General features: G+C 70.4%; 51 protein-coding genes (2 of these 51 running past the window's edge). 23 read left to right on the forward strand and 28 right to left on the reverse strand.

The window, feature by feature from the left end; all coding sequences use genetic code 11:
- Positions 1–1182, reverse strand: the 5' portion of a protein-coding gene (locus OG714_RS15000; RefSeq protein WP_406121310.1) for an aminotransferase class III-fold pyridoxal phosphate-dependent enzyme. 519 nt of this gene lie to the left of the window's left edge; only the first 1182 of its 1701 coding nucleotides appear in the window; the start codon lies at positions 1180–1182; the stop codon falls past the left edge of the window.
- A gap of 623 nt (positions 1183–1805) precedes the next feature.
- On the opposite strand from OG714_RS15000, the gene OG714_RS15005 reads away from it, so the two are divergent.
- Both OG714_RS15005 and OG714_RS15010 read left to right on the forward strand, forming a co-directional pair.
- Positions 1806–2312: a hypothetical protein gene (locus OG714_RS15005; RefSeq protein ID WP_406121312.1), complete on the forward strand. Its 507-nt coding sequence runs from the start codon at positions 1806–1808 to the stop codon at positions 2310–2312.
- Positions 2313–2351: 39 nt separating this feature from the next.
- Positions 2352–2891, forward strand: coding sequence for a hypothetical protein (locus OG714_RS15010; RefSeq protein ID WP_406121314.1), 540 nt, complete (start codon positions 2352–2354; stop codon positions 2889–2891).
- A gap of 62 nt (positions 2892–2953) precedes the next feature.
- On the opposite strand, the gene OG714_RS15015 is transcribed toward OG714_RS15010, so the two are convergent.
- On the reverse strand, positions 2954–3592 hold the full coding sequence (locus OG714_RS15015) for an SMI1/KNR4 family protein (protein WP_406121316.1): 639 nt from the start codon (positions 3590–3592) through the stop codon (positions 2954–2956).
- A 342-nt stretch (positions 3593–3934) separates the two neighbouring features.
- Between OG714_RS15015 and OG714_RS15020 the strand changes: the two genes are divergently transcribed.
- Positions 3935–5164 (forward strand): trypsin-like serine peptidase, encoded by a 1230-nt coding sequence (locus tag OG714_RS15020; protein ID WP_406121318.1) that lies wholly within the window; start codon positions 3935–3937, stop codon positions 5162–5164.
- 197 nt (positions 5165–5361) lie between these two features.
- On the forward strand, positions 5362–6558 hold the full coding sequence (locus OG714_RS15025; RefSeq protein WP_406121319.1) for a trypsin-like serine peptidase: 1197 nt from the start codon (positions 5362–5364) through the stop codon (positions 6556–6558).
- A gap of 84 nt (positions 6559–6642) precedes the next feature.
- On the opposite strand, the gene hflX is transcribed toward OG714_RS15025, so the two are convergent.
- From hflX to dapF, 4 genes are all read right to left on the reverse strand, one after another.
- The gene (gene hflX, locus OG714_RS15030) at positions 6643–8136 is read right to left on the reverse strand and encodes a GTPase HflX (protein ID WP_406121320.1); all 1494 of its coding nucleotides are present in this window, start codon (positions 8134–8136) and stop codon (positions 6643–6645) included.
- A 169-nt stretch (positions 8137–8305) separates the two neighbouring features.
- On the reverse strand, positions 8306–9835 hold the full coding sequence (locus tag OG714_RS15035) for a M1 family metallopeptidase (RefSeq protein WP_406121322.1): 1530 nt from the start codon (positions 9833–9835) through the stop codon (positions 8306–8308).
- Positions 9836–10002: 167 nt separating this feature from the next.
- Positions 10003–12150, reverse strand: a complete 2148-nt coding sequence (locus tag OG714_RS15040) for a RelA/SpoT family protein (protein WP_406121324.1) — start codon at positions 12148–12150, stop codon at positions 10003–10005.
- Between the two features lie 283 nt (positions 12151–12433).
- Positions 12434–13303 carry a diaminopimelate epimerase gene (gene dapF / locus OG714_RS15045; RefSeq protein ID WP_406121325.1) on the reverse strand — a complete coding sequence of 290 codons (870 nt, stop codon included), beginning with the start codon at positions 13301–13303 and terminating at the stop codon, positions 12434–12436.
- 145 nt (positions 13304–13448) lie between these two features.
- Between dapF and OG714_RS15050 the strand changes: the two genes are divergently transcribed.
- Positions 13449–14570 (forward strand): IS630 family transposase, encoded by a 1122-nt coding sequence (locus tag OG714_RS15050; RefSeq protein ID WP_406121327.1) that lies wholly within the window; start codon positions 13449–13451, stop codon positions 14568–14570.
- A 47-nt stretch (positions 14571–14617) separates the two neighbouring features.
- Entirely contained in the window at positions 14618–15190 is a 573-nt protein-coding gene (locus OG714_RS15055) for a S1 RNA-binding domain-containing protein (RefSeq protein WP_406121329.1), read from the forward strand.
- Positions 15191–15302: 112 nt separating this feature from the next.
- Here the strand turns inward: OG714_RS15055 and OG714_RS15060 are convergent, their stop codons facing one another.
- Together OG714_RS15060 and miaA are read right to left on the reverse strand one after the other, a co-directional pair.
- Positions 15303–15803 carry a hypothetical protein gene (locus tag OG714_RS15060; protein WP_406131825.1) on the reverse strand — a complete coding sequence of 167 codons (501 nt, stop codon included), beginning with the start codon at positions 15801–15803 and terminating at the stop codon, positions 15303–15305.
- A 108-nt stretch (positions 15804–15911) separates the two neighbouring features.
- The gene (gene miaA / locus OG714_RS15065; RefSeq protein ID WP_406121331.1) at positions 15912–16850 is read right to left on the reverse strand and encodes a tRNA (adenosine(37)-N6)-dimethylallyltransferase MiaA; all 939 of its coding nucleotides are present in this window, start codon (positions 16848–16850) and stop codon (positions 15912–15914) included.
- A 183-nt stretch (positions 16851–17033) separates the two neighbouring features.
- On the opposite strand from miaA, the gene OG714_RS15070 reads away from it, so the two are divergent.
- The 3 genes from OG714_RS15070 to OG714_RS15080 all read left to right on the forward strand — a co-directional run bounded on the left by OG714_RS15070 (position 17034) and on the right by OG714_RS15080 (position 19026).
- Positions 17034–17312, forward strand: a complete 279-nt coding sequence (locus OG714_RS15070; RefSeq protein ID WP_406121333.1) for a hypothetical protein — start codon at positions 17034–17036, stop codon at positions 17310–17312.
- 24 nt (positions 17313–17336) lie between these two features.
- A complete protein-coding gene (locus OG714_RS15075) occupies positions 17337–17627 on the forward strand; it encodes an antitoxin (RefSeq protein WP_406121335.1) in 291 nt (96 codons plus the stop codon).
- A 385-nt stretch (positions 17628–18012) separates the two neighbouring features.
- Entirely contained in the window at positions 18013–19026 is a 1014-nt protein-coding gene (locus tag OG714_RS15080) for a carbon-nitrogen hydrolase family protein (protein WP_406121337.1), read from the forward strand.
- Positions 19027–19131: 105 nt separating this feature from the next.
- On the opposite strand, the gene OG714_RS15085 is transcribed toward OG714_RS15080, so the two are convergent.
- The 3 genes from OG714_RS15085 to OG714_RS15095 form a co-directional block, all read right to left on the reverse strand.
- Positions 19132–19857 (reverse strand): class III extradiol dioxygenase subunit B-like domain-containing protein, encoded by a 726-nt coding sequence (locus tag OG714_RS15085; protein WP_406121339.1) that lies wholly within the window; start codon positions 19855–19857, stop codon positions 19132–19134.
- A 94-nt stretch (positions 19858–19951) separates the two neighbouring features.
- Positions 19952–21469, reverse strand: coding sequence for a tRNA (N6-isopentenyl adenosine(37)-C2)-methylthiotransferase MiaB (miaB, locus tag OG714_RS15090; protein ID WP_406121341.1), 1518 nt, complete (start codon positions 21467–21469; stop codon positions 19952–19954).
- A 114-nt stretch (positions 21470–21583) separates the two neighbouring features.
- Positions 21584–21988, reverse strand: coding sequence for a MazG nucleotide pyrophosphohydrolase domain-containing protein (locus tag OG714_RS15095; protein WP_406121343.1), 405 nt, complete (start codon positions 21986–21988; stop codon positions 21584–21586).
- Between the two features lie 134 nt (positions 21989–22122).
- On the opposite strand from OG714_RS15095, the gene OG714_RS15100 reads away from it, so the two are divergent.
- Positions 22123–23121: a TAXI family TRAP transporter solute-binding subunit gene (locus OG714_RS15100; protein ID WP_406121344.1), complete on the forward strand. Its 999-nt coding sequence runs from the start codon at positions 22123–22125 to the stop codon at positions 23119–23121.
- A gap of 97 nt (positions 23122–23218) precedes the next feature.
- On the opposite strand, the gene OG714_RS15105 is transcribed toward OG714_RS15100, so the two are convergent.
- Positions 23219–24631, reverse strand: a complete 1413-nt coding sequence (locus tag OG714_RS15105) for an ATP-binding protein (RefSeq protein WP_406121346.1) — start codon at positions 24629–24631, stop codon at positions 23219–23221.
- A gap of 9 nt (positions 24632–24640) precedes the next feature.
- On the reverse strand, positions 24641–25327 hold the full coding sequence (locus OG714_RS15110; protein ID WP_393753335.1) for a response regulator transcription factor: 687 nt from the start codon (positions 25325–25327) through the stop codon (positions 24641–24643).
- A 290-nt stretch (positions 25328–25617) separates the two neighbouring features.
- On the opposite strand from OG714_RS15110, the gene OG714_RS15115 reads away from it, so the two are divergent.
- The 7 genes from OG714_RS15115 (at position 25618) to OG714_RS15145 (ending at position 31996) form a co-directional block, all read left to right on the forward strand.
- Complete coding sequence (locus OG714_RS15115; RefSeq protein WP_406121348.1) at positions 25618–26394, forward strand: amino acid ABC transporter ATP-binding protein; 777 nt, start codon at positions 25618–25620, stop codon at positions 26392–26394.
- Positions 26395–26577: 183 nt separating this feature from the next.
- Positions 26578–27420, forward strand: a complete 843-nt coding sequence (locus OG714_RS15120; protein ID WP_406121350.1) for a glutamate ABC transporter substrate-binding protein — start codon at positions 26578–26580, stop codon at positions 27418–27420.
- Between the two features lie 52 nt (positions 27421–27472).
- Positions 27473–28141: an amino acid ABC transporter permease gene (locus tag OG714_RS15125; RefSeq protein ID WP_406121352.1), complete on the forward strand. Its 669-nt coding sequence runs from the start codon at positions 27473–27475 to the stop codon at positions 28139–28141.
- Positions 28138–29046 carry an amino acid ABC transporter permease gene (locus OG714_RS15130; protein ID WP_406121354.1) on the forward strand — a complete coding sequence of 303 codons (909 nt, stop codon included), beginning with the start codon at positions 28138–28140 and terminating at the stop codon, positions 29044–29046. The genes OG714_RS15125 and OG714_RS15130 overlap by 4 nt, the downstream gene beginning before the upstream one ends.
- Positions 29047–29221: 175 nt before the next feature.
- The gene (locus OG714_RS15135; protein WP_406121355.1) at positions 29222–30817 is read left to right on the forward strand and encodes an FAD-dependent monooxygenase; all 1596 of its coding nucleotides are present in this window, start codon (positions 29222–29224) and stop codon (positions 30815–30817) included.
- 241 nt (positions 30818–31058) lie between these two features.
- Complete coding sequence (locus tag OG714_RS15140) at positions 31059–31598, forward strand: cysteine dioxygenase (protein ID WP_406121357.1); 540 nt, start codon at positions 31059–31061, stop codon at positions 31596–31598.
- Positions 31595–31996 (forward strand): rhodanese-like domain-containing protein, encoded by a 402-nt coding sequence (locus OG714_RS15145; protein ID WP_406121359.1) that lies wholly within the window; start codon positions 31595–31597, stop codon positions 31994–31996. Before OG714_RS15140 ends, OG714_RS15145 begins: the two co-directional genes overlap by 4 nt.
- A gap of 33 nt (positions 31997–32029) precedes the next feature.
- Here OG714_RS15145 and OG714_RS15150 read toward each other — a convergent pair whose 3' ends face one another.
- The 5 genes from OG714_RS15150 to recA form a co-directional block, all read right to left on the reverse strand.
- Positions 32030–32992 carry a sugar ABC transporter substrate-binding protein gene (locus OG714_RS15150; RefSeq protein ID WP_406131826.1) on the reverse strand — a complete coding sequence of 321 codons (963 nt, stop codon included), beginning with the start codon at positions 32990–32992 and terminating at the stop codon, positions 32030–32032.
- Positions 32993–33283: 291 nt separating this feature from the next.
- Positions 33284–36055, reverse strand: a complete 2772-nt coding sequence (locus OG714_RS15155) for an ABC transporter permease (RefSeq protein ID WP_406121361.1) — start codon at positions 36053–36055, stop codon at positions 33284–33286.
- Positions 36052–36885 carry an ArsR/SmtB family transcription factor gene (locus OG714_RS15160; RefSeq protein ID WP_406121363.1) on the reverse strand — a complete coding sequence of 278 codons (834 nt, stop codon included), beginning with the start codon at positions 36883–36885 and terminating at the stop codon, positions 36052–36054. The genes OG714_RS15155 and OG714_RS15160 overlap by 4 nt, the downstream gene beginning before the upstream one ends.
- 213 nt (positions 36886–37098) lie before the next feature.
- Positions 37099–38061 carry a recombination regulator RecX gene (gene recX, locus OG714_RS15165; RefSeq protein ID WP_406121365.1) on the reverse strand — a complete coding sequence of 321 codons (963 nt, stop codon included), beginning with the start codon at positions 38059–38061 and terminating at the stop codon, positions 37099–37101.
- Between the two features lie 3 nt (positions 38062–38064).
- Positions 38065–39198: a recombinase RecA gene (gene recA / locus OG714_RS15170; protein ID WP_406121367.1), complete on the reverse strand. Its 1134-nt coding sequence runs from the start codon at positions 39196–39198 to the stop codon at positions 38065–38067.
- A gap of 335 nt (positions 39199–39533) precedes the next feature.
- Between recA and OG714_RS15175 the strand changes: the two genes are divergently transcribed.
- Complete coding sequence (locus OG714_RS15175) at positions 39534–39734, forward strand: hypothetical protein (RefSeq protein ID WP_406121369.1); 201 nt, start codon at positions 39534–39536, stop codon at positions 39732–39734.
- Between the two features lie 77 nt (positions 39735–39811).
- On the opposite strand, the gene OG714_RS15180 is transcribed toward OG714_RS15175, so the two are convergent.
- Positions 39812–40423, reverse strand: a complete 612-nt coding sequence (locus OG714_RS15180; protein WP_406121371.1) for a dihydrofolate reductase family protein — start codon at positions 40421–40423, stop codon at positions 39812–39814.
- A gap of 179 nt (positions 40424–40602) precedes the next feature.
- Here OG714_RS15180 and OG714_RS15185 point away from each other — a divergent pair, with 179 nt between their 5' ends.
- On the forward strand, positions 40603–41349 hold the full coding sequence (locus tag OG714_RS15185; RefSeq protein WP_406121372.1) for a hypothetical protein: 747 nt from the start codon (positions 40603–40605) through the stop codon (positions 41347–41349).
- A gap of 34 nt (positions 41350–41383) precedes the next feature.
- On the opposite strand, the gene OG714_RS15190 is transcribed toward OG714_RS15185, so the two are convergent.
- Both OG714_RS15190 and OG714_RS15195 read right to left on the reverse strand, forming a co-directional pair.
- Positions 41384–42757 carry an AI-2E family transporter gene (locus tag OG714_RS15190; RefSeq protein ID WP_406121374.1) on the reverse strand — a complete coding sequence of 458 codons (1374 nt, stop codon included), beginning with the start codon at positions 42755–42757 and terminating at the stop codon, positions 41384–41386.
- Between the two features lie 60 nt (positions 42758–42817).
- Complete coding sequence (locus OG714_RS15195) at positions 42818–43012, reverse strand: DUF3046 domain-containing protein (RefSeq protein ID WP_406121376.1); 195 nt, start codon at positions 43010–43012, stop codon at positions 42818–42820.
- Positions 43013–43092: 80 nt separating this feature from the next.
- Between OG714_RS15195 and OG714_RS15200 the strand changes: the two genes are divergently transcribed.
- Positions 43093–44037 carry a hypothetical protein gene (locus OG714_RS15200; RefSeq protein ID WP_406121378.1) on the forward strand — a complete coding sequence of 315 codons (945 nt, stop codon included), beginning with the start codon at positions 43093–43095 and terminating at the stop codon, positions 44035–44037.
- 12 nt (positions 44038–44049) lie between these two features.
- Here the strand turns inward: OG714_RS15200 and OG714_RS15205 are convergent, their stop codons facing one another.
- The 3 genes from OG714_RS15205 to OG714_RS15215 are packed head-to-tail and all read right to left on the reverse strand — an operon-like array spanning position 44050 to position 46012.
- Positions 44050–44358, reverse strand: coding sequence for an AzlD domain-containing protein (locus OG714_RS15205; protein ID WP_406121380.1), 309 nt, complete (start codon positions 44356–44358; stop codon positions 44050–44052).
- Positions 44355–45122, reverse strand: a complete 768-nt coding sequence (locus OG714_RS15210) for an AzlC family ABC transporter permease (protein WP_406131827.1) — start codon at positions 45120–45122, stop codon at positions 44355–44357. Before OG714_RS15210 ends, OG714_RS15205 begins: the two co-directional genes overlap by 4 nt.
- The gene (locus OG714_RS15215; protein ID WP_406121382.1) at positions 45026–46012 is read right to left on the reverse strand and encodes an AraC family ligand binding domain-containing protein; all 987 of its coding nucleotides are present in this window, start codon (positions 46010–46012) and stop codon (positions 45026–45028) included. Before OG714_RS15215 ends, OG714_RS15210 begins: the two co-directional genes overlap by 97 nt.
- 175 nt (positions 46013–46187) lie before the next feature.
- On the opposite strand from OG714_RS15215, the gene OG714_RS15220 reads away from it, so the two are divergent.
- The 3 genes from OG714_RS15220 to OG714_RS15230 all read left to right on the forward strand — a co-directional run bounded on the left by OG714_RS15220 (position 46188) and on the right by OG714_RS15230 (position 53556).
- Positions 46188–51353 (forward strand): ATP-dependent helicase, encoded by a 5166-nt coding sequence (locus tag OG714_RS15220; protein ID WP_406121384.1) that lies wholly within the window; start codon positions 46188–46190, stop codon positions 51351–51353.
- A gap of 440 nt (positions 51354–51793) precedes the next feature.
- Positions 51794–52759 (forward strand): DNA-formamidopyrimidine glycosylase family protein, encoded by a 966-nt coding sequence (locus OG714_RS15225; protein WP_406121385.1) that lies wholly within the window; start codon positions 51794–51796, stop codon positions 52757–52759.
- Positions 52760–52791: 32 nt separating this feature from the next.
- Positions 52792–53556, forward strand: a complete 765-nt coding sequence (locus tag OG714_RS15230) for an SDR family NAD(P)-dependent oxidoreductase (protein WP_406121386.1) — start codon at positions 52792–52794, stop codon at positions 53554–53556.
- A 785-nt stretch (positions 53557–54341) separates the two neighbouring features.
- Here the strand turns inward: OG714_RS15230 and OG714_RS15235 are convergent.
- The 4 genes from OG714_RS15235 to rimO all read right to left on the reverse strand — a co-directional run.
- Positions 54342–54716, reverse strand: a complete 375-nt coding sequence (locus OG714_RS15235) for a helix-turn-helix domain-containing protein (RefSeq protein ID WP_019060943.1) — start codon at positions 54714–54716, stop codon at positions 54342–54344.
- Between the two features lie 109 nt (positions 54717–54825).
- Complete coding sequence (locus tag OG714_RS15240) at positions 54826–55371, reverse strand: CinA family protein (protein ID WP_406121388.1); 546 nt, start codon at positions 55369–55371, stop codon at positions 54826–54828.
- Positions 55368–56198, reverse strand: coding sequence for a CDP-diacylglycerol--glycerol-3-phosphate 3-phosphatidyltransferase (pgsA, locus tag OG714_RS15245; protein WP_406121390.1), 831 nt, complete (start codon positions 56196–56198; stop codon positions 55368–55370). The genes OG714_RS15240 and pgsA overlap by 4 nt, the downstream gene beginning before the upstream one ends.
- Positions 56195–57259: the 3' portion of a 30S ribosomal protein S12 methylthiotransferase RimO gene (gene rimO / locus OG714_RS15250; RefSeq protein WP_406121392.1), read on the reverse strand. Its footprint extends 408 nt past the window's final position; the window shows 1065 of its 1473 coding nt (coding positions 409–1473); the start codon falls outside the window, past its right edge — the gene reads right to left on this strand; its stop codon occupies positions 56195–56197. The genes pgsA and rimO overlap by 4 nt, the downstream gene beginning before the upstream one ends.

The following is a 57259-nucleotide window of genomic DNA, read 5'->3' on the forward strand; positions in this document are numbered from 1 at the left end:
GCCGTCCGTGGGCCGTCGCTTCGCAACCGGGTCAAACCCGCGACTCCCACACCCAACTCGCCCAGCCGCCCGGCCTTCCCCCGCCACGAACTCGAAACCGATCATCACCCCTCGCCCCCGCACATTCCCCACACACGCGAACTCATGGGCCAGTCCTCGGAGTTGGGTGAGCATCCACACTCCGAATTCGGTCGCGCGTCCAGCGAGGTCGCTCTCGCGGACGTACGCGGGCGTCGCGGTGCCGGCGGCAATGGCGAGTTGGTTGCCGCAGAACGCGGCTGCGTGAGCGTCGAGTTGGTGGACGTCGAGGTGGTCTCGGTGGACGACGACGCCCAGGGGCAGGCTGCCGCCGCTGACCTTGGAGATGACCATCACGTCGGGGGTGGCTCCGCTGTGCTCGACGGCCCAAGAGGCGCGGGTTCGGTCAGCGCCCGTATCGGTCTCGTCAGCGATCAGCGAGTTGGAACGGGTGGCGCTGAGCTGCCTGATGCGCCGCATCCAGCAGTCGATGGCGGGGCTCACTCCACCGTCGCCCTGGATGGGTTCGAGGAACATTCTGGCGGGGTTCAGCACCCCGGAGTTGGGGTCGTCACGGCCGCGCTCGAACTCGTCTGGGCCGGTACCGAATACGCAGGGGTAGTCCTGCGGATAGGGAAAGTCCTGCGGATAGGGAAGGCGGCCGACCCGAACGTCGTAGGCGCCTCCGGACGTTTCGAGCGCGCCAGTGATCACGCCTCGGTGAGTGCCGGTGAAAGCGAGGATTCCGGTGCGCCCGGTCACGGCCTGGGCGAGCAAAAACACGGCCTCGACCGCGTCCGTGTTGGCCGATCCACAGAACCGCACGCGCGCCTGATCGGCGAGTCCGGGCGGCACCATGCGGAACAGTTCGGCGACAGTGGCGTCCGTTGCGGGAATCGCAAGGTCAAGTCCGTGGGGCGGGGCGCCCGAATCCGGGACGCCGAGGCGGGCCTCCAGGACCACGGGGTGGTCGTGCCCGAGGGACAGAGTCCCGGCTCCCGAAACGCAGTCCAGGTAACGACGGCCGCCCGCGCCCCCGATGGTCAGGCGGCGCCCTTGCACCGACACTCGCACCCGCACCCGCACCCGCACCCGCACCCGCACGACGGGAAGAGCTCGGCCGTCGATCCGTGCCGCCGACTCGCGCGCCGGCCAGCGCCGCACGATCCCCTCGTATCCCTCACCCTCACCCTCACCCTCACCCTCACGCACCGACTGCCGCCGCAGAGTCCCCCCATACCTCGCACACGCCAACTGCCCCCACAGGGCACTCTCGAACTGCCCGCGCCCCAACTGGCGCCCCAGACCTCGCCCATGCTCCCCGCCCGCCGACCAACGCCCCAAGACCCTCTCCTGCACCCCACGCACCACCGCGAACGCACCACCAAGTCCGCCCACCCCGCCCCAGTGGGCCCGCGTCCCACACGCAAACGCAGACGCAGAGTCGGCCACGGTCCCCCGCCCCTCCCGCTGTCCAAAGGCGAGTTGAGGTCTCGCGTCGCCACGGGCGCAGGGGACCGCGCATCGACAGCAGGCCCCATCGCCACCAACCCCCCGACCAGCCACGGGGTTACGGGTCGCCTCAAGATCCTTGCCGTGACAGAACCGTCGCCGGTCCAACACTGTTCAGCTCGTCCGCCGGGGACGACTCGTGCTCTGAAGGCCTGAAAAATGGCCAGGGCCGCCAGTGCGTCACTTTCGAGCCGCTGACCAAGCCGTCGGCGACGGCGCGAGTCTCCGCCGCCGCCAGCGCTCCCCCCGGAACCCTGGTCCCATGGTGTGCTCAGGTGGGTCTGACACAGACCTATACGGTCGAACGCCGCGAAGGCTGCCTGGCGTTCACCACGCTGGTCCACTGGACGAAGAAGGATGCCGACGGCGTCGTGGAGACCGCTTCCGCCGCGTTCAACGTGTTCGTCGAAACGAAGACGGTGAACACGGCCACGTTCACGGAACGCATGTCGATCGTTCCCGTCGACATGGACGTCGCTCTCGGCGCCGTGTCACTGGACTACTGGGACACCCCCTGCACCCCTGACTGTGATGCCACGTACACCACGAACTGGAGCGACGCGACGTGGACCGGTCTGCTCGACCGCCACTGGGCCAGTGCGACAAAGGCGAACACGTGGACAGCGCCGACAACCGGCACATCCCAGAAATTCGACCGCGGGGTGTTCCTGAGCTTCAAGTCCGACAGCCCCGAATGGCAGAGCCTCATTCCGGTCGACAAGCCAGAGATATCCCTGTTCAACCAGGTTCGGTGTGACAACGTGGCATTGGTCCAGAATTAAACCGGCTGCATCTTCTACAAGCACATTCCGACGTTCACCATGAATACCGCGAAATACCCGGCTGCCGCCGCCTACTACTGGCTGTTGCACGAGGAGTTGCCGTCGCACCCGGGCAGCGAGGAATACAAGACGCCCCTCCATCGGGAGAGGGACCAGACGGTGCGGGAAGCGAACAGGCGGAAGGTGTGCCCCAACTCGTTCACGCCCAACACCAAGGCCACGCCCGAAGCGACGACAAACAGTCCCGACGGCCGGCAGTGTGACGAGTTTCCGTTCGCCGCGACGAAGGAGAGCGGGGGCCAGTCCATAACCAACGGAGACGAATGCGTCCAGCTGTACGCGAAGAAGAGCGACAGCGACGGGAAGTGGCGCCTCTATCCGGATGACGGATATCCGCCGCCCACGTGGAGGGAAGTGTGCGGCCGGGCTTCGATGTCGGCGGCGCAGAATGAGGCCGCGGGTCGGGGCCTCTCATCCTTCTACACGCTGGCGCGCATGGCTGACGATGACGCCTTCTACATCAAGGCACCGGCAGTGGAGGGCTGCCGTCCCGATGAGATCTGCGTGGTCGCCCCGTAGTTCCTGACCCGCTCGCCTGGGCGGCGGTCCGACGCATCCACGTTCCGGACCCCCGCCCTGTGCTACTCCCACCGTACGAAAGCCTGGCCATCGCTGTCGACGAGACGCGGTGCCAGTGGATCGGCATAGCCGGGCAGACGGATTTCCGTCCCCTCGGTCAGGGCGACGAGGAGATCCTTGAACATGTGCGAAAGGCTGTCCCACACCTTCACCGGACCCTCGTTGTCCCCGGCTTGCAGACCGTAGAGCACGTTTCCGAACCGGTCTCCATCACGGTGGTCGACAATGAGCTTACCTCCGGTGATGTCCGTGGCAATCGGAACCCATCGGACATGGAACGCGTATCCATACACCCCGTCATAGATGTCCCGCAATTCCGGGTCTTCCGACTCGTTCTCGTCAACCCATTCGGCGATCGCCTCTTCCAGCGCTCGTTGACCGCCGCACATTACGGAAGCGGCGTTCAAGATGAACCCTTGAGGGAGAATGACGCCGGGGCCGTTGCGGCCCTTCGTGGCCGTGACCCCGTCATGACGTTTCAGCCACGCCACCAGATCGGGATGCAGGAGAAACCGACGGCTGGCGATGGCATCGATGTCCTCCTGCGTTGCCGGTGGGTTCAGGGCAGCGTGGTCCGCGGGTGCGTTGCCCTCCAACCACGCGTCGAGGCGGTCGAGGACAGCGCCGAGGTCGTCAGTCATACGGCGACTCTACGAGTCACAGGTGCGGGTCGCCCGGCACCGCCGGGCGCCTCCAGCAACCGTCAACTCAGCCGCGGACAGCGGTCTTTGACAGCGACGGGGGCCGACAGCCCCTGATACCACCGGACATGGGACGAGGCCGACGCGGGAGAATTCCGGACGACTGCCTGGCCGGAGCGCCCGTAGCGAAACCGTTGCCGTTCGGCGGGAAGTCCCCCACAGCGAGCGCATAGTGTGTGGTGCCGTTCCCGAAGGCCGTGAGTTCGGCGTGAACTCACCATGAGTTCCGGCTGAGATCACCGCCGCAGCACAACATCCGTTCACCCAGGGGGAGTCAAGACCATGCGATCGATACGGCCGTCCTTCACCGCCCGTCGCGGGAGGGGTGCGCGTCGCGGAACCTCCCCCGTGCTGGCCGCCGTTGCCCTCGCCTCGGCGCTCGCGCTCACCGCGACCGCGTGCGGCTCCAGTGACACCAAGGCCGACGGCAAGTCCACCGCGTCCGCCACCAGCGGTGACACCGGTGACGGAAAGATCAAGATCCCGGACGACATCAGGGACAAGCTCAAAGAGCACGGGATCGACATCGACAAGTGGAAGGACGGCGCCTGGAAGAACTGGGACAAGGACGACTGGCTGCGCGAGGCCGACGACTACATCAACCCGATCATCAAGGGGCTGTGGAGTTCCGGCCGGATGCGCGACGCCAACGACCCGGACACAGGCGTCGACACCAACGACATCTCCGGTGACCAGGGCGTGACCGACCCGACGCCCGCGGTGGTGGACGCCAAGGCCGTGTCGCCTACGTACCACGCCAACGCGGCGACGGCGGGCAAGGTGTTCTTCGACTCCCCCGAGGGCACGATGGTCTGCTCGGCGACGGTCGTGGAGGACCCGGCGCACCCGGGCAAGTCCAACCTCGTGTGGACGGCGGGCCATTGCGTGCACGCCGGCAAGAAGGGCGGCTGGTACCGCAACATCGCGTTCGTGCCGTCGTACAACAACGCGGGCCGGTCGGCAGCCCAGTTGGAGACCGCGACCCGCGACCAGGTCGCTCCGTACGGTGTCTGGTGGGCCGACTGGGCGCGGACCTCGCAGCAGTGGATCGACCAGGGCGGCGAGACGGGCGGGCAGGGTTCGTCGTACGACTACGCCGTGATCCATGTGACGCCCGAGAAGGGCAGCGGGGGCAAGTCCCTTGAGGAGACGGTCGGTTCGGCGCTGCCGGTGAACTTCGGCGCGCCGGCCGTACCGAAGGTGTCCAGCATCACGGCGACCGGCTACCCCGAGGCGAAGCCGTACGACGGTTCGACGCTGTACCAGTGCACGGACAAGCCGGGGCGGCTGTCGATCAACGCCTCGGATCCGACGATGTACCGCATCGGATGCAGCATGACGGGCGGTTCGTCCGGCGGCGGCTGGGTCGAGACGGGCTCCGACGGCAAGCCGTCGCTGGTGTCCAACACCTCGATCGGGCCGGTGACTTCGGGCTGGCTGGCGGGTCCGCGGCTGGGTGACGTGGCCAAGGGTGTGTACGACTCGGTCAGCAAGAAGTTCGCCGGCCAGTAGGCGCGGCGGCGGGCACGGTCGAGGGACAGACGCCGGCGGGGTGTCTCACAGGAACCTCACCGCCTCACCGGCGTTCGTCCCCAACTCCCCCGGCATAGTGGGGTGTCGCGGAACGACCGGCAGTCCACGGTCAGTAGTACGCGACCAGTGGTCGTCAGTAGTAGAAGATCAGCAGTTTCCACGGGGGTTATCGCACCATGCGTTCCACACGTACGCCCGCGTCGTCCCGGCGCGGGCGGCGCACCGGCCTGGCCGCCGCCGGTCTCGTCGCGGCCCTGTCGCTCACCGCGACCGCCTGCAATGGCGACGACTCCGCGAGCGACAAGCCCGCCGCCACCGCCACTCAGGCCTCCGGCCAGGACAAGGTCCGGATTCCGTCGTCCGTCGCCGACAAGCTCAAGGAGCACGGCGTCGACGTGGACAAGTGGGCGGACGGCGGCTGGAAGAACTGGGACAAGGACAAGTGGCTCAGTGAGGCCAAGGACTTCGTCAACCCGGTGATCAAGGGGCTCTGGAAGCCCGAGCGGATGAAGTCCGCCGAGGAGGCCAACAAGACGGTCTCCACGAAGGACGCCGCCGCCGACCAGGGCGTCAGCGACCCGGATCCGGCACCCGTCGAGGCCACGGCCGAGAAGACGCCGTACCACCGGAACGCGGCCCCGGTCGGGAAGGTCTTCTTCGACTCCCCCGAGGGTTCGATGGTCTGCTCCGGCACGGTCGTCAAGGACGTCAACCACCCCGGGAAGTCCAACCTCGTGTGGACGGCGGGCCATTGCGTCCACGCGGGCAAGGACGGCGGCTGGTACCGCAACATCGAGTTCGTCCCCTCGTACAACGACCTCGGCGAGTCCGTGTCGCAGCTGAGCAACGCCTCGGCGTCCGAGATCGCTCCCTACGGCCAGTGGTGGGCGGACTGGGCCTCGACCTCGAACCAGTGGATCCGGGGCGGCTCGGAGACGGGCGGCGCGGGAGCCGCGTACGACTACGCCATCCTCCATGTGAAGCCGCAGTCCGGTTCCAAGTCCCTTGAGGAGACGGTCGGCGCCGCGCTCGACGTGGACTTCTCGGCGCCCTCCGCGACCGAGGTCGGCTCGATGGGCGCCTGGGGCTACCCGGCCGCGCCGCCGTACAGCGGTCTGAAGATGTTCAAGTGCCTCGACCGGCCGGGCCGGTTGTCGCTCAGCACGGCCCTGCCGACGATGTACCGCATCGGCTGCACGATGACCGGCGGTTCGTCCGGCGGCGGCTGGTTCCGCGTGGTGGACGGCAGGACCGAGCTGGTCTCCAACACCTCGATCGGCCCGTCCGACAACACCTGGCTCGCGGGCCCTCAGCTCGGCGCCACCGCCGAGTCGCTCTACGAGAACATGAGCAGGACGTACGGCGGCCAGTGACCCGCACGCACGCGTGCATGCCGAAGGCCCGCCCCTGGGAAGAGAGTTGGGGGCGGGCCTTCGGACTTACCGTGCTACGACCCGTCAGGCCAGCGGTGCCGGGACGTACGGCGCGAGTTCCGCCGCCAGTTCCTCGTGCACCCGCGCCTTGAGCTGGGTGCCCTCCGGGGTGTGCTCCTCGGAGATCACCTCGCCCTCGGAGTGGGCGCGGGCGACCAGCTTGCCGTGCGTGTACGGCACCAGCGCCTCGATCTCGACCGAGGGGCGCGGCAGTTCGCTGTCGATGAGCGCGAGCAGCTCGTCCATGCCCTGGCCGGTGCGGGCCGAGACCGCGATGGAACGCTTCTCGTTCCGCATCAGCCGCTGGAGCGTCAACGGGTCCGCCGCGTCCGCCTTGTTGATCACGACGATCTCGGGCACCTTCGTGGCGCCGACATCCCGGATCACCTCGCGTACGGCGGCCAGCTGCTCCTCCGGGACCGGGTGCGAACCGTCCACGACGTGCAGGATCAGGTCGGCGTCGCCGACCTCCTCCATCGTGGAGCGGAAGGCCTCGACCAGGTGGTGCGGCAGGTGCCGGACGAATCCGACGGTGTCGACCAGCGTGTACAGCCGTCCGCCCGGCGTCTCGGCCCGGCGCACGGTCGGGTCGAGGGTCGCGAACAGGGAGTTCTCGACCAGCACGCCCGCGCCCGTGAGGCGGTTGAGCAGGGACGACTTGCCGGCGTTGGTGTAACCGGCGATCGCGACCGAGGGCACCTTGTGGCGCCGGCGCTCCTGGCGCTTGATGTCGCGGCCGGTCTTCATGTCCGCGATCTCCCGGCGCATCTTCGCCATCTTCTCGCGGATACGACGCCGGTCCGTCTCGATCTTGGTCTCACCGGGACCACGGGTGGCGAGGCCGCCGCCCGAGCCGCCGCCCATCTGGCGGGACAGCGACTGACCCCAGCCGCGGAGCCTCGGCAGCATGTACTGCATCTGCGCGAGCGCGACCTGCGCCTTGCCCTCCCGGGACTTGGCGTGCTGGGCGAAGATGTCGAGGATCAGGGCCGTACGGTCGATGACCTTGACCTTGACGACGTCTTCGAGGTGGATCAGCTGGCCCGGGCTGAGCTCACCGTCGCAGATGACGGTGTCGGCGCCGGTCTCCAGGACGATGTCCCGCAGTTCGTTGGCCTTGCCCGAGCCGATGTAGGTGGCCGCGTCCGGCTTGTCGCGGCGCTGGACGACACCGTCGAGCACGAGCGCGCCCGCGGTCTCCGCGAGGGCGGCCAGCTCGGCGAGCGAGTTGTCCGCGTCCTGCACCGTGCCCGTGGTCCAGACGCCGACGAGTACGACGCGCTCCAGGCGGAGCTGTCGGTACTCGACCTCGGTGACGTCCTCGAGCTCGGTGGAGAGGCCGGCGACGCGGCGCAGGGCCGCGCGCTCGGAGCGGTCGAACTGGTCGCCGTCCCGCTCTCCGTCGATCTCGTGGCTCCAGGCGACGTCCTCTTCCATCAGGGCATCGGCCCGAAGACCTTCGGGGTAGGCGTGCGCGAGGCGCTCAGTGTCCTGGGAAGGGGAAGAAGAGGAGGTCATTGGGTCCTTACGTCGATGGGAGTCCTGCGAAGGTCATAACGTGCGAGCGCCTCCGGAGATTCCCGGTGGCTACGGAGGGTGTCCCCCGCCGACCCGCGCCGCTGACCCGACGATGGTCGCACGGCGCGGATCGCCACGTCACTGCCTTATTCATTGCCCCGTCGCTACCTCATTTCACCGGTGCCTGCGACTTCCAGTCCGGGTGGCCGGGCATCGGCGGGGTCTTCTCGCCGTAGAGCCAGGCCTGGAAGAAGTCGCTCAGGTCGCGGCCGGAGATCGCGGAGGCGAGTTCCTCGAAGTCCGCCGTGGTGGCGGTGCTGTCGTGGTGGATGTGCACCCAGCTGCGCTCCAGGCGCTCGAAGGCCGGGCGGCCGATCTCCTGGCGCAGGGCGTAGAGGGCGAGGGCGGCGCCGTCGTAGACGTTGGGGCGGAAGATGCTGATCTTCTGGCCGGGCGCGGGCGCCTTGGGGAGTGCGGGCGGTCCGCCGACGGCGCGCCAGCGGTCGGAGGCCGCGTAGGCCGCTTTCATTCGGGTCTCCATGGGCCTGTTCGCCTTCTCCTCGGCGTACAGCTCCTCGTACCAGGTGGCGTGCCCTTCGTTGAGCCACAGGTCGGACCACGTGCGGGGGCTGACGCTGTCGCCGAACCACTGGTGGGACAGCTCGTGCACCATGATCGACTCGACGTACCACTTGGGGTAGGCGGGCTCGGTGAAGAGATCTCTCTCGAAGAGAGAGATCGTCTGCGTCTCGAGTTCGAAGCCGGTGGACGCGTCGGCCATGAGCAGCCCGTACGTCTCGAAGGGGTACCGGCCGACCTTGCTCTCCATCCAGGCGATCTGGTCGGGGGTCTTCTTGAGCCACGGTTCGAGCTGCTTGGCGTCCTTGGCGGGCACGACGTCGCGCATCGGCAGGTCGTGCGGTCCGGTGCGGTGCAGCACGGCGGAGCGGCCGATGGACACTTGGGCGAGTTCGGTGGCCATGGGGTGCTGGGTGCGGTAGGTCCAGGTGGTGTTCCCGCCGGCCTTGTCGACGCCGGCCGGCAGTCCGTTGGCGACGGCCGTGTACGCGTTGGGGGCGGTGACCCTGATGGTGAACATCGCCTTGTCGGAGGGGTGGTCGTTGCACGGGAACACCATGTGCGCGGCGTCTGCCTGGTTGGCCATGGCGAGCCCGTCCTTGGTGCGCACCCAGCCGCCGTCCTCGCCCTTGGCGGACACGGGGTCGCTGGTGTGCCGCACGGTGATCCGGGTCCAACTCCCCTCGGAAATCGGCCTCTCCGGAGTCACGACCAGGTCCTCGCCGGCACTGGCGAAGGTCGCGGGCCGCCCGTCGACCTCGACGGAGTCCACGGTGCCGTGCGCGAAGTCGAGGTTGATCCGGTCCAGCGTCTCGGTGGTCCACGCGTCGATGGTGGTGACGGCCTGGAGCGGCTTGGTGTTGCTGCCGGGATACGTGAACGAGAGGTCGTACGACGCCACGTCGTAGCCCGGGTTGCCCAGGGTCGGGAAGAGACGGTCACCGACGCCCAGGGGCGCGGGCGGCGCGCTCGCGGCGACGAGGCAGACGGACACGGCGGAGGCGAGCAGCGCCGCCTTCAGCCGTCGGGGGGTCCTGGTGCGCGGCCGGGGGGCCGGATCGCCGGAGCCGGTGCGGGGGATGCCGTTGCCGGTCGTGCCGGTGCGAGGGGTGAGCAGCATGCACCACCGCTACCAGCGCGCGCGTGCCTCACGGCGACGACTCGCACCCGGCCCACTCGAACGGGGTCTTCCGGGGGCCTACGGGGAGCCCGGCGCCCCGGGGCGCGCGAGCCGGTGCCCAGGTGGCGCTCAGGACGGGCGCGCATCCCGGAGGACCCGCGCCCGGCTCAGAAGGCCGTCGTGTTGTGGTGCTGCGCGCGGCTCACGTCGTAGACGCCCGGTACGTTGCGCATCGCCCGCATGAGGGTCAGGAGGTGGGCCGCGTCCGGGAGTTGGAGTGTGTAGGTGTGGCGGACGCGCTGCTGCGTCGGGGGCTCGACGGTCGCCGACACGATTTCCGCGCCCTCCAGGGCGATCGCTTCGGTGAGGTCGGCGAGCAGATGCGGGCGGCCGAACGATTCGGCTACCAGCGTGACCCGGCACTCGGTGGTGTCGCCCCAGCGCACTCCGACCTCCGCGCGCCCCACGCTCTTCATGTGCGCCACCGCGCTGCACTCGACGCGGTGGACGGTCACGACCCCGCCGCGCACCGAGAATCCGGTGACCTCGTCGGGCGGTACGGGAGTGCAGCAGCCCGCGAGCCGTACGGTCGCGCCGGGCTGGTCCACGACGGGGGTGGCGGGGCGTGCGGTGGGGGTGTCCAGGGTGTCGTCGGAGGCGGGCGGCGCCGATCGGGCGCTCTGCGCACCGGAGTCCGCCTCCGCGCCCTGTCCGTCGCCGCTTCCCGGATGCGCCGCGATCCACCGCTGGATGGCGATCCGGGCGGCGGGCGTGTGCGCGTGCTCCAGCCACTCCCTGGAGGGCTCGGAGGCCGGGTCCTGGCCCATGAGGAGCTGGACGGTGTCGCCGTCCTTCAGGACCGTGCTGAGGGTCGCCAGACGGCCGTTGACGCGAGCACCGATGCAGGCGTGGGCGTCCTCGCCGTACTGCTCGTACGCGGCGTCCACACAGGTCGCGCCGTCGGGCAGGCCCAACGTGCCGCCGTCGGGCCGGAACACGGTGATCTCGCGGTCCTGGGCGAGGTCCTCGCGGAGCGTCGACCAGAAGGTGTCGGGGTCGGGCGCGCCCTCCTGCCAGTCGAGGAGGCGGGAGAGCCAGCCGGGCCGGGTGGGGTCGGCGCGCTCGCCGTCGTTCGCGGCCTGTTGCTCCTCCGAAGGAGGAGCGTAGGGATTGCCGAGCGCGATGACGCCGGCCTCGGCGACCTTGTGCATCTGGTGGGTGCGGATGAGGACTTCGACGACTTGGCCGTCGGTGTGGGCGACGGCGGTGTGCAGCGACTGGTACAGGTTGAACTTGGGGACGGCGATGAAGTCCTTGAACTCCGAGACCACGGGCTTCAGGCAGGTGTGCAGTTCGCCGAGGACGCCGTAACAGTCCGCGTCCTCGTTCACGAGCACCAGGAGGCGGCCGAAGTCGGCGCCGCGCAGCCGGCCGCGCTTGCGGGCGACGCGGTGCACGGAGACGAAGTGCCGTGGCCGGATGAGGACTTCGGCCTGGATGCCGGCGTCGCGCAGGACGGTGCGTACCTCGTCGGTGACCTCGGCGAGCGGGTCGTCCGCGCGGGAGGCGTTGTCGACGATCAACTCGCGTGTGTGGTCGTACTCCTCGGGGTGGAGGATCGCGAAGACCAGGTCTTCCAGTTCGGTCTTGAGCGCCTGGACGCCGAGCCGTTCCGCGAGCGGGATGAGAACGTCGCGGGTGACCTTGGCGATGCGGGCCTGCTTCTCGGGGCGCATCACGCCCAGGGTGCGCATGTTGTGCAGGCGGTCGGCGAGTTTGATCGACATCACGCGGACGTCGCTGCCGGTGGCGACGAGCATCTTGCGGAAGGTCTCCGGCTCGGCCGCGGCGCCGTAGTCGACCTTCTCCAGCTTCGTGACGCCGTCGACGAGATAGCGCACCTCGGCGCCGAACTCCTTGCCGACCTGATCGAGCGTCACTTCCGTGTCCTCGACGGTGTCGTGGAGCAGGGAGGCCGTCAACGTCGTGGTCTCCGCGCCGAGTTCGGCGAGGATCAGGGTCACGGCGAGGGGGTGTGTGATGTACGGCTCGCCGCTCTTGCGCATCTGGCCGCGGTGCGAGGACTCGGCCAGCACCCAGGCGCGGCGCAGCGGTTCGAGGTCGGCGTCGGGATAGTGGGCGCGATGCGCCTCGGCGACATGGCCGATGGCGTCGGGCAGCCGGTCGCGCGCGGTGGGACCGAGCAGGGCGGCCCGGCCGAGCCGGCGCAGGTCGATCCGGGGGCGGGCCTTCCTGCGGGGCACTGTGTTGATCACAGGGCCTGGGCTCGCAGGGTTCGTGGCCTCCGCACTCATGGGCACCTCCGGCTGCTTGACCGGCGGACGGGTGCCCCATGGCGTACTCGGCTCAGGGGATCTTCGATCCCCCGTCCGGGCCGGTGCTTGATGCTACCGAGCCCACCACGTGCGACTGACCGCCTCTCGCCGAGCGTGAAACGGATCACCCATTCGAGCGAAGGTCGGCAGGTTTACGGTTTTGCGCCACACCTTAGGAAGCCAGCCGTGGTTTCGAGCCGCGCCGGACGCCGGAGACTTCGGATCAGGGCGTCCGGAGCGGCCAGGGCTGCGATTCACCCGTTCAGCGGATGGCGTATTCCAGCCACTCCGCGTCGATCTCGCCCTCGGCGACGATCACCGCGGGACCGGTCATCTCGATCTGACCGTCGGGCCGCTCGGTGATCACCAGCGTTCCACCGGGCACATCGACGGTGTACGTCGCCTGCGTCCCGGTGACGGCCGGGTCCGCGCCGTCTCTCCGGGCGGCGGCCACGGCGACCGCGCACGCGCCCGTGCCGCACGAGCGGGTCTCGCCGGCGCCGCGCTCGTGCACGCGCATCGCCACGTGCCCGGGGCCGCGGTCGACCACGAACTCCACGTTCACGCCGTCCGGGTAGGCGGCGGCCGGGCTGAAGGACGGCGCGGAGAACAGGTCGCCGGCCTGCGCGAGGTCCTCGACGAAGGCGACCGCGTGCGGGTTGCCCATGTTCACGTTCCGCGCGGGCCAGCTGCGCTCGCCGACGCTCACCGTGACGTCCCCTTCGGGGAGGCGGGCCTTGCCCATGCCGGTGGTGACGTCACCGTCCTTGGCGATGTGCATGGACTTCACACCCGCGCGCGTGGCGATCGCGAAGTCGCCTTCGGCCGCATACCCGGCTCGCTGGAGATAGCGGGCGAACACACGCGTGCCGTTTCCGCACATCTCCGCGATCGAACCGTCGCCGTTGCGGTAGTCCATGAACCACTCCGCCTCGGCCGCCATGTCCCGCGCCTCGGGGTGCGCGGCGGACCGCACCACGTGCAGCAGTCCGTCGCCGCCGATGCCCGCGCGGCGGTCGCACAGGGCGGCCACGGCGGCCGGGGACAGGTCGATGGCGTTCTCGGGGTCCGGGACGATCACGAAGTCGTTCTCGGTGCCGTGCCCCTTGAGGAAGGCGATCCGCGTGCTCATTCCTCGATCGTACGGGGTGGCTATGACAACCCGACGATCAAGGTGACCACCACGACGGCTAGTGCTCTGACCGCGTTGGTTCGCCGGGTTGGTGGTCGTGGCGGTTGGATGTGGGGTGACGTCCGATCCGACTACTGGAGGCGCGGTGGCCGAGCCTGTCCGTGTGCGCAGACTGACCGACCAGGAGGGGCAGAAGCTGCAGCAGATCGTGCGCCGTGGCAGCACGAGTTCGGTGCGTTACCGGCGGGCGATGATGCTGCTGGCCTCGGCCGGCGGGAACCGGGTGCCGGTGATCGCCCAGTTGGTGCAGGCCGACGAGGACACGGTGCGGGATGTGATCCACCGGTTCAACGAGATCGGCCTGGCCTGCCTGGACTCTCGGTGGGCGGGAGGCCGTCCCCGCCTGCTCAAGCCTGACGACGAGGACTTCGTCGTGGCGACGGCTACCACCCGACCGGCCAAGCTCGGCCAGCCGTTCACCCGCTGGTCACTGCGCAAACTCGTCGCCTACCTGCGCAAAGTGCACGGCCGGGTGATCCGTATCGGCCGTGAGGCGTTACGGTCTACGCTCACCCGCCGCGGCGTCACCTTCCAGCGCACCAAGACCTGGAAGGAATCACCCGACCCCGAACGGGAGGCGAAGCTGGAACGGATCGAGGAGGTCCTTGACCGCTTCCCCGACCGGGTGTTCGCCTTCGACGAGTTCGGACCGCTCGGCATCCGGCCCACCGCGGGCTCGGGCTGGGCGAAACGGAAACATCCCGACCGGGTGCCGGCCACCTACCACCGCACGCACGGGGTGCGCTACTTCCACGGCTGCTACTCCGTCGGCGACGACCGTCTGTGGGGCGTCAACTGCCGCAGGAAAGGTGCCGCGAACACGCTTACTGCGCTGAAGTCGATCCGCGCCGCCCGGCCCGACGGTGCACCGATCTACGTGATCATGGACAACCTGTCCGCCCACAAGGGCACGGACATCCGTCGTTGGGCGAAGAAACACAAGGTCGAGCTGTGCTTCACCCCGACCTACGCCTCGTGGGCGAACCCCATCGAGGCCGACTTCGGACCGCTGCGGCAGTTCACCATCGCCAACTCCAACTACCCCAACCACACCGTGCAGACCCGGGCCCTGCACGCCTATCTGCGCTGGCGCAACGCCAATGCACGCCACCGCGATGTCCTGGCCGCCGAACGCAAGGAGCGCGCCCGCATCCGCAGCGAGAAGGGCATCCGCTGGGGCGGACGCCCCCTCAAAACTGCAGCGTGATCGCCCCTTCCCGCCGAGTGCGCAGCTCCTTGTGAAAGGCTGGGAGCATGATGGGCGGACGGTCCGAGAACCCAGAACTCTGGGCGTTCCTGGAATCACTGCACTACGGCGACATCCTTTCCGGCACCGTCACAGCGATCGAACGGTTCGGCGTGTTCGCGGCACTGGACGACGGCCCCGACCACCCGGTCTTCCCCGGCGTCGGGTTCATCACGATCCCCGAACTGTCCTGGCGGCGCATCGAAACCGCCTTCGACGTTGTACAGGTCGGACAGCGCGTCTCGGCCGAGTTCCTCCAGTTCGACACATGGAACCTGGAGGCCAGGCTGTCCTTGCGGGCGACACAGCCGGACCCCTTCCAGACATTCGCCGACCGCACCGCGGTGGGGCAGAAACTGCACGGACGGGTCACCAAATTGGTCGCGTTCGGCGTCTTCGTCCAGGTCGCCGACGGGATCGAGGGGCTGGTCCACCTGCGAGAGCTCGCATCGACGCCCGTGGAAAGTCCGTCAGATGTCGTCCAGGCCGGCGAGGAGGTCACGGTCGTCGTCACTGAAATCGACCGGGAGCGACGCAGGCTGGTTCTCTCTCGACGACAAAGCTCCTCCGACCACCCGTGACTCCCGCACGTTCCCGCGACGGTTCCTCGCACCAGCGTTCCTGAGCGTCTGAGCGCCCGCTCCGCGCAAGGGAAGCACCGCTCCAACCCGGTGAACCTAGGCGGTCACAGCACTAGCGGAGCCTGGCCACGCGGTACACGGCGAGGACCGCGACCACGCCCACCATCAGGGAGTACGCGATGACGACCCGCCAGTCCGGGCGGCGACCGGAGCCCCGCTGCGGGAAGCCCGGCCAGGTGTAGCCGACGCGGCGGGCGGCCGTGGTGCCCCAGCCGGCCGCGCAGGAGCAGATGAGCAGACCGAGCATGGCGACCACGGCCCCGCTGTCGCCGAAGTCGAAGGCGAGCGGGAAGGCGAACATCAGGGAGCCGACCGCGGCCAGGGCCACGATGGGGGCGAGCTGCCAGATGCGCAGACGGCGCTGCGGGCGGAGCTCGACCTCGACCTCGGGTCCGGCGAACATCTCGTCGGGCCCGGGACCGTCGGCGGTCACGCCGCCCTGGATCTCGTCCGGGCCGTCCGGGCTCAGCAGGCCGTCGCCCTCTTCCGGTTCACCGCGGTCCGCAGTGACCTGCTCGATGCCTTCTGCGGTGTCGCGAGGGCCGGCCTCCATCGCCACGCGCCCTCCCAACTCGGACTCCACTTGGTCGATCGAAGCTCGATGATGGCACGCCCCCGGAGGCCGGGACGGCGGCCTGAGCGTCCCGATGCCATGACGTGATCAGGCTGTGACCGGTCGTTCGACCAACGCCAGTGCCAGGTGCGGAAGTTCTGTGAGATCCGCCGCAGCCCCACTCAACCAGTGCACCCGTGGATCGCGTCTGAACCACGAATCCTGACGGCGCGCGAAGCGCTTGGTGGCACGCACGGTCTCCGTGCGCGCCTCCTGTTCCGTGCACTCCCCCGCGAGCGCCGAGAGCACCTGCTGATAGCCGAGCGCGCGGGACGCCGTGACCCCCTCGCGCAGTCCGCGCGCGTCCAGCGCCCGCACCTCGTCCACGAGCCCCGCGCTCCACATCCGGTCGACCCGGCGCGCGATGCGCTCGTCGAGTTCGGGGCGCGCCACGTCGACGCCGATCTGGACGGTGTCGTAGATCGAGTCGTGGCCGGGGAGGTTGGCGGTGAAGGGCTTGCCGGTGATCTCGATGACCTCCAGGGCGCGGACGATACGGCGGCCGTTGCTGGGCAGGATCGCGTGCGCGGCCTCGGGGTCGGCGGCGGCGAGGCGGGCGTGCAGGGCGCCGGAGCCGCGCAGGGCGAGCTCCTCCTCCAGGCGGGCGCGGACCTCGGGGTCGGTGCCGGGGAACTCCAGGTTGTCGACCGCCCCGCGCACGTAGAGCCCGGAGCCGCCGACCAGGACCGGCCAGCGCCCCTCGGCGAGCAGGGCGTCGATGCGCTCACGGGCGAGCCGCTGGTACTCGGCGACGGACGCCGTGACCGTCACGTCCCAGATGTCCAGGAGGTGGTGCGGGACGCCGTCGCGCTCCTCGGGCGTCAGCTTGGCGGTGCCGATGTCCATCCCTCGGTAGAGCTGCATGGAGTCGGCGTTGACGACCTCGCCACCTAGACGCTGGGCCAGGAAGACGCCCAGATCGGACTTTCCGGCCGCGGTCGGTCCGACGACGGCGATGACTCGGGGGGCGGGGGGTGCGCTGCTCACGCTCCCAGTCTCGCAAACGTCGGACCCTCGCCTCGAACGAGTTACGTGACAGCACGCGCGCGGGGTCGTTCCCCGTTGCGAGGTACCCCGCCGCCGGTTTCGGGAGGCGGTGACCCGGGCGACGCAAACGGACGCACCGGGCTACGCGGGATTTCGCCCGCACGAGTAACGTATGGAGTTGATATGGGCGTTTTTGACCGGCTTCTTCGGAGGTCGAAGGCTACGGAGGAGGCGTCAACCGCCGAAGCACAGGCCGGCACACAGACGGCCGAGGACCTGACGGCCGAAGCCGCCGACGAGGTGTCGGAGACCGAGGCGGGGGCAGGCGGCCAGGAAGCGGCGGAGACGACGGCGACGGAGGCCGTCGGGGCCGCGGACGGCGTCGACAGCGTCGAGATCCCCAAGCAGCAGTCCGCCGAAGAGGCCGCCGACAACGAGGCCGGTGAAGCCGCCCGTACGTAACTGCCCCGCGTGGAAAGGTGAACCATGGGTCTGCTGGACAACTTCAAGGCCAAACTCGCCCCGGCGAAGGACAAGGTCTCGGGCCTCGCGCAGCAGCACGGAGGCAAGATCGAGAACGGCCTGGACAAGGCCGCGAAAATGGTCGACGAGAAGACCAAGGGCAAGTACAGCGACAAGATCCAGACGGGCACGGGCAAGGCCAAGGACGCCATGGACCGAATCGCGCACCAGGGCGACACGGGAAGCCCCGGGAGCACGGGGGCGGACGGCGGCGGCACGACCACGCCGCCGGACTCGACCCCGCCGGCTTCCTGAACGGCACCTGCACATCGATCGGCGGACGGCCGCGGAGCATAGGGCTCCCGGCCGTCCGCCGTTTCGTCGAGGCGAGGTCGGGAGGGGTACGCCCCTTCAGCGGGAGGTGGGCCGGACGCGGTCCGTGAGCGTCGCGACCGCCTCATGGCCGTCTCCCCAACGGCAGGCCGTTCGACGGTCCGCCGGACAGGTCGTACGACGTTGACGGGGCCCACGGGCGACGGCATGATGACCGACTGCGTGGCCTACGCCGAACCTCCCGCGACCGTCCCCGGCACGGTCTTCCAGCGGAGGCAAAGGGACCAGCGTCTCAGGTCGTTGTCGCAGCCCGATCGCCTCGGGCGAGGTTGCCGGGGAGCCGTCGCTCAAGGCGTGGAAGGCCGCGATGACAGCCCGTAGGAACTTCAAGCGCCAGGTGCGTGCCCGCGCCGCCAGGACCGGCGAGTCCTACACGTCCGCCCTCCGGCACTTCCGTCCGACTCCCTCAGGAGACGTCATGCCGGAAGGCAGGAACCCCAGGAGCGTGCGGCTCGCCGTAGCGCAGACCCCCGTACGCGAAGACCCCCGAGACGCCGACGCGCTGCGCGAGAGCGGCCGTCAGGTCCGTGCGCTGATGCGCGAGGCCAGTGATCGGGGCGCGCGGATCGTGCACTTCCCCGAAGGCGCGATCTGCTTCCCCCACAAGCTCGTGATGTCCGTCGACGGCCCGGACGCGGTCGGCCCGGCGGACTGGGAACGATGCCAATGGCCCGTGCTCCGTTCGGAGTTGGCCGCGATCGCCGAGCTGGCCCGCACGTTGCGGCTGTGGACGGTGATCGCCTCGGTCCACCGCCTGACCGAGCCGAACCGCCCCCACAACAGCCTCTACGTCATCTCCGATCGCGGCGAGGTCGTCACTCGCTACGACGAGCGCCTGCTGTCGAAGACGAAGGTCTCGTACATGTACTCGCCGGGCATCTCACCGGTGACCTTCGAGGTCGACGGGGTCCGCTTCGGCTGCCTGCTCGGCATCGAGATCCACTACCCGGAGTTGTTCGCCGAGTACGAGACGCTGGACGTCGACTGCGTCCTGTTCTCCACGACCGGTGCCCCGGGCAACACCGCCGCCCAGGCCCAGGGCCACGCGGCGGTCAACAGCTACTGGGTCAGTCTCTCCGTGCCCGCACAGCACACTGCCAAGACACCGTCCGGAGTCGTCGCCCCCAACGGCGACTGGCTCGAACGGTGCCCCGCTGACGGCTCACCGTCGGTGGCGGTCGTGAACCTCGACGACAGTTCCGAGGCCGCCGCCGAATCGGTGACCTACGGGCGCCCCTGGCGCCGTGAGGCGCGCGCGGGCATCTACGCCGAGCACCAGGTGACCGACCCGCGCAGCGAGGACCGGACGGCGGCTTTCTAGCTCATGGCGCAGTAGTGGAATCCGAGAGGTTCGCGGGTACGGGACGGCTCCCGCGCCGCGAACACCTCGGATTCCGCGGCAGGACGAGACCCAGGAGGACAACGCCTACGACCAGGTCGCGACCACGTACCCGACCCCGTATGGCGCGTCCTCGTACAGCAGCGCCCCGCCCAGGCCCGCACCCTCCGCCGCGCCCGCGAGCACCTGCCAGGGTGCACGTCCCGAGACCTTCAGTTCGTACGCCAACTCGGCGTCCAGCGCCTTGACGGCCGCCACGTCCGCCGCCCCCAGCGCACGCGCGACCTCCGCGTCGAAGGGTGCCGCCCGCTCGTCGAGATAACCCGGCGCCTTCAGCGTCCGGCACGCGCTGGCGTCGCCCATCACCAGCAGCGCGACCCGGTCGGCCTGCGCGACGATGTCCCTCCCGGTTTGAATACACCGCTCGGCCTCAAGAGGTTCCCCCACCCCGAGTCCCTCGATCGGGGCGTCGGACCACCCGGTGCGCTCCAGCAGCCACGCGGCGACGGCGAGCGAGGGCGGAAGCTCACGCTCCGACGCCGTACCAGCATCGGCGTGACGGTCCCTACCCAGCCGTACGTCGAGATCCACGCCGAAGCCTCGGAACGAACCCCGGGTGCCCTCGGGATGCGGCCCGCGTGCGCTCTGCTCGGCGGGCCCGACGACCACCAGGCGGTCGGGCCGGGCGGCGGCGAGCACGCCCAGCGCGTCGGTGCACGCGGCCCGCGCGGCGGCCAGTTCGGGCGCGGCACCTGCGGCGACGTCGGGGACGAGGAGGGGAGGGCAGGGGCAGACGGCAGCGGCTACGAGCATGGCCGGAACACTAACAAGGCACGCCGACACGTCACGCCGACAGTCCACAGGGGCATGTCGGCGACGCGATGTCGTTCAGCGGGGCGCGACGGTCTCAGTCGCAGCCGCAACCGCTCCCCGTGGCGACCGGCAGCGGAGCGGGTGCGCCGATCTTCGGCAGGCCCAGCATCACGCCGGCCGGCTTGGCGGCCTCGGCCGCGTTCCGCTTCTCCCAGGCGTCGCCCGCGCGCGTGGGGCGGACGTTCAGGGTGGGTCCCTCGGCGAGGAGGTGGTGCGGGGCGGCGTACGTGATCTCGACCGTCACCACGTCACCGGGGCGGACCTCCTGGTCCGGCTTGGTGAAGTGGACGAGGCGGTTGTCGGGGGCGCGCCCGGAGAGGCGGTGGGTGGCGCCGTCCTTGCGGCCCTCGCCCTCGGCGACCATCAGCTCCAGGGTGCGGCCGACCTGCTTCTTGTTCTCGTCCCAGGAGATCTCCTCCTGGAGGGCGACGAGACGCATGTAGCGCTCCTGGACGACCTCTTTGGGGATCTGGTTCTCCATGGTCGCGGCCGGGGTGCCGGGCCGCTTGGAGTACTGGAACGTAAACGCTTGCGCGAAGCGCGCCTCGCGGACCGCGTGCATCGTCTGCTCGAAGTCCTCCTCGGTCTCCCCGGGGAAGCCCACGATGATGTCCGTGGTGATGGCGGCGTGCGGGATGGACGCGCGGACCTTCTCGATGATCCCCAGGTAGCGCTCCTGGCGGTAGGAACGGCGCATGGCCTTGAGGATCGGGTCCGAGCCGGACTGCATGGGCATGTGCAGCTGCGGCATCACGTTCGGTGTCTCGGCCATCGCGGCGATGACGTCGTCGGTGAAGTCGCGCGGGTGCGGCGAGGTGAAGCGGACGCGCTCCAGGCCCTCGATCGCGCCGCACGCGCGGAGCAGCTTGCTGAAGGCCTCGCGGTCGCCGATGTCGGAGCCGTACGCGTTGACGTTCTGGCCGAGCAGCGTGATCTCGGAGACGCCCTCGCCGACCAGGGCCTCGATCTCGGCGAGGATGTCGCCGGTGCGCCGGTCCTTCTCCTTGCCGCGCAGCGCCGGGACGATGCAGAAGGTGCACGTGTTGTTGCAGCCGACGGAGATCGACACCCAGGCCGCGTAGGCGCTCTCGCGCCGGGTCGGCAGCGTCGAGGGGAAGGCCTCCAGGGACTCCGCGATCTCGACCTGCGCCTCTTCCTGCACGCGCGCGCGTTCCAGGAGGACCGGCAGCTTGCCGATGTTGTGCGTGCCGAAGACGACGTCCACCCAGGGCGCCTTCTTCACGATGGTGTCGCGGTCCTTCTGGGCGAGACAGCCGCCGACGGCGATCTGCATCCCGGGGCGCTTGGTCTTCATCGGGGCGAGCCGCCCGAGGTTGCCGTAGAGCCGGTTGTCGGCGTTCTCGCGCACGGCGCAGGTGTTGAAGACGACGACGTCCGCGTCCCCGTCCGAGCCCTCGGGCGCGCGGACATAACCGGCACCCTCCAGGAGACCGGAGAGCCGCTCGGAATCGTGAACGTTCATCTGGCACCCATAAGTGCGCACTTCGTACGTTTTGACGTCCACTGCCTCGCTCCGGTCACCGCTGCTCATGTGACAAGGGTAGGCGGTGCCGGCAGTGGCTCCTCCGGCGGCCGAAAACCGCAGTGACTCACAGCACGGGCCCGGCGAGCGGAAGCCGGCCGGCGCCACCACCCCGGAGGCCGGTCACTCTCCTCCGGTGGCCCACCCCTGCTTGCGCAGCACCCCCGACACGTCCGGCGCCTCGTAGTGCTCCCCTTTGAGCACCTTGCCGTCGGCCCTGCGGGCGATCTCGCCGTCCGGGCCGATCTTGGTCATGTTGGCGCGGTGGATCTCGGCGATCACGGCGTCGAGGTCGACGCCGTGGACGAGGGCCGTGCCGTACGCGACGTAGACGACGTCGGCCAGTTCGTGCGCCAGCCGGTCGAGGGGGCCGCTCACGGAGACCTCGGCGACCTCCGCGGCTTCCTCGGCGAGCAGTTCGCCCCGGTGGGCGGCGAGGCCGGGGGCGACCTCGGTGGGTGTGGTGCGGGCGTCGAGCCCGAAGGCCCGGTGGAATTCGCGGACCAGGTCGGCGGGCGAAGAACTCATGCCACGACCCTAGTGGCCGCCGCTCACCGGCTCCGATCAGCCTCCGTCGATGCCCTCCGCCCCGGTCCGCCACGCAGTCCCGGGCCCTGGCCTGCCCTGGTCAGTACCGCGCACGGACTGGCAGGATCGCGCGCATGCTCAAGGTGTTCTCCCGTATCAGCCGACGCCGGGCCCTCCAGGGCGCCGCCGCCGGCTTCGTCGCCTTCGGGCTGTTGCTGTGGTGGCTGCTGCCCCTGGGCGACGAACCGCCGACCGGGACGATCACCTTCAGCACAGGGACCCCGCTCGGGGTCTACCAGGAGTACGGCAAGCTCCTGCGCACCGAGCTGGACAAGGACATGCCGGGCCTCAAGGTGAAGCTGGTGAACAGCGACGGGTCGCAGGAGAACGTCGCGCGCGTGGCGACCGGTCAGGCCGACTTCACCATCGCCGCGGCCGACGCGGTGGGGACGTACGAGATGGAGGGCAAGCCCGGTGCGGCGGGACTGCGTGGGGTCGCGCGGCTCTACGACGACTACGTCCAGCTCATCGTGCCGCGTGACTCGGACATCGACTCGGTCTCCGATCTGCGGGGCAAGCGGGTGGCCATAGGGCCGAACCGCTCGGGTGTGCGGCTGATCGCCAACCGGGTGCTCACGGCGGCCGGCATCGACCCGAAGAAGGGCATCGCGCCGGTGGCGGCCGGTATCGACACCGGACCTGACCTGCTCAGGCGGGGCAAGATCGACGCGTTCTTCTGGTCGGGCGGGCTGCCGACGGACGGCCTGAAGGACCTCGCCAAGAAGTACGAGTTCCAGTTCGTGCCGATCGAGGCGGACCTCGTGGCCAAAATGCACGAGCAGGGAGACGCCACCCGCTTCTACCGTGCCACCAACATGCCGGAGTCGGCCTACCCCACCATCCAGCGGGGGTCCACCGTCCCGACCATCGCCGTGTCCAACCTGCTGATGACCCGCAAGGACATGGATCCCAGGCTCACCGAGTGGATCACCAAGACCGTGATCAAGAGCCGGGACGGCATCGGCAAGCGCGTCCACTCCGCACAGCTGGTGGACCTGCGCACGGCGATCTACACCGATCCCCTGGCCCTGCACGAGGGCGCCCGGCGCTACTACCGCTCCGTCAAGCCCTAGAGATTCGCCAAGCCCCAGAGAGCCGTAGGGCCCGCCACAGGCCCCTGTACCGCCGCCCGTGCCCCGGAATCTCAACACAGGCCCGCGAGCCGCCTGTTCAGGCCGTGGGCCCGCTCCTGGGCACCGACACGGTCACCTTGAGGCCGTGCGGCTCGTGGTGGTCGTACGCGAGGGAGCCGCCGCCCGCGGCCAGCAGGACCTGGGAGATGGACAGGCCGAGGCCGGAGCCGTTGATGTTCTGGTGGCGTCCGCTGCGCCAGAAGCGGTCGCCCACACGCGCGAGTTCGTCCTCGGTGAGGCCCGGGCCGTGGTCCGTGACGACGACGGTCGAGGTCTCGCCGTTCGACGCGACCGTCACCTCGACGGACTCGTCCTCGGGCGTGAACTTCACCGCGTTGTCGATCACGGCGTCCAGGGCGCTGGACAGCGTGATCGGGTCGGCCCAGGCCGTGGTGGGCGGGCAACTGCCCACCAGGCGCACGCCCTTGGCCTCGGCGGTCGGTGCCCAGGCCGCGACGCGCTCGGCGGTCAGCGCGCCGATGTCGGTGATCCTCAGGTCGGCGTCCGCGTGCTCGGCCAGGGCCAGGTCGAGCAGGTCGTCCAGGACCTGGGTCAGGCGCTTGCCCTCGGTGCGGACCGAGGCGATCTCGTCGTTGTCCTCCGGCAGTTCGAGCGCGAGCAGTTCGATGCGCAGCAGCAGCGCCGAGAGCGGGTTGCGCAACTGGTGCGAGGCGTCGGCGACGAAGGCGCGCTGCTGCTCCAGCACGTCCTCGACGTTGTCCGCCATCTCGTTGAACGACCGGGCCAGACGCTGGAGTTCCGGCGGCCCGCCGGCGGCCGCGACCCGGGACTTGAGACGCCCGGTGGCGATGTCGTGGGTGGTGGCGTCGAGGACCCGTACGGGTCGCAGGACCCAGCCGGTCAGCCGTAGGGCCGCGCCGACGGCCAGCAGCATCGCGGCGATCTCGCCGGCGCCGATCGTCAGCCAGCCGCGCAGGGTGCGTGAACGCATGGGTCCGGTGGGCGAGTCGGTGACCACGACCGCGATGACGTCGCCGTCCCGGATGACCGGCGAGGCGACGACGAGGCGGTTGCGCTGCCAGGGCCAGACCTGCTCCGGGTCGTGGCTGCGACGGCTGAGCAGCGCCTCGGCGAATGCCTCACGCACCTCGCCCGTCTTGGGCAGCAGGAAGTCGTCCGGCGCGTTCGCCATGGAGGTGTCGGTGCGGTAGAAGACGCCCGCGCGGATGCCGTAGACCTCGTAGTAACTGGCGAGTTCGCGGTCCAGGGTCTCCTGGCGCTCGTCCGGGACCGTGCCGGAGGGGCGTGATCCCGTGGGAGCGTCGGTGACGAACTGGGCCAGGGCCGCGAACCGCGCGGTGTCGTCGATACGGTCGACGATCACCTTCTGTTGCTGGGCCGCGGCCACGCTGATGGCGAGCGGAACGCCGAGCGCCAGCAGGACGGCCGCCATCAGGACGATGAGCAGCGGGAGAAGACGTGTGCGCACCCGGGCCCGCTACGCGGCCGGAGCGACGAGCCGGTAGCCGACGCCTCGTACGGTCTCGATCAGCGCGGGCATCCGCAGTTTGGCGCGCAGGGACGCGACATGCACCTCCAGGGTGCGTCCCGTACCCTCCCAACTGGTGCGCCACACCTCGCTGATGATCTGCTCCCGCCGGAAGACCACTCCTGGACGCTGTGCCAATAGGGCCAGGAGATCGAACTCCTTGCGGGTCAGCTGGACGACCGAACCGTCCACGGTGACCTGACGGGTGGGCAGTTCGATGCGCACCGGGCCGAGCCGCAGCGCGGTGTCGCCGCCCCCGCTCGCGTCCTCGTGGACGCTGCGCCGGCTGACGGCGTGGATGCGGGCGAGCAGTTCCCCGGTGTCGTACGGCTTCACCACGTAGTCGTCGGCTCCGAGGTTGAGGCCGTGGATGCGGGAGCGCACGTCGGAGCGGGCGGTGACCATGATCACCGGGGTGCTGGTGCGCTTGCGGATCTTGCCGCAGACCTCGTAGCCGTCCTGGTCGGGCAGGCCGAGGTCGAGGAGGACGACTCCGAAGCCGTCGCTCTCGGGGACGAGCGCCTGGAGGGCCTCCTCGCCGCTGCGGGCGTGCGTGACGTCGAATCCGTGCCGCGCCAGGACCGCGGACAGAGCGGCGGCGACATGGTTGTCGTCCTCGACGAGGAGCAGTCTCATCCCGGCCCCCTCCGGTTCATCGTTCGTATGGTGTCGGCCTGTACAAAAGCACGTCTCACGCGCGCGTGCACCCAGGCAGTCACGCTGATGGACGAAGACGCCGTCAAGTGGGTTCCGGGTTGCGCGAGGCTTCCGTTACCCAGCCGGTACGGATCCCAGCGGCAAACTGCTACGACACGTGTCCTATTGCTATCCGATCGTGATGCTCAGATCTCGCTCAGATGTGATGACGCTGGTCGTACGGCCTCACTACTGTCCTCCGCAACCGACGAGGACGGAGCCAGCAAGCGATGACCGAAGTATCGGTGGCCAAGGAAGATGTGGCCGCGACCGGCGAACTCGTCGTCCTGAAGAGCGTCAACAAGCACTTCGGCGCGTTGCACGTACTCCAGGACATCGATCTGACGATCGCCCGCGGCGAAGTCGTCGTGGTGATCGGACCCTCAGGGTCCGGAAAGTCCACTCTGTGCCGCACCATCAACCGCCTGGAGACAACCGATTCGGGTTCGATCACGATCGACGGCAAGCCGCTGCCCCAGGAGGGCAGGGAGCTCGCCCGGCTGCGTGCGGACGTCGGAATGGTCTTCCAGTCCTTCAACCTCTTCGCGCACAAGACCGTGCTCGAGAACGTGATACTGGGTCAGATCAAGGTCCGCAAGGCCGACCGCAAGCAGGCCGAGGAGAAGGCCCGGGCGCTGCTCGACCGGGTCGGCGTGGCCACGCAGGCGGACAAGTACCCGGCCCAGTTGTCCGGTGGCCAGCAGCAGCGCGTCGCCATCGCGCGGGCACTGGCCATGGACCCCAAGGTGATGCTCTTCGACGAGCCGACCTCGGCACTCGACCCGGAGATGATCAACGAGGTGCTGGAGGTCATGCAGCAGCTCGCCCGGGACGGGATGACGATGATCGTCGTCACCCATGAGATGGGTTTCGCCCGCTCGGCCGCCAACCGGGTGGTGTTCATGGCCGACGGCCGCATCGTCGAAGAGGCCGTGCCTGACCAGTTCTTCAGCAACCCGCGCAGCGACCGGGCCAAGGACTTCCTGTCGAAGATCCTTCACCACTGACGATCAGCGCCGACGACCACTGACGATCAGCCACGAACGCTGACGAACCGCTACAGCCAGCCACTGGCGGCCCGCCGCCGACGGGCGGCCGCCGACTGCCGCTGAGGGTCCCGCACGCCCTCAGAGGGTCCGTCACACGCTCTGACGGACCCTCATCTCCTCACCAGCCAAAGGATGTTCATCATGAAGCTCCGCAAGGTCACCGTCTTCGCGACCACCGCTCTCGTCCTCTCGCTCGCCGCGACGGCCTGCGGGAGCAGCGACAAGGACGACTCGGGTTCGGACTCCAGCGGTAGCGGCAAGATCAAGGTCGGCATCAAATTCGACCAGCCCGGCCTCGGCCTGAAGCAGCCGGACGGGACGTACGCCGGCTTCGACGTGGACGTGGCGACCTATGTGGCCGGTCAGCTCGGCTACAAGCCCAGCCAGATCGAGTGGGTCGAGACCAAGAGCGCCGACCGTGAGAACGCGCTGGCGCGTGGCGACGTCAAGTTCATCGCGGCCACGTACTCGATCAACGACGAGCGCAAGAAGAAGGTCGACTTCGCAGGCCCCTACCTGTTGGCCCACCAGGACCTGCTCGTCAAGAAGGACTCGACGATCGCGAAGGCCACGGACCTCAACGGCAAGAACCTCTGTTCCGTGACCGGCTCGACCTCGGCGCAGAACATCAAGGACACGATCGCCCCGAAGGCCAACCTCCGTGAGAACTCGGGCTACTCGGAGTGCATCGCGGCCCTCCAGAGCGGTGCCGTCGACGCGGTGACCACCGACGACTCGATCCTCGCGGGCTTCGCCGCGCAGGACAAGTTCAAGGGTCAGTTCAAGCTCGCCGGCCTGAAGCTCAGCAACGAGAACTACGGCATCGGCGTCAAGAAGGGCGACTCCGCGACCGTCACCAAGATCAACACGGCGCTGGAGAAGATGGTCAGCAGCGGCGCCTGGGAGACCGCGGTCACCAAGAACTTCGGCCCGGCCGACTACAAGAACGAGCCCGCCCCGAAGATCGGCGACATCGTCAAGTAAGCCCGAGAAAACCCCGGTAAGGCAGGCCCCATACCCGGAAGCGCGGGAGATCGTGTTCGACTTTCTTCAAGGTTATGACGTCCTCGGGGCGTTCTGGATGACGGTGAAACTCACCGTCCTCTCCGCCCTCGGCTCCCTGGTCTGGGGCACGCTGCTGGCCGGGATGCGGGTCAGCCCGGTCCCACTGATGCGTGGTTTCGCGACCTTCTACGTGAACACCGTCCGGAACATCCCCCTGACGGTCATCATCGTCTTCACCTCGCTCGGCCTCGCCGACATCTTCGGCGTCACCATGGGGGCGTCCGACGACTTCAAGGTGCAGGGTTTCCGGCTGGCGCTCCTGGGGCTCGCGGCGTACCACGCGGCCTTCGTCTGCGAGGCGGTGCGCTCCGGCATCAACACGGTGCCCGTCGGACAGGCGGAGGCGGCCCGCGCCATCGGGCTGAGCTTCAGTCAGGTGCTGCGGATCATCATCCTTCCGCAGGCGTTCCGCGCGGTCATCACTCCGCTGGCCAACGTGCTGATCGCGCTGACCAAGAACACCACGGTGGCGGCCGCGATCGGGGTCGCCGAGGCGGCCGCCCTGATGAAGACGATGATCGAGAACGAGGCCCAGACGGTCGCCATCGGCGCGGTCTTCGCGTTCGGCTTCGTGGTACTGACCCTGCCCACCGGCCTCATCCTCGGCTGGCTGGGCAAGCGACTGGCGGTGAAGCGATGACCTCCGTCCTCTACGACGCGCCCGGCCCCCGCGCCAAGCGGCGCAACGTGCTCTTCTCTGTCGTGTTCTTCGTCCTGCTCGCCCTCTTCTTGTGGTGGGTCTGGCTGACGATGGACGACAAGGGCCAGCTGAAGTGGGCCCTGTGGCAGCCGTTCACCACGTCGGACGCCTGGACGACGTATCTGCTGCCGGGCCTCGGCGACACCCTGAAGGCCGCCGGTCTCGCCATGGTGATCGCCCTCCCCCTGGGCGCGTTCTTCGGTATCGCCCGGATGTCCGACCACCGGTGGGTGCGCGTCCCCGCCGGCGTGGTGGTCGAGTTCTTCCGCTCGATCCCGGTCCTGCTGCTGATGCTCTTCGCGAACGAGTTCTACGTCCGCTCCACGGGCGTCGGCAGCGAGGAACGGCCCCTGTACGCCGTCGTCACCGGCCTGGTGCTCTACAACGCCTCGGTGCTCGCCGAGATCGTCAGGGCGGGCATTCTGTCCCTCCCGAAGGGGCAGACGGAGGCCGCGCACGCGATCGGTCTGCGCAAGGGCCAGACGATGACGAGCATCCTGCTCCCGCAGTCCGTCACCGTCATGCTGCCGGCCATCGTCAGCCAGCTCGTGGTCATCGTGAAGGACACCGCGCTGGGCGGCGTGATGCTGGGCTTCACCGAGCTGCTCAACGCGCGCAGCACCCTGGCGGCCAACTACGCCAATGTGGTGGCGAGTTTCATCGTCGTGGGGATCATCTACATCCTGCTGAACCTCGCCCTCACCACGTTCGCGAGCTGGCTGGAGGGCAGGCTGCGGCGCAGCAAGAAGAGCACCGGCGCGACCGTCGCCCTCGAAGACGCCACGGGGATCAACCCCGCGCAGGTGGGAGGCGGCTTCGGGACCGGCGCCGGCGACTCGATCTGATGATCGGTCAAGTGGCATGAGCGACACGGAGGCAGTGGCATGATCGCCACTGCCTCCGTCACTTGACGCAAGCACCGGCAATGGGTTGCATACGTTCTGTGATCGTGCACCCTGCTCCAACTTCCTGTTCACATGCGTCCCTGAGGACACCGTCACGGGCAGGGGGCGCCGCACCGTGGACCCGGTGATCATCGTCGGGGCGGGGCCCGTGGGGCTCACGCTCGCCCTGGCACTGGCGCGGCAGGAGGTGCCCTCCGTCCTCCTCGACGAGGGTCCCGGCAAGGACGAACCGCGCCCCGCGCGCACCGTCGTCCTACGGGAGGACACGGCAGCCCTCCTGGAGCGACTGACCGGCGTACCCCTCGCCGAACTCGGCTCGCGCTGGGCCGGATGGCGGTCGATGCGGCGCAAGCAGGTGATGCGCGAGATCACGTTCGACGAGACCGAGCCCGCCCCCCTGCACATCGCCCAGCACGTCCTCACCGGCGCCCTCCGGCATGCCCTGGCGGGCGAGCGGCTCGTGAAGATCGCCCCGGACAACCGCCTCGACTCGCTGGAGCAGGAGCCCTCGGGCGTAACCGCCCACACCCGCGGCCCCAAGGGCACCTGGTGGCGCGGCAGTTACCTGGTCGGCTGCGACGGCCCGCGCTCGACCGTGCGCAAACTCCTGGACATCCGCTTCCCCGGCCGTACGGCGGTGGAGCGACACGCCGTGGCCGCGCTGCGCACGGAACTTCCGTGGCCCGACCAGGCGTTGTTGCATCGGGTGCCGCCGTGGCGGACGTCCGGACCCTCGGCCGGGGAGGTCACCGGACGCCCCCTCCCGGACGGCGTGTGGCGCCTGGACTGGCTGCTGCCGCCGGGCAAGGACCTGGTCACCCCCGAGCTGCTGCTGGCCCGCATCCGGGAGACGCTCGCGGGCTGGACCGAGGGCCCGACACCGCCGTACGAACTGCTCGACACCGGCGTGCACACCGTGCACCACCGGCTGGCGCGGCGGTGGCGGGTGGGGCGGGTGTTCCTCGCCGGGGACGCCGCGCATCTGCTGGGAGCGCTCGGGACGCAGGGGCTGGACGAGGGGCTGCGGGACGCCGACAACCTCGCCTGGAAGCTGGCGCTGGCCTGGCATCACGGGCCGCACGAGGAGCTGCTCGACAGCTATCAGGCGGAGCGGCGGGCGGTCGTGGCGGCCCGGCTGCGCGCCGCCGACCAGGCGCTGCCGCTGGTGCGCGGCGGCGCCGGACTGCGCGCGGTCGTGCCCGGCTCGGCCCGCAACCATGACGTGCTGCTCACGGACGGTCACCTGGGGCACAACGCCCTCGGTGCGCCGGGGGCGTACGCCGACTCGCCGCTCGCGCCCCGGCACATCGAGGCGGAGGTCCCCGTGGACACCCCGCCCGGTGCGCCGGTCGCCGATGTCCTGGTCACCGCCGAGGACGGCGCCTTCGTACGGCTGCGGGACCGCCTCGGGCGCGGCTCCCTGCTGGTCGTCCTGGTCGCGCCGGGCACGGGCGTGTGGGAGCGCAAGCACTGGGTGACGGCCGGAATCATGCCCCGCCTGGCGGCCGCCGTGACGGCGCTGCCGCACCAGGCCGAGCTGCTGGTCGCCGAGAGCTACCCGGGCGCCGCCGCCCACACGGTTCTCCTCGTACGGCCTGACGGACACCTGGTCACCGCGCTGAGCGGGGTGCGCCCTGCGGACCTGTACGCGGCCGCCGAGGCGACCCTGGGTGGCCCTACGAGGACGGAGGCCACGGCGGGCTCGCGCTGAGGCCGCCGTATCCGAACTGTCCACATAGTGACGCTGAGTTGACCGGTCCGCACCGCCGTGCTGTACTCCGGACCATGACCGACACCTCTGTCCACCTCTGGCGGAAGGTCCATCTGGACCTCGTCCGCTATGTGGGCTGCGTGTGTCTCATCGCCTGCTGAATTCGCATCTCTCTCACCCGCGCGCGCCACTGTCGTGATGCCTGCGCGCACCCTCGCGAACACTCATCAGGACGGTGCACGTGTCTGTCTCCCCCTCTGCCTCCGTGTCCCCCGCTGCGCCCTCCCAGGCCCCGACGCAGGCGGACCTGCTCGACTTCGTCCGCCGTACGGCCGCCGACGCCGAGCTGATCGCCTCGCTCCCCCTCGACCCCGAGGGCCGCACCTGGGTACGGCTCGAAGGTCCCGGCGGCAGCGAGGCCTGGCTGATCGGCTGGCCGCCCGGCAGCGGGACGGGCTGGCACGACCACGCCGAGTCGGTCGGCGCCTTCCTCACCGCCGCCGGCGAACTCAAGGAGAACTCGCTCGCCGCTCGACTCCCGAGCCACGGCTGGAAGACCCTCGAACTGGAGGAGGGCGTGGACCGCGCGCGGCGGCTGCCGACCGGCAAGGGCCGCGCCTTCGGTCAGCACCACGTCCACGAGGTGCTCAACGAGTCCTCCGAAGAGCACGCGATCTCCGTCCACGCCTACTACCCGCCGCTGCCGCAGATCCGCCGCTACAGCCGCACGGGCCCGGTCCTGCGCCTGGAGCAGGTCGAGCGCCCGGCGGACTGGCAGTGAGTGCCGTACGCGAACAGCCCCTCGGCATAGACGAGTTGCTGGAGCGGACGCGCGAGACCTACGAACGGATCGAGGCACAGGCGGCATACGAAGCCGCCCGTGACGACGATGCCCTCCTGGTCGACATCCGCTACGCGGCCCTGCGCGACCGGGACGGCCTCATCCCCGGTGCCCTGGTCGTCGAGCGCAACGAACTGGAGTGGCGCCTCGACCCCCGGGGCAGCCACCGCGCCCCCGAGGCCACCGGCCACGACCTGCGCGTCGTGGTGATCTGCAACGAGGGCTACGCGTCCACCCTGGCAGCCGCGTCCCTGCACCGCCTGGGCCTGCGCCGCGCGACGGACCTCGTCGGCGGCTTCCAGGCCTGGAAGGCGGCGGGACTGCCTGTCACGTCGTAGACACTCTGTCTACGACGTGACACACCGACCCGCTCACGACCCGTCGGAGGGGCAGTAGAGCGGGGCGGTGTCCGCGTTGGTCCTGGTGATCAGGCGGGCCGGTGTGGTGGCGATCTTCTCCACCTTCTCCTTACGGAGAAGGCTGATGGTGTTGGTGACGGCCAGTTCGCCGGTGTCCTTGGCCGAGTTGGAGACGGTGGCGGCGAAACGGCCGTCCTTGAGGGCGGCGAGGGCCTCGTCGGTGCCGTTGACCGTCACGATCCTGACCTTCTTGCCGCCGGCCGCGTCGAAGGCCTTCCGGGCCGCGAACGCCATCTCTTCGTTGGCGACGAAGGCGTAGTCCAGGTCGGGATGTGCCCTGATCATGCCCTCGGCGACGATCTTCGCCTTCGCGGCGACGAACATGGCGGGCTGGTTCGCGACCACCTTCACGTTCGCCGGCAAGCCCTTGGTGAAACCGCCGACGAGCAGGTCGGAGGCGGCGCCGGGCGCGCCCGCGATGACGGCCACCTGCACCTCGCGCCCCGCGGCGTCGTCCTCGATCCACTCGGCGTCCAGCTTGCCCACCGCCTTCAGGTCGACGACGACGGCCCCGAGGATGTCGGACGGATCGGCGCTGACCGAGGTCAGGAAGATCGGGATGTGCGCGCTCCTGGCCTTGGCGATGTCGCTCTTGAGCGCGGTGGTGCTGACGGTCTGCAGGATGATCGCGTCGACATGGCGCGCGATCATGTCCTGGATGTTGGCCAGCTCCCGCGCGGCGTCCTGATGCGAGTTGACGGTGACGAGCTTCGCGAAGTTGCTCCTGGCCGTGTTCGCGATCGACTCCTGCAGACAGGTGTGGAACTCCGTACTGCCGCCGTTGACGAACCCGAGCGTGGTGGGCCCGTCGTCGGCGGGCGTGGCACTGGACTCCAGTCCGCAGCCGCTCAGTAGGAGACCGATGCCGACCAAGAAGACCACCAGCGTTCTTCGGTGGTGGGCGGGCAGGGACAAGGACAAGGGGGCCGCCTTTCAGGGCGTACGAGGACCGGTCGGCGATACGGCCGGAGGCACTCGGGCAGGCCTGGCTGCGGCTCGGTGGGCGGTGAGGGCCGAGGCGCAACAGGCGGGGAGGCCTGGGGTCGGCAGCAGAAGCTACCCCCGCGCCAAACATGCGCACCCTCTGCGTCGCGCACGCTAAGTGTGCGGAACGCGCACCGTTCGGTGGGGCGAGTGGTCTCTGGGATGGATGGGTGACGGTTCGCCTCGCACGCTCTGGGAACGGACGACTGGCGCTTTCCTCGCTCACTCCCTCGCGGTCGCCACCGTGACCGCCCGGACCCGGAGCGCCACGCGTCCCGGCAGTGCCGTGGCGGCGAGGGCGAGGGTCCCGGCCACCGCGACCACCGTGAGGTACACGAGGGGCGTGACCGACGGTGCCGCCCGGCCGGTCATGCCGACACTGAACGCGGTCAGGACGGCGAGGGCGATCCCGCTGCCGAGCGCCGTGGCGAGCAACAGCACCGACAGCGCCTCGGCGCGCAGCATCCGCAGCACCTGCCGTCGGGTCGCCCCGGCGAGGCGGAGCAGCGCGAACTCCCGGACACGCTCCGCGACCGACATGGCGAGCGTGTTGACCACCGCGATGGCCGTGAACGCCAGGACGAGCCCCATGGCGAGGTAGTTGACCTCGGCGTTCGCCTGCTGCCGCTGCGCCTGGAGCGAGTCTGCGGCGGCCGGAGCGAGGACTTGGACGCCCGGGAACTCACGGAGGGTAGTCGCGAGTTGTGTCTGTGTACGGGGTGTGCTGACGAGGACGGAGGAGGCGAGCGGGTTGTCGACATGCCGGGCGACGAGATCGTGCGCGAACGTGAGATCGCCGAAGCCGAGACCCTTGGCGTAGACGGCGACGACGGTGAGCGTGACGGGCGTGCCGTCGCCGAGCGTCAGCTTCAAGGGGCTGCCGGGCCTCAAGTGAAGCTGGTCGGCGGCCAGTTCGCTTACGGCCGCGGTGCGCTCCGTGAGGTGGCCGAGCGATCCGGCGGTGACGTCGGGGTCCCAGGTGCGGGTGAGTCCGGCGGGGGTGACGCCTTGGGCCGCGTATTTGTCGAGGCCCACGCGGACGGTCGTACGGACGACTTCGGTGACGACGTCGTGCCGCGCGCGGAGTTGCCGGGCGGCCTCGGCCGGGACGCCCGGGCCCTGGGAGGCGACGACCCAGTCGGCCCGGACACCTTCGCGGACCTGGGCACGGGCGGCGTCACCGAGGGTCGGCTGGACGAACAGGACGGTGCAGGTCATGCCGATCAGGAGGGTGAGGGGGGTGACGACGGAGGCCATGCGGGTGGCGTTGCCTCGGAGATTGGCGACCGCGAGCCGACCGCAGGGGCCGGTGCGGCGGAGCGGACCACCGATCACGAGGGTGGCCGCCTTGACGAGGAGCGGTCCGAGGAGGGCTACGGAGGTGGAGAGGACCACAACGGCGAGGAACGTCACGGGAGTTGAGGCGGGTTCGGTGCGGAGCGTGCTGAGCACGGCTACCAGGGTGACGCCGAGCGCGAGGAGGACTAGGCCGGTGAGGAGGCGGCCTCGGGTGGGGCGGGGGTGTGTGCGGGGGCGCTTGCCCCGGGGGCGTGTGGGGCGGGCCTGCGTGGGGTGGGAGTGCTTGGGCTTGGTGGCTTCGGGGTGGGCTTGGGGGTCGGGGTGGGCTCCGGCTTCAACTCCAGGTGCGGCTGCGGCTCCAGGCCCGACTCCGGCTCCGGGCTCGGCTACGGCTTGGGCGTCAGCTCGGGGTCCAGGATCGGCTCCGGCTCCAGGTTCCGTCCCAGCTTCGGAGAGCGCCTGGGCAGGGTGAATACGGGAGATACGGCGGGAGGCAACTCGGGCTGCGGCCCACGCGCCCAGCACAGTCGCGGCTAGGGCAGCCAACGGTGGGACCACGCCGGTGGTGTGCTGGAGAGTGGCGGGGACTGCGCCCAGGGCGACGAACCTGTCGTAGAGCCAAGTGCCCAGGGGAAGTCCGAGCAGGGCGCCCGCGACTCCGGCGACCGTGCCGACGATCAGGGCCTCGCGGCCGAGGAGTCCGCGGATCTGGCCGGAGGTGGCGGCCACCGCGCGTAGCAGGGCGAGTTCGCGGTGGCGCTGTTGGACGGAGAGCGCGAAGGTGCCGACGACCACGAGAACCGCCACGAGCAGCGAGGTGCCGCCCATCGCGCCGCCCATGCTGACCAGCCTGACCCGAGCCGTGGCGGCGTCCAGGAACTCGACGGGGCCGCGTGCGTCGCCGGTGGTGACTTGAGCGGTGGCTCCGGCATGCGGCGCGGTCGTTCCGTGGAGCGTCGCGACCACGGCTTGCCGTAGCCGGGCCGTGCTCGTGCCCTTGGTCGGGACTACGCCGAACGCGGCGACCTGCCCGGGGTGTGCGGCCAGGCGGCGGGCTTCGGCCGTGGAGAAGAAGAGTGACGTCTGATGGCGTACGGCCCTGGCGGGAGCGGCGATTCCGGTGATCCGGTAGCTGCGCGGAGTCTGCGTCGACTGGACGGTGAGACGGTCGCCGGGCCGGAGCCGGGCCCGTTCGGCGAGGTCGCGGTCGATGACGAGATCGGTCGCAGCCTGCGGAGCGCTGCCGGTGACGAGCCGGTACGGCGTCAGCGCGGCCGAGTCCCAGGCGTGCCCGTAGGAGGTCCGGCCGCCGGTGCCGACGTCGGCGCCCGAGGGCGTCAACGGCTGGGCGAGGAAGGTCAGTTCGGGGATGACACGAGCGACACCCGGGGTCCGTGCGAGCGTGCTCTCCAGGCTCGCGGGGAGCCAGGCGCGCTCGGCGATCGGTTTCGCCTTGTGCTTGACCTTGGTCTTGCCCTTCTTGTGTTTGATGGTGGTCCGGTGGACGTTCTGGTCGGCGGAGACCACGACGGGGCTCGCCGCGTAGCGCTCGGTGCGGATGGTGCCGCGCAGACCGGTGTCGAGGAGGGTGCCGCAAGCCGTGATGAGGGCGGCCGCGCACATCAGGGCGAGGAAGGCGCCGAGGAAACCTGCCTTGCGGGCGCGGACGGACCGGAGGGCGTAGCGCAGCATCATGAGGGCTCGGTCTCTTTTCTGTTGTGTCCCGGGGCGGCGTCGGCAGGATGCGCAAGGGCGACTTCGGCACCGGTGCCGGCACAGGCACCAGCTCCCGCATCCGATTCGGCATCGGCATCGGCATCGGTGAGCGGAACCGGGAAGGCGAAGAATCGGGTGAGCACGGTGCGCGCATCCGCCGGCGTCTCGGCTTCGGGGCGCTTGTAGCGGTTGAGGAGGGCGATGTACTCCTCGAAGAACACCCGGAGTTCGGATGGGGTCAGCCGGATGGTGCCGCGTGAGTACGGGAACGCGTCCGCCCATGCCCCGGTCTCCGCGGAGTCCCGCTGGAGTTGCTCGAAGAGCTCCAGATCGGCGGCGTACGCATGGTGGTTGAGCTCGTCCATGACGTGCCGCATCTCGGCACTCTGACGGCTGCGCGGCGGAAACCGGCGATCACCGGGAACGGCCCGCCACCAGCGCTCGCGACCATGACCGGGGGCGCGCTCCGCCCCGGTTTCCCCGTCCCCCGCCACAACTCCCGTACCCTCACCCGCCGTTGCCGTCTCCGCCCCCGCCTCCTTCTCCGTCTCCTCGACGAAGCCGTAGCGGGCGAGTTCACGCAGGTGGTAGCTGGTTGAGCCGGTGTTCAGGCCCAGCGCGCGGGCGAGCGTGGCCGAGGTCGCGGGGCCGTGCAGGGTGAGGTGCTGGAGCATGCGCTGGCGACGGGGCTGCGCGAGGGCCTTCAGCGCGGCGAGGTCGGAGAGTTCGACGGGTGCGGGTGTCGCCGGGGTCCGCCCGGTGGGCGTCTCCCCGCCGGATGCGCCGGGTGGGCCGGGTTCCTGTGCCATGCGTACACAGTCGTTTGTGCACAGGTGCCTGTGCACTGCGGCAATCCGGCGTCTTCAGCCGGGGGTTAGCCCCACCTCGGGCACCGGCCCGGTGCTTGCCTGAACGCGGTCGGCGCCCCCGCGCGTCCACCGTGTTCAGGACGTTGGCACCACCGAGGGATCAGAACCGGATCGATTCCGTCGATTCCGGATCAGCGCTCCCTCGTCTTCGGATCAGTACCCCTCGTCCCCGAGGAACTCCGTGTCCTCGCCCTCTTCCTCCAGCGCCTGCCGGACCACTCTGAGGGCCATGCCCTGGGAGTAGCCCTTGCGGGCCAGCATGCCCGCGAGGCGGCGCAGCCTCTTGTCGCGGTCGAGGCCCCGGGTGGACCGCAGTTTGCGGTCGACCAGTTCGCGGGCCGTCGTCTCCTCCTGGTCGGAGTCGAGCTGGGAGACCGCCTCGTCGATCAGCGTCGGGTCGACGCCCTTGGTACGCAGTTCCTGGGCGAGCGCGCGCCGGGCCAGACCGCGACCGTGGTGCCGGGACTCCACCCAGGCGTCCGCGAACGCACCGTCGTTGATCAGTCCGACCTCCTCGAACCGCGACAGCACCTCGTCCGCCACCTCGTCCGGGATCTCCCGCTTGCGCAGGGCGTCCGCGAGTTGCTTGCGGGTGCGCGGGTTCCCGGTGAGCAGGCGCAGGCAGATTCCCCGCGCCCGCTCAGCCGGGTCCGCCGGCGGCTCCTCCTTCTCGGCCCTCGACGAGGAGAAGTCACCTCCGTCCTCTCCGGACGACTCACCGAAGCCGCGACCACGGCGCCCGCGTCTACCGCGTGCGCCGTCACCGCGCGCCGTAGACCCTCGCGAGCCGCCCTCGCCGCGCGCTCCACGGCTGCGGCGCGAGCCGCGGCCGGGTGCGTCGTCGTCGGACCCGTCGCCGGGCGAACTGCCGCCGGGCGCCGAGCTTCTGAAGAGCCGACCGGTGCCCGCCGAACCATCACCGGGCACCGGGCCACCGAAGGGCGGACCGGCCTCCCCCGCGAAGCCGCCGCCCGGCTCGTCGCCGTACGGCCCGTCCATGCCGTACGGCTCCTCGGGCCTGCCGTCCGCACCGTAGGCCAGGCCGTCACCGCCTTCCCCACGCCCCTGCGGGGCATCGGGATACGCGTACTCGGCCCAGTCCGTTCGTCGTGTCACGGGTCAGCTCTTGGCTGCCGTGGCCTTGGCCTTGGTGGTCTTGGCCGCGGCCGGAGCGGGCACCGCCTTGGCGGCGTCGTCCGTGGCGGTGGGGACCGCCGCGCCCGCGACCGGCTCGGCGGTGGGCTTGTCCTTCTCCGGACGGACGCCCACGCCCAGCTTCTCCAGGATCTTCTTCTCGATCTCGTTGGCCAGGTCGGGGTTGTCCTTCAGGAAGTTGCGCGCGTTCTCCTTGCCCTGGCCGAGCTGGTCGCCCTCGTACGTGTACCAGGCACCGGCCTTGCGGACGAAGCCGTTCTCCACGCCCATGTCGATCAGGCCGCCCTCGCGGCTGATGCCGTGGCCGTAGAGGATGTCGAACTCGGCCTGCTTGAAGGGCGGTGCGACCTTGTTCTTGACGACCTTGACGCGGGTGCGGTTGCCGACCGCGTCCGTGCCGTCCTTCAGGGTCTCGATGCGGCGGATGTCGAGTCGCACCGAGGCGTAGAACTTCAGCGCCCGGCCACCGGTCGTGGTCTCCGGGGAGCCGAACATCACGCCGATCTTCTCGCGGAGCTGGTTGATGAAGATCGCGGTGGTCCCGGACTGGTGGAGCGCGCCGGTGATCTTGCGGAGCGCCTGGCTCATCAGGCGGGCCTGGAGACCGACGTGACTGTCACCCATCTCGCCCTCGATCTCCGCGCGCGGGACGAGTGCCGCGACGGAGTCGATGACGATGAGGTCGAGGGCGCCGGAGCGGACCAGCATGTCCACGATCTCCAGGGCCTGCTCGCCGTTGTCCGGCTGGGACAGGATCAGGTTGTCGATGTCGACGCCGAGCTTCTTCGCGTACTCGGGGTCGAGTGCGTGCTCCGCGTCCACGAACGCGACCTGGCCGCCGGCCCGCTGGGCGTTCGCCACCGCGTGCAGGGTCAGGGTCGTCTTTCCGGAGGACTCCGGGCCGTAGACCTCCACCACTCGGCCGCGCGGCAGGCCGCCGACACCGAGGGCGACGTCCAGTGCGGTCGACCCGGTGGGGATGACCTCGATGGGCTCGTTCGGCCGCTCGCCGAGGCGCATCACCGCGCCCTTGCCGAATTGCCGTTCAATCTGTGCGAGTGCGGCGTCCAACGCCTTCTCGCGGTCGGTTCCTGCCATGGGTTCCACCCGGTTTGCTTGAGTCGATCGCTTCACGTCAAAGACGCTAACGCCTGCCACTGACAATGCGCCCCGACGCCCGCCCAGCCTGTGGATAACTCGGACACTTCGTCATCAAAAGCCTGCCGAAATGCCCGTCATGGCCTCGCCGGAGCTTCCATGAGAATGGATGTTCGATTTTCGTGTCAAGCGCACCACGCGGCACTGGCGTCATCGATGTCCCGTGACGCCTCACGCCGTGGCGACGCTTCGAAGGAGATGGAAATCCTTCCTGTGCCGGGGGCCGGACCCGTTGACTGGCGGCAGTCAACGGCAACCGACGCAAGGAGAGCTCGATGAGGATGTGGAAGCGTGCGGGGATCGCGTCCGTGCTGGTCGCTGCGACCGTCGGCATCATGAGTCCGGCGGCATCGGCCGCTCCCATGCCGTGGGAGACCAGCCGCGTGCACCAGCCCGCGCCGCAGATCGCACCGGTCTCCTCGGCCGTCGAGACCGGCACCGTCAGCGTCCTGTGCGGTCCGCCTTGCTACCAGTAGGACCCTTCGCGAGCGCCGCACGCTGCTGAACCATCGGCCTTCCCCGGCGCGTCCTCGACCTCGATGCCACAGGACGATCACGTCCCGACCGGCCGGCAGCGCACGTTCACCGCGGCCGCGTGGTCATCGCCGTTCAGCAGCCCGAGCCGGACCGGGGCGCCGCCGGGGTTGTCGAAGAGCCGGATGCCGTCGCCGAGCAGCACCGGCACGATGTGCAGGTCGATCTCGTCGATCAGTTCGCGCTCCAGGAGCTGTCGGCCGATCGTGGGCGAGAGCACTTCGAGGTTCTTGCCGCCAGCGGCCTCCAGCCCGATCCGGACGGCTTCGGCCACATCGCAGTCCAGGAAGGTCACCCCGGGGGCGGGCGGCGCGTCGTCGGGATGGTGCGTGAGGACGAACACCGGCCCCTGCCACGCGCCGCCGTAGACGCCACCGGCATCGGGGAAGGCGTCGAAGCCGTCCCGGCCGCCCAGTACGGCACCGGTCGTAGCGGCGTACTCCTCGACGAGGCCGGCCCGGAACGAGAACCCCGTCATCCAGTCCATCGCGTGGTCCGGCCCCGCCACGAATCCGTCCAGCGACATCGTGAAGTGCCACAGCACCTTGCCCGCGGCGGTCTGCGGTTCGGTGTCCGTCAACTGCGGGGCGGGCGTGGTCTCGACGCTCTGCGGGGCCCTTGCGGTGGACATGATCGATCCTCGCTTCTGGGGTCGCCGTCCCGCGTCTTCCGGGCGGCTCTCACCTCCATGGACCCCACGCGCCCCCGAAACTCATCGTCACGCCCCCAGGAGCACTACTTCCGCCGTCGTACGGCGGGTGCCTTCGGTCGTACGACGACTGCGCGGCGGGTTGCCGCGAGGCTCGGGCCATGACGAGCCACGTACGCCCCGCCGAGCGTCTCTGCCATGTGATCGGTGCCCTGTTGATCCTCTCCGGGCTGGTGCACCTGGTGGTGTTCGCGGTCGACGGCGGCCCCTGGTACGGGCCCGTCTCCTGGCGCAAGCCCGTCACGTTCGGGCTCTCCTTCGGGGCGACGCTGATCGCGGTCACCTGGGTCACGTCGTATCTGCGCGTCGGGGCCCGGCTGCGCACAGTGCTGCTCGTCGTGTTCGCCGCCGACTGTGTCGTCGAGGTCGGCGGCATCACCCTCCAGGCGTGGCGCCGGGTGCCGTCGCACCTCGACATGGAGACGCCCTTCGACACGGCGGTGTCCATGACGCTCGCGGTGGGTGGCGGTGTCCTGGTGGTGCTGCTCACCGTGTTCGCGGTGGCGTCCTTCCGGCACCGGCCGACAGGGCCTACGGGTATGGCGTCAGCGGTGCGTTCCGGGTTCGCGATCCTGCTCGTGGCGCTGGCCTCGGGCGCCGCGATGATCGCGCGCGGGGTCGTCCTCGCCCGGACCGGCCACCAGGAGGCGGCATACCACTCGACGGCCCCGCTCAAGCCGCTGCACGGGGTGAGCCTGCACGCCGTCCTGGTGCTGCCCGCCCTGGCCTGGCTGCTCTCCCGCACGTCCTGGAGCGAGGCCGTACGACGGCGGACCGTGACCGTCGCGATCGGCTGCTACGTGGTCGCCGTGGCCGCAGCCGGGGTGTGGGCGGTGCTCACGTACTGACCGCGACGCCCCGGTGTTCTCGCCTGATCATCCGTCAGGAGGAGCTGGAGGGGCCCTCTCCGGAGTCTCTCGGTTCGGAGTCGGTCGGTTCCGGATCGGTGGGCCGTGAGTCGGCTGTCCCGGAGTCGGTCGTAGAAGCGGAGTCGCTGCTACCGACGGAGTCGGCCGCTGTGGGCGCCTCAGCCCCTCGCCGCCGGTCCCACAGCCGTCGCGCGCGGGCCAGCGCGCCGGGCCCGCCGGAGCCACGGGTCCGGTGTCCCTGGACCCTGGGGTCGTCCGTGACGGCGTACCGCTTCACATACGCCCCGAGGAACGCCTGGAGCGTGGCGACGGCCGGGATGGAGATCAGCGCGCCGACGGCACCCAGGAGCGCGGTGCCCGCGATGACCGAGCCAAAGGCGACCGCGGGGTGGATGTCGACGGTCTTCGCGGTCAGCTTGGGCTGCAGCATGTAGTTCTCGAACTGCTGGTAGACCACGACGAAGATCAGCACCCACAGCGCGTACCAGGGGTCCACGGTGAAGGCGATCAGCATGGGCAGGGCGCCCGCGAGATACGTGCCGATGGTCGGGATGAACTGGGAGACCAGGCCCACCCAGACGGCGAGCACGGGCGCGTACGGGATGCCCAGCGCCTGCAGCAGGATGTAGTGCGCCACTCCGGAGACCAGCGCCATCAGACCGCGGGAGTATATGTAGCCGCCCGTCTTGTCGACGGCGATCTCCCACGCGCGCAGCACCTCGGCCTGCCGGGCGGGCGGCAGCACGGAGCACAGCGCGCGCCGCAGCCGCGGACCGTCGGCGGCGAAGTAGAACGAGAACAGACCGATCGTCAGCAGCTGGAAGAGGCCCCCGAGCACCTGGGTGGACACGTCCAGCACGCCGGTGGCGCTGTTCTGCACGTACTTGCGCAGCCAGTCGGAGTGGAGCAGCCCCTCCTGGATGTCGACCCGTCTGAGTTCCGTGTGGAAGTGCGTGTTGACCCAGTTGATGACCGAGTCGAGGTAGTCCGGGAAGTCCTCGATCATCTTGATGATCTGGCCGGCGAGCATCGACCCGAGGAGGGTGATGAACCCGGCGCTCACGATCAGCAGGCCGAGGAAGACCAGGAAGGTGGCCAGCCCGCGGCGCATGCCGTAGGCGGCCAGCCGGCTCACGGCGGGCTCGATGGCGAGGGCCAGGAAGAACGCGATGAGGATGTTGATCAGCAGCCCGATGAGCTGGTGGAAGGCCCAACTGCCCAGCTGGAACACGGCGACGAGGGTGAGCGCGAGCACCATGGCGCGGGGCAGCCAGCGCGGCATGCGGGCGCCCGGCGCGCCGTCGTCGGCCGTGGGCCCGGTCGGCGGCGTCGCACCGGTCGGGGATGCCTGTGGGGCGTCGTGCCCGGTCTCGTCAGTGGCTGCCACGGTGCAAGTCTCGCCTACGCCACTGACAACCGGTCACCCGCCGTCGATCTTCGTGACCGATCAGCGACTTTCCCGCGGAACGTTCATGACGGCGCAGACCACGCGCCACACGTCCTTGGCCTCCCAGCCCGCGTCCAGCGCCTCCTGCACCGTCCGCCCGCCGAGTTCCGTCATCACGTGATCGCGCGCGAAGCTCTCGGCGTACCCGGCGCCGAAGTGCTCCGTCATCCGCTGCCAGAAGACCGTCAACCGCATGACACCAGTATCCCGCCCCTGAGAGTGGGACCAGGTCGGGACCCCTTACGGAGACCGCTTTCCGTCCTACGGTCTGACGCATGGCCGAAACAGGAGCTTCCCCACTCCCCCCGACGCCCCCGGCGCACTCCCCGCTCTTCCGCGCCGAGCACTTCGTCTGGCTCACCGCGCGCGTGCTGGAACAGCGCCTCTTCGCGTACCACTTCCTCAACGGCGAACCCGATCCGGTGGAGACCGCGCTGGACGCCTACCGCAACGAGGACGGCGGCTACGGGCACGCGCTGGAACCCGATCTGCGCGGCCCGGTCAGCCAGCCGCTGCACACCGGTCACGCGCTGCGCGTCCTGGACGCCGTCGGGCGCTGCGGCGGGCAGCGGGTGGAACGCGTGTGCCGCTATCTGACCTCGGTCTCCACGGCCGACGGCGCCCTGCCGGCGGTCCTTCCCGGCCAGCGCGGCTATCCGACGGCCCCCTTCGTGCCGATCGTGGACGACCCGCCCAGCGAACTCCTCGCCACCGGGCCGGTGGTGGGCCTGCTGCACCGCAACGAGGTGTGGCACGCCTGGCTGTTCCGGGCCACCGACTTCTGCTGGCAGGCCGTCGACTCCCTGGAGAAGTCGCACCCGTACGAGATCGAGGCCGCCGTCGCCTTCCTCGACTCGGCACCCGACCGCCCGCGCGCGGAGGCGGCAGCAGACCGCCTCGGCCGTCTGGTGCGCGAGCACCGGCTCGCCGCCCTGGACCCGGAGCACCTGGAGGCCTATCCGGTCGCCCCCGGGTACGCGCCGGGCGAGCACCACTTCCCGTACGACTATGCGAAGACGCCGAGTTCGCTCGCGCGCGCGTGGTTCACGGACGACGAGATGGCCCGCTCCCTGGACCACCTGGCGGGGGATCAGCAGGAGGACGGCGGCTGGCCGATCCGCTGGCGTCAGTGGGCGCCGGGCATCTCTCTGGAGGCACGCCCCATGGTGACGATCCAGGCACTGCGCACCCTGAAGGCGTACGGCCGCTCCGTGGGCTGATCCCGGGCCGCCTCAGCCGCCGATGGCCCGCACGCCCGCCGTCACCAGTACGGCCGCCGCGACGACGAGCAGGAACGGTGCCCGCAACACCAGCGCCACGGCGGCCGCCGCGAGCCCCGCGGCCCGGGCGTCGAGCACGAGCGCGTGCCCGTCGGCGAAGGTCTGCTGGGCCGTGAGCGCGGCGAGGAGGGCGACCGGCAGCAGGGCCGCGAGCCGCCTCACCAGCGGCCTCTCGAGCGCGCCCGCGGGCACCAGCAGTCCGGCGAGCTTGACGACGTAACAACCGAGGGCGGTCGCTGCGATCGCGATCCAGATGGTCAACGGTCTTCCTCCTGTACGTCGTAACTGCCTTCCTCTGGTGCGTCGTTACGCACCCCGCTCTGCCGACGGCCCTCTACGTAGAGGACGATCGGCGCCGCGAGAGCCGCCACCAGGACCGGCACACCGGCCGGCAGCACGGGCAGCAGCCCCAGTCCCAACAGGACCGCGAGTGCAGCGACGGCACGCTCGGTGGTGGTCTTGAGCATCGGTGCGAGAAGCGCCAGGAAGACGGCGGGCCCCGCCGCGTCGAGACCCCAGGCGTCCGTGTCCCCGATGGCCTTGGCGCCCAGCGCGCCGAGCAGCGTGGTGAGGTTCCACAGCAGGTACAGGGTGAACCCGGTGACGGTGAACCCGATCCGCGCGGCACGCCGCGTGGGCTGCGCGAGCGTGACGGCCGCCGTCTCGTCGATGACCCACTGGGCGGCGAACGGCCGCACCGCGCGCGGGAGGGCCAGCAGCTGCGAGAGGCGCAGCCCGTAGAAGGTGTTGCGCACGCCCAGGAAGAAGGCTCCCGCCGCCGCGGTGAGCGGATTGCCACCGGCCGCGAGCGCTCCCACGAGCGCGAACTGGGAGGCACCGGTGAACACCAGGAGGCTGAGGGCACAGGTCTGCAGCAGGGTGAGCCCGCCACCGGCCGAGGTCACCCCGAAGGCGAACCCGGAGAGCCCTACGGCGACCCCGACCCCGAGCGCGTCCCGTACGACGGCGGAGTCCGGCTTTCCTTCGGCCTCGGGGGCTCGTTTCCCTTCTGCTCCGGGGCGTATGTCTTCTGAAGCGGTCTGTTCTGCCACGTGCCGGACGGTACGAGCAGCCGCCGTTCCGCGTCTTGTACGTTCTTGCGCTCCCGCTGGTACGCGCCCGGGGGTACGCCCACGATCCGGGCGAAGTGCCGGTTGAGGTGCGGCTGGTCCGTGAACCCGACGGCGACGGCGGCCTCCGCGGGCGCGGTACCCGCGTCAAGGAGACGGCGCGCCTGCCGTACACGGGCGTCGGTGAGCCAGGTGTGGGGCGGCATCCCGTAGGCGCCCCGGAACGCACGCAGCAGCGCGAAGGGGCTGGTCCCCAGGTCTCCGGCGAGTTGCTCCAGGGTGGGCGGTTCCGCCATCCGCGCTTCCAGCACGGCACGCGCGCGTGCGGCCACCCGGCCGCCGGCCGTGGGCACGGCGCGCTGCGGCAGCGGTCCGCCGTTCAGCCGGAGCAGCCTGGTGACGGCGACGCGCAGCAGGGTGTCGGCGGCTAGCGCGTTGCCCTCGTCGGCCGCGCGCAGGATCTGGTGGACGAGCCCGACGGTGTAGGGGTCGTCGAGCACGGGACTGACGAAACCGGGGGTGCCGCGGATCGAGGTGGTCTCGGCGGCTATCGCGGCCACCACCTCGGGCGACGGATAGACCGCCCCGTACCGCCAGCCCTCGGGCACGCCCGCCCGGCCGGTGTGCGGAGTGTCCGGATTGACCAGAGCCAGAGCTCCCGCACCGGCGGACACGTCGCCGCTGCCGTGGTGGAACACCTCGACGCCGTCCGCGATGGCGGCGATGACGAAGTTCTCGTGCGTGTGCCGTACGAACGTCTTGCGGATGTACCGGGCCCGCAGCAGGTCGACGCCGGGCAGCTCCGTGTACCGCCAGTGCCGCGCCAACTCACCCGAACCCGCCATACGGCCATTCTCCGCCACTGCGACGGAACGAAGCGGTCCTGGCCACGGCGACCGGAAGCCGCCGAAACGGTCCTGCCCACGGCGGCCGACAGGCACCGAGACGGTTCCGCGAGCCGCCGCCGGAGAATTCGCGCAGGTCAGACGCATTGTCAGTGGTCGGGTGCAGGATGGACGCATGGTCAGCTCCGCACACCGAGCCCTCGACGGCTTCTCCCCCGCGACCCGCGGCTGGTTCACGGGGGCCTTCTCCGCGCCCACCGCGGCCCAGGCGGGCGCGTGGCAGGCCATCGGTGAGGGCTCGGACGTGCTGGTGGTCGCCCCGACCGGCTCCGGCAAGACACTGGCCGCCTTCCTCGCCGCCCTGGACCAGCTCGCCGCGACACCCCCGCCCGCCGACCCGAGGAAGCGCTGCCGCGTCCTGTACGTGTCTCCGCTCAAGGCCCTCGCGGTCGACGTCGAGCGCAACCTCCGCAGCCCGCTCACCGGCATCCGTCAGGAATCCGTCCGCCTGGGCCTGCCCGAGCCCGAGGTCAAGGTCGGCATCCGCTCCGGCGACACCCCGCCCGCCGAGCGCCGCGCGCTGTCCACACGCCCGCCGGACATCCTGATCACCACCCCGGAGTCCCTGTTCCTGATGCTGACGTCGGCCACGCGCGAAGCGCTGACGGGCATCGAGACGGTGATCCTGGACGAGGTGCACGCGGTCGCGGGCACCAAGCGGGGCGCGCATCTCGCGCTGTCCCTGGAGCGGCTGGACGAGCTGCTGCCGAAGCCGGCCCGCCGTATCGGCCTCTCGGCGACCGTGCGCCCCGTCGACGAGGTCGCCCGCTATCTCTCCCCGCGCGGCAGGGTGGAGATCGTCCAGCCCAAGTCCGGCAAGGAGTTCGACCTCTCCGTGGTCGTCCCGGTCGAGGATCTGGGCGAGTTGGGCGGCTCCCCGGTGGCCGACGGCAAGGAGGGTGCGGAGAAGCCGTCGATCTGGCCGCATGTCGAGGAGCGCATCACCGACCTGGTCCAGTCGCATCGTTCAACGATCGTGTTCGCCAACTCCCGCCGCCTCGCGGAGCGTCTGTGCAACCGGCTCAACGAGATCGCCTACGAGCGCGCGACCGGCGAGCCCCTGGACGAACACCACGCACCGGCCGAGCTGATGGGCGGTTCCGGCGCCGCCCAGGGCGCGCCCCCGGTCATCGCCCGCGCCCACCACGGCTCGGTCTCCAAGGAGCAGCGCGCCCAGGTCGAGGAGGACCTCAAGGCGGGCCGACTGCCCGCCGTGGTGGCCACGTCCAGCCTGGAGCTGGGCATCGACATGGGCGCCGTCGACCTCGTCATCCAGGTGGAGTCCCCGCCCTCCGTGGCCTCCGGCCTCCAGCGCGTGGGCCGCGCGGGACACCAGGTCGGCGCGGTCTCCACGGGCGTGGTCTTCCCGAAGTACCGGGGCGACCTCGTCCAGGCCGCCGTGGTCACCGAGCGGATGCGCACCGGCTCCATCGAGTCCCTGAAGGTCCCCGCCAACCCCCTGGACGTCCTCGCCCAGCAGCTCGTCGCGATGACCGCGCTGGACACTTGGCAGGTCGACGACCTGCTCGCCACGGTCCGCCGTGCCGCGCCCTTCGCCTCGCTCCCGGAATCGGCGTTCACCGCCGTGCTCGACATGCTCGCGGGCCGCTATCCGTCCGACGCGTTCGCGGAGCTGCGCCCGCGCGTGGTGTGGGACCGCATCGCCGGCACGATCACCGGCCGCCCCGGGGCACAGCGCCTCGCCGTCACCTCCGGCGGCACGATCCCCGACCGCGGTCTCTTCGGGGTCTTCCTGGCCGGCGCCGACCCCAAGAAGGGCGGCGGCCGGGTCGGCGAGCTGGACGAGGAGATGGTCTACGAGTCCCGGGTGGGCGACGTCTTCACGCTCGGCACCAGCTCCTGGCGGATCGAGGACATCACCCGCGACCGCGTCCTGGTCTCCCCCGCACCGGGCGTCCCCGGCCGGCTCCCCTTCTGGAAGGGCGACCAGCTGGGCCGCCCGCTCGAACTGGGCCGCGCGGTGGGCGCGTTCCTGCGCGAGGTCGGATCGCAGTCCAAGGAGGACGCCCGCCTGCGCCTCCTCGCCGCGGGCCTCGACGCCTGGGCCGCGGAGAACGTGCTGTCGTACCTGGCCGAGCAGCGCGAGGCCTGCGGTCACATCCCGGACGACCGCACGATCGTCGTGGAACGCTTCCGTGACGAACTCGGCGACTGGCGCGTGGTCATCCACTCCCCCTTCGGCGCCCAGGTCCACGCCCCCTGGGCCCTCGCCCTCGGCGCCCGCCTCTCCGAGCGCTACGGCATGGACGCCCAGGTGATGCACGCCGACGACGGCATCGTCCTGCGGCTGCCCGACGCCGACCTGATGGGCCTGGACCTGCTCGACCAGGAACCCATGAAGGCCGGCACTGAGTACGACGCCGACCAGGCCCCCGTAGGCGCGGCGGACGTCGCCTTCGACAAGGGCGAGGTCAATCAGATCGTCACCGACCAGGTCGGCGGCTCGGCCCTGTTCGCGGCCCGCTTCCGCGAGTGCGCCGCCCGTGCGCTGCTGCTGCCGCGCCGCAACCCCGGCAAGCGCACCCCGCTGTGGCAGCAGCGCCAGCGCGCCGCCCAACTCCTCCAGGTGGCAAGCGAGTTCGGCTCGTTCCCGATCGTCCTGGAGGCTGTCCGCGAATGCCTCCAGGACGTCTTCGACGTCCCCGGCCTCACCGAGCTGATGGGCGACCTGGAGTCCCGCAAGGTCCGCCTCGTCGAGGTCACCACCCCCGAGCCGTCCCCCTTCGCCCGCTCCCTCCTCTTCGGGTACGTCGCCCAGTTCCTCTACGAGGGAGACTCACCGCTCGCCGAGCGCCGCGCCGCCGCCCTGTCCCTGGACTCCCATCTGCTGGCCGAGCTGCTCGGCCAGGCGGAGCTGCGCGAACTCCTCGACGCCGAGGTGCTGACCGAGCTGGAGCGCGAACTCCAGTGGCTCACCGAGGACCGCCGCATCAAGGACGTCGAGGGCGTCGCCGACCTGCTGCGGATGCTCGGCCCGCTCACCGACGCCGAGTTGGCCGAGCGGGGCGCCGCGCCGCAGTGGGCCCAGGAACTGGCCTCGGCCCGCCGCTCGATCCGGGTCCGTATCGCCGGTGCCGACCACTGGGCGGCGATCGAGGACGCGGGCCGCCTGCGCGACGCGCTCGGCACGGCACTCCCGGTCGGCGTCCCGGAGGCGTTCACCGAACCGGTCAAGGACCCGCTCGGCGACCTCCTCGCGCGCCACGCCCGCACCCACGGCCCGTTCACGTCGGCCACAGCAGCGGCCCGCTTCGGTCTGGGCGTGGCGGTCACCGACGGCGCGTTGCAGCGGCTCTCGGCCAACGGCCGTGTCGTACAAGGGGAGTTCCACCCGGCCGGCATCGGCCAGGAGTGGTGCGACGCGACGGTGCTGCGCCGCCTGCGCCGCCGTTCTCTGGCCGCGCTGCGGCACGAGTTGGAGCCGGTGCCACCGGCCGCGCTCGCCCAGTTCCTCCCCCAATGGCAGCACATCGGCAAGGGCCACGGGCTGCGCGGCATCGACGGACTGGTGCGCGCCGTCGAGCAGTTGCAGGGCGCCTCCGTGCCCGCGTCCGCCCTGGAGAAGCTCGTCCTGCCGTCCCGCGTGGCGAACTACACACCCGCGATGCTCGACGAACTCACCTCCGCCGGCGAGCTGGTGTGGGCCGGCGCGGGCTCCCTCCCCGGCAAGGACGGCTGGGTCTCCCTGTACCTGGCGGACGCGGCCCCCCTGCTCCTCCCACCCCCCCACCCCCTCGAACTCACAGCGCTGCACCAGTCGGTCCTGGACACCCTCTCCGGCGGCTACGGCCTCTTCTTCCGCCAGATCACCGACCAGATCCGCGCGACCACCCACCCCGACGTCACCGACCCCCAACTGGCCGACGCCGTATGGGACCTGGCCTGGTCCGGACACCTCACGAACGACACGCTCGCCCCCATGCGCGCCCTGCTGGGCTCCGGCCGTACGGCAGGTTCCACGGCCCACCGCGCCAAACGCACGGTCCCGCGCGGGCGCTACGGCTCACTCACTGCAGCCGCGCGCCCCGCCTCCCGCACCGGGCCGCCAACCGTCGCGGGCCGCTGGTCCCTGCTCCCCGCCCACGAACCGGACCCCACAGTGCGCGCCCACGCCCTGGCCCGCACCCTGCTCGACCGGCACGGCGTGGTGACCCGGGGAGCCGTCGCCGCGGAAGGCGTCGAGGGCGGCTTCTCGGCGACGTACCGCATCCTGTCCGTCTTCGAGGAGAGCGGCCAGGCACGGCGCGGCTACGTCGTGGAGGGCCTCGGCGCGGCCCAGTTCGCGATGGACGGCGCGGTGGACCGCCTCCGCGCGGTCGCCAACGCCCGCGACCGGGGCGACGACCTGCCCGTTCCGAACCCCACGGACAACGACCCCTACGGCTTCGGCGCCCTCACCGGCCCCACCTCCCCGACCTCCGACTCGGGCAACGGTTCCACCACCCCCTTCGAAACACCGAGCACCGCCGACGAGTCACCCGACAACCGTGGCCGACAAGCCCCCTATGCCTCGCCCGACCATCACAACCAGCAAGCCCCGTACGCCTCCCCCACCGACCACGGCCGACTCGACGCATCCCACTCCCCCGGAACATCCGGATCCCCGGGTACATCCGACGCCTCCGGAGTCCACGACTTCGCCGACGCCTTCGGCCCGTTCACCGACTTCGACGACCTCGACAGCCTGGGCTCACCGTCCGACCGCCCCACGAACCCCGGCGACCCCAGCTCCCGGCACCACCGCACCCCTTCCTCCCACCCCCCGTCCCCGGGCGACTACATCTCCCCCCGCGACTTCCCCGCCCCGCCACCCCAGGGCAACACCAGTTCCCCCTACGCCAACCACCACCCCCGCCGCCCCTCCCTCGCCACCCGAGCCGTGGTCCTGGCCGCCGCCGACCCGGCGAACGCGTACGGCGCCGCCCTCCCCTGGCCCGAGCCGCCAACCGGCGCCGGGCACAAGCCGGGGCGCAAGGCGGGCTCTCTAGTAGTGCTGGTCGAGGGTGAGTTGACGCTCTACATGGAGCGCGGCGGCAAGACCCTGCTCGCCTGGCCCTCCGCACCGGACACCACGGCCCCCGAAGACCCACGCCTCCAGGCCGCCGCCGAGGCCCTCGCGGCAGCGGCCCGAGCCGGTTCCCTAGGCACGGTGACGGTGGAGCGCGTCAACGGCGCCTCGGCCCTGACCTCCCCCATCGGCACCCTCCTGGAAGGAGCGGGCTTCATCGCGACACCACGCGGCCTGCGCCTCCGCGCATGAACCAGATCAGCGGCCTTACGGGGTCCGACCACCCCTCACCCCGAACGCCCCCTCACTCCGAACCGCCCCTCACCCCGAACGGCCCCTCACTCCGAGCCACCCCTCACCCCGCACAACCACTCACCCCGAACCGCCCCTGCGCCACCCCACCGCTCGCCCCGAGCGGAACCCACCGCCGCAGCCGTGCCCGCCACCCCCTGGCCGCAGCCGCCGACGGCGATTCCGCCCCACAGGGGCCACCCACACCCGACGACAAAAGCATCACGGGCGGTGCGGGTGGGGAAAACATCGAGGCCGATGGCGAAGCCGAGGCCGTGAGCAGCGGCTCCGCCGCCCTCCTCGCCTCATGCTCCCTCACCGCATGCCACCCCTCACTCCAACCCCCTCCACACACCACACCCCGCACCCCTCCCCCTCCCACCCCATGCCACCCTTGACTCATGCCTGAAGGCGACACCGTCTGGCAGACCGCGAAGCGCCTCCACACAGCCCTCGCGGGCAAGGTGCTGACCCGCAGCGACCTCCGCGTACCGAAGTACGCCACGGCAGACCTCACCGGCCGCACCGTCCTGGACGTCACCCCCCGGGGCAAACACCTGCTGACCCGTATCGAGGGCGGCCTCACCCTCCACTCGCACCTACGAATGGACGGCACCTGGAGGATCTACGCCAACGGCCAACGCTGGAGCGGCGGCGGCCCCGCCCACCAGATCCGCGTGATCCTCGGCACCGCCGACCGCACGGCCGTCGGTTACCGCCTCCCCGTCCTGGAACTCCTCCGCACGACCGAAGAACACCGCGCCGTGGGCCACCTCGGCCCCGACCTCCTGGGCCCCGACTGGAACCCGGAACTGGCCCTCGCCAACCTCCTCGCGGATCCCACCCGCCCCCTCGGCGAGGCCCTGCTCGACCAGCGCAACCTGGCCGGCATCGGCAACATCTACAAAAGCGAGCTCTGCTTCCTCCTGGGTGCCACCCCCTGGCTCCCCATCGGCGCACTCCCCGCCGACCGCACCGCGAAGCTCCCCGCCATCGCCAAGTTGCTCCTGGAAGCCAACCGCGACCGCCCCCTCCGCAACACCACAAGCACCCTCACAAACCGCCCCCCGAACCCAAACCGCACCACAGCCCCCGGCACCGCAACCCCCGACACCTCAGCCCACCCCGCCCCACACACCCGCACCACACCCCTCCGCCCCACAACCCCCCACACCCCCCGCACCCCCGACCTCTTCGTCTACGGCCGCGCCCCCCGCCCCTGCCTCCGCTGCAACACCCCCATCCGCACGGCCAACCAGGGCGACGGCTCCCGAGACCGCCCCACCTACTGGTGCCCGTCCTGCCAGATAGGCCCCGCCCCGGGCACCACCCCACCCCCGGGAACTCAGCACCGTACGACTAATTGACGACCCGTCAGAAACCCTCGTACCGTCGTTTCATGCCCGTCAAGGCGTACGACCTCACCGGACGCACCGCTTTCGTCACCGGCGCCGCCAGCGGCATTGGCCGCGCATCCGCCGTACTGCTCGCCGAGGCGGGCGCTACCGTGCACTGCGCCGACCGCGACGCGCAGGGCCTGCACGAGACGGCGACCCTGATCAAGGACCAGGGCGGCACCGCCCACACCCACCACCTCGACGTCACCGACCGCGCGCGGGTCAGGCAGGCCGTCGAGTCCTTCGACGACCTGCACGTGATGGCCGCGGTCGCCGGGATCATGCACAACAGCACCGTGCTGGAGACCCGGGACGAGGACCTCGACCGCGTGCTGAACGTCAACTTCAAGGGCGTCCTGTACGCCTGCCAGGAGGCGGCCCGGCTGATGCTCGACCGCGGCACCAGGGGCAGCATCATCACCATGGCGTCGGGCGCGATCGACACCGGAGGAGCCGGGCTGCTCTGCTACAGCGCCGCGAAGGCAGCCGTCGTCCAGCTGACGAAGACGCTGGCGACGGAGCTGGGCCGGCACGGCATCCGCGTCAACGCGGTCGCGCCTGGCTGGGTCCGCACGCCCATGACCGACCACCACGAGGCCGAGGACCAGGCCCGTACCGAGGCGCTGATGGTCCGGCTGTCACCGCTGGGCCGGGTAGGTGAGCCGGAGGACATCGCCCACGCCGTGCTGCACCTGGCGTCGGACGCGTCGTCGTTCACGACAGGTCAGATCCTCCGCCCGAACGGCGGCGTGGCGATGCCTTGGTAGCCGACGCAGACTCGACGCCTGACGCAGAGCCGACGCCTGACTCCGACTCCACGCCCGACTCCGAGACGCCCGACGACGGCCCGGTGGCCGAAGACGGCCAGAGGCTCGGCGACGGACCGGTGCCCGGCAGTGGTCCGTCCGCCAGCCACACTCCACCGTCCGTCACGCCAGGCTCAGTCGGCACCCCAGCGACCGTCAAGCCGAAGTCCGGCGCTACTCCGTCGACCGGGGCGCCCGACGCCCGCCAGGCTGCCCGCCACCGCCCCGTAGCCACAGCCCCAGCCGCCCGCGCCTTGGGCATGCAGTGCACGGGAAGCAGGCTCAACCCCCACCCCCCGGCCGCTACGGCCCCCTCCAGCGCCCCCGCGTGCGGCGTCAGCGCGAGCCGCAGTACGGCCCACCACCACACCGCGCCGAGTCCGAGCGCGAGCCCCCAGCGTGCTATTCGCCCCGCCATGGCCCCACCTCCAGCCCGACGCTAGAACGTCACGGTCACCCGCAAGAAGGGCGCATCGACGGCACACCGACGCACCACTCGCCTCAACCATGACCGCACCGGGCCACACCGGCAAACGGACCGCGCCAGCCGTACAGGCACCCGCCAGGCCCCCGTCACCGCCCCCACCAGAAAGGACGGCAGCACACAGGGACGACAATGCGAAAAACCCCGACCGCACCTCCCCAGATCTCCCTGGAGAAGCCCCGGCCGGGGCCCGCACACATCGTTGAGGCCGGTCAGCGCCTCATCGGTCTACGTCAGCGTGAGCATCACGTCAGCGTGAGCGTCACGCGGCGACCACGTCCACCGCCTCGGCGGGGGCCTTGATGGTCACCCGTTCCGGTGGCACACCGGTCACCGACACGGAACCCAGCATCGGACGTACCGACGTGGGCACAGAACCGGTGGCCGCAGCAGACTGGGCCAGCTCGGCGAGAGCGAGCTCGTCGCTCACTTCCCGCATGAGCTCGGACATCCGTACGTCCAACGCGTCGCAGATGGCGGACAGCAGTTCAGAGGAAGCCTCTTTCTGCCCCCGCTCCACCTCGGAGAGATAGCCGAGTGAGACTCGGGCGGACGAGGAGACTTCGCGCAGAGTACGGCCCTGGCGCTGGCGCTGCCGACGCAGCACGTCACCCAACAGGCGACGGAGCAGAATCATCGGTGGCTCCCTCCTCGGACCGCGTAGCCGCATCCTTCTCGCCCCACCGTACCGCCTTGCGCCGCGGCCGTGCGGGGAGCGATGTCGTGTTCACTCAGGGCTGCAAACATCAAAACCCCCCGTTCTGTTCCGTATCCTGTGTCCGCTCATTCCCGGTCTGTTCGCTCACGAGCCGCTCCAGAAGCAGCGCGAGTACGCTCCGTACACTCTCTCTACGAATTTCCGCCCGGCCGCCGTTCAACCGCAGCGCGGCCACTTTCCCGCCACCGGCGGCATCCGATTCCGGTCCGGAGGGCCCGTCCACGGCCACGAAAACGGTGCCCACGGGCTGTCCGTCCTGCGGCTCCGGGCCCGCCACGCCGGTGGTCGCGATGCCCCAGTCGGCGCCCAGGGCCTTCCGTACGCCGGCCGCCATCTGGGCCGCGACCTGCGCGTCCACCGCTCCCCGCTCGGTCAGCAGGGTGGCGTCGACACCGAGCAGCTGGTGCTTCAGCTCGGTGGCGTAGGCGGTGACCGAACCGCGGAAGGCCTTGGAGGCTCCGGGCACCGATGTGATCTCCGCCGCAACCAGACCACCGGTGAGCGACTCGGCGACAGCGAGCGTCGCGCCGCTCACCGTCAGTAGTCGCACCACTTCAGTGGCCGTGGAACTCACGCTTCCGTCTCCTCCGACGCCGCCATGCGCTCGGCGATTCCCTGCCTGCGCAGCACAATGGCCTGTCTCACATAGTCGAGCCCGGTCAGCACGGTCAGAACGACCGCCGCGGCCATCACCCAGAACCGCAGAGTGGCCAGCCAGCCCGTCAGCGCCAGCACATACATCCCTACGGCCACGCCCTGGATGAGCGTCTTCAGCTTGCCGCCGCGCGACGCGGGAATGACGCCGTACCGGATGACAACAAAACGCAGCAGCGTGATCCCGAGTTCCCGGCCGAGGATGACGACGGTCACCCACCACGGCAGATCGCCGAGCGAGGACAGACAGATCAGCGCCGCTCCCATGATCGCCTTGTCGGCGATGGGGTCGGCGATCTTCCCGAAGTCGGTGACGAGGTCGTACGTCCGCGCCAGATGGCCGTCGAACAGGTCGGTGATCATGGCGATGGCGAACGCCGCCCAGGCGAACGAACGCATCGCCGGGTCGTACCCGCCGTCGGCCAGCATCAGGGCGACGAAGCCGGGGACGAGCAGCAGCCGGAGCATGGTCAGGAAGTTGGCGATGTTCCAGACGCTCGCCTGGTTGACCGCCGCGGCGACGACCTTCGCACCGCGCGCCGGACGCGGACCACCGGGCACGCCCGGCTCGACAACACCGGAAGAGGCATCACCGGCCGAGACTCCCCCGGAGGGGACACCGCCGGAGACCTGGCCCGACATCGCGCCGGAAGAGGCGCCACCGGAGGCCGCACCGGAACCCGCGCTCGCGGGCGCGCCGTTCGCGCTGGAGGTGCCGCCCGCCGCCGATGCCGGGACTCCGGTCATCTGCCCGCCTCCTCACTACACGCGAGCGAGCCCAGGAGCGGCTCGGCCACCAGGTCGACACCTTCCGTACCGACCACCTTCGCCTCGACCATACGGCCGACGCTCAGGCCCTCGCCGCTCGTGAGCAGCACCTGGCCGTCCGTCTCCGGTGCCTGGTGCTCGCCGCGGCCGTAGGCGCCGTCCTCGGAGTCCACCGACTCGACCAGCACCTGTACGGTCTCGCCGACGCGCTCCTCGGCGCGCTGCGAGACGAGTTCCTCGGCGAGCCGCGAGATGTGCGCGAGCCGCGCGTCGACGACGTCCTGGTCGAGCTTCTTGTCGTACGTCGCCGCCTCCGTGCCCTCCTCGTCGGAGTAGCCGAAGACGCCGATGGCGTCCAGGCGCGCGCCGTTCAGGAAGCGCTCCAGCTCGGCGAGGTCGGACTCGGTCTCGCCGGGGAAGCCCACGATGAAGTTCGAGCGCACGCCAGCTTGCGGGGCCTTGGAGCGGATGGTGTCGAGCAGTTCGAGGAAGCGGTCGGTGTCGCCGAAGCGGCGCATGGAGCGCAGCACGTCGGGGGCTGAGTGCTGGAAGGACAGGTCGAAGTAGGGCGCGACCTTGGGTGTCGAGGTGAGCACGTCGATGAGCCCGGGGCGCATCTCGGCCGGCTGGAGGTAGCTGACCCGCACCCGCTCCAGGCCGTCGATCTCCGCCAGTTCGGGCAGCAGCGTCTCCAGGAGGCGGATGTCGCCCAGGTCCTTGCCGTAGGACGTGTTGTTCTCGGAGACCAGCATGATCTCCTTGACGCCCTGCTCGGCCAGCCAGCGGGTCTCGTTCAAGACGTCGCTCGGGCGGCGGGAGATGAAGGAGCCGCGGAAGGACGGGATGGCGCAGAAGGTGCAGCGGCGGTCACAGCCGGAGGCGAGCTTCACCGAGGCGACCGGGGAGCCGTCCAGGCGGCGGCGCAGGGGCGCGCGGGGGCCCGAGGCGGGTGCGAGGCCGTCCGGGAGGTCGACCGGGCCGTGGCCGGGCAGCGCGACGTCGGCGGCGGATTCCTGCCGCTGGGCGGGGCTGATCGGCAG

It is taken from the genome of Streptomyces sp. NBC_00989 (assembly GCF_045162655.1).
GTDB lineage: Bacteria > Actinomycetota > Actinomycetes > Streptomycetales > Streptomycetaceae > Streptomyces.

Excerpts from the sequence above, each read along its gene's own strand:
- miaB (WP_406121341.1), bottom strand. The coding sequence starts at position 21,469 with ATGAGCAGCGGTGACCGGAGCGAGGCAGTGGACGTCAAAACGTACGAA.
- OG714_RS15010 (WP_406121314.1), top strand. The coding sequence starts at position 2,352 with ATGAATACCGCGAAATACCCGGCTGCCGCCGCCTACTACTGGCTGTTG.
- OG714_RS15115 (WP_406121348.1), top strand. The coding sequence starts at position 25,618 with ATGACCGAAGTATCGGTGGCCAAGGAAGATGTGGCCGCGACCGGCGAA.
- OG714_RS15230 (WP_406121386.1), top strand. The coding sequence starts at position 52,792 with ATGCCCGTCAAGGCGTACGACCTCACCGGACGCACCGCTTTCGTCACC.
- OG714_RS15075 (WP_406121335.1), top strand. The coding sequence starts at position 17,337 with ATGGGTCTGCTGGACAACTTCAAGGCCAAACTCGCCCCGGCGAAGGAC.
- OG714_RS15085 (WP_406121339.1), bottom strand. The coding sequence starts at position 19,857 with ATGCTCGTAGCCGCTGCCGTCTGCCCCTGCCCTCCCCTCCTCGTCCCC.
- hflX (WP_406121320.1), bottom strand. The coding sequence starts at position 8,136 with ATGACCTCCTCTTCTTCCCCTTCCCAGGACACTGAGCGCCTCGCGCAC.
- OG714_RS15120 (WP_406121350.1), top strand. The coding sequence starts at position 26,578 with ATGAAGCTCCGCAAGGTCACCGTCTTCGCGACCACCGCTCTCGTCCTC.
- OG714_RS15215 (WP_406121382.1), bottom strand. The coding sequence starts at position 46,012 with ATGGCGGGTTCGGGTGAGTTGGCGCGGCACTGGCGGTACACGGAGCTG.
- OG714_RS15110 (WP_393753335.1), bottom strand. The coding sequence starts at position 25,327 with ATGAGACTGCTCCTCGTCGAGGACGACAACCATGTCGCCGCCGCTCTG.
- OG714_RS15015 (WP_406121316.1), bottom strand. The coding sequence starts at position 3,592 with ATGACTGACGACCTCGGCGCTGTCCTCGACCGCCTCGACGCGTGGTTG.
- dapF (WP_406121325.1), bottom strand. The coding sequence starts at position 13,303 with ATGAGCACGCGGATCGCCTTCCTCAAGGGGCACGGCACCGAGAACGAC.
- OG714_RS15100 (WP_406121344.1), top strand. The coding sequence starts at position 22,123 with ATGCTCAAGGTGTTCTCCCGTATCAGCCGACGCCGGGCCCTCCAGGGC.
- OG714_RS15060 (WP_406131825.1), bottom strand. The coding sequence starts at position 15,803 with ATGGAGGCCGGCCCTCGCGACACCGCAGAAGGCATCGAGCAGGTCACT.
- OG714_RS15055 (WP_406121329.1), top strand. The coding sequence starts at position 14,618 with ATGATGGGCGGACGGTCCGAGAACCCAGAACTCTGGGCGTTCCTGGAA.
- OG714_RS15095 (WP_406121343.1), bottom strand. The coding sequence starts at position 21,988 with ATGAGTTCTTCGCCCGCCGACCTGGTCCGCGAATTCCACCGGGCCTTC.
- OG714_RS15225 (WP_406121385.1), top strand. The coding sequence starts at position 51,794 with ATGCCTGAAGGCGACACCGTCTGGCAGACCGCGAAGCGCCTCCACACA.
- OG714_RS15020 (WP_406121318.1), top strand. The coding sequence starts at position 3,935 with ATGCGATCGATACGGCCGTCCTTCACCGCCCGTCGCGGGAGGGGTGCG.
- OG714_RS15040 (WP_406121324.1), bottom strand. The coding sequence starts at position 12,150 with ATGAGTGCGGAGGCCACGAACCCTGCGAGCCCAGGCCCTGTGATCAAC.
- OG714_RS15130 (WP_406121354.1), top strand. The coding sequence starts at position 28,138 with ATGACCTCCGTCCTCTACGACGCGCCCGGCCCCCGCGCCAAGCGGCGC.
- OG714_RS15185 (WP_406121372.1), top strand. The coding sequence starts at position 40,603 with ATGACGAGCCACGTACGCCCCGCCGAGCGTCTCTGCCATGTGATCGGT.
- OG714_RS15025 (WP_406121319.1), top strand. The coding sequence starts at position 5,362 with ATGCGTTCCACACGTACGCCCGCGTCGTCCCGGCGCGGGCGGCGCACC.
- OG714_RS15200 (WP_406121378.1), top strand. The coding sequence starts at position 43,093 with ATGGCCGAAACAGGAGCTTCCCCACTCCCCCCGACGCCCCCGGCGCAC.
- OG714_RS15220 (WP_406121384.1), top strand. The coding sequence starts at position 46,188 with ATGGTCAGCTCCGCACACCGAGCCCTCGACGGCTTCTCCCCCGCGACC.
- OG714_RS15160 (WP_406121363.1), bottom strand. The coding sequence starts at position 36,885 with ATGGCACAGGAACCCGGCCCACCCGGCGCATCCGGCGGGGAGACGCCC.
- OG714_RS15180 (WP_406121371.1), bottom strand. The coding sequence starts at position 40,423 with ATGTCCACCGCAAGGGCCCCGCAGAGCGTCGAGACCACGCCCGCCCCG.
- OG714_RS15080 (WP_406121337.1), top strand. The coding sequence starts at position 18,013 with ATGACAGCCCGTAGGAACTTCAAGCGCCAGGTGCGTGCCCGCGCCGCC.
- pgsA (WP_406121390.1), bottom strand. The coding sequence starts at position 56,198 with ATGACCGGAGTCCCGGCATCGGCGGCGGGCGGCACCTCCAGCGCGAAC.
- OG714_RS15035 (WP_406121322.1), bottom strand. The coding sequence starts at position 9,835 with ATGCTGCTCACCCCTCGCACCGGCACGACCGGCAACGGCATCCCCCGC.
- OG714_RS15155 (WP_406121361.1), bottom strand. The coding sequence starts at position 36,055 with ATGATGCTGCGCTACGCCCTCCGGTCCGTCCGCGCCCGCAAGGCAGGT.
- OG714_RS15070 (WP_406121333.1), top strand. The coding sequence starts at position 17,034 with ATGGGCGTTTTTGACCGGCTTCTTCGGAGGTCGAAGGCTACGGAGGAG.
- OG714_RS15235 (WP_019060943.1), bottom strand. The coding sequence starts at position 54,716 with ATGATTCTGCTCCGTCGCCTGTTGGGTGACGTGCTGCGTCGGCAGCGC.
- OG714_RS15195 (WP_406121376.1), bottom strand. The coding sequence starts at position 43,012 with ATGCGGTTGACGGTCTTCTGGCAGCGGATGACGGAGCACTTCGGCGCC.
- recA (WP_406121367.1), bottom strand. The coding sequence starts at position 39,198 with ATGGCAGGAACCGACCGCGAGAAGGCGTTGGACGCCGCACTCGCACAG.
- OG714_RS15175 (WP_406121369.1), top strand. The coding sequence starts at position 39,534 with ATGAGGATGTGGAAGCGTGCGGGGATCGCGTCCGTGCTGGTCGCTGCG.